Below are 57,204 nucleotides of genomic sequence, written 5' to 3'. Positions count from 1 at the left end.
GCAAAATTTCAGCAGGAACCCGCGCCCGGTGCCCTCATAACCCTGCACCGTCGTGGTGAGTAGCGTGCGGGGAAAACGGCTTACCAGCTGCCGGAGAAGCGGAGCCGGAATGGCCGCGGCCTCATCGACAATCAGCCAGGACGCCGTTTCTTTCGACGACAGCAGCGCATCAGGCGCCATAAAGCGAAAGGCCTCGCCGGCAAAGCTCGCCAGCACATCGACGGCGCTGCGGGTCGGGGCGGTAACGATGGCCTCGCCCGCGAGCTGGCGCAGCAACATGCCCGCGAGGGCGGATTTGCCTCGCCCTCGTTCAGCCGTCACCGCCGCGATACCGGGCGGTAGACGCAACAATTGCGCAAGGATCGCCGCCTGTTCGGCCAGCGGGTGACCCTCGGCGGGATGCCAGTCAGGGCGCGGGACGGCCAGCGGGAGCCGCGGCGAGTCCGACTGCCGCCAGAGCAGCACATCGGGGTCGGCGATAAACTGCCGACAGCAGCGGAGAACAAAGTGGGGGGTAGAGATCGGGTCGGGCGTATCGCTCCAGCGCAGGGAGTCCTCATCCACCCGAGACGGCCAGTCGGCGAAGGGGGGCGTCAGCAGCACCAGCCAGCTTCCCGCCCGCAGGGTACCGCTCAGGGCCGCCAGGGCGGCTACATCAAATCCGCGCCGGGCATCGAAAAAGGCGTGCATGACTTCCCGCCCCAGCAGCGTCTTCAGGGCGCCAGGCGCCACCCCGGGCGCGAAAACCGGCTCGGGGCCCACCCACAGGCCATCGCCGGCGAGCCTCTCCCGCAGCGCCTGCGCCTGCTGCAGCGTCCAGGCCTCGTCGCCGCTGAGTACCAGCAGGCGGCGAATTCCCTCCCGCGCCATCTGCGCGGTGAGGTCAAGCATCGCGTCCATCATCGGTGGCGATTACAGGGCGCTGCCGAAGGTGTTGCACTGCGCCGGGTCGCCGCTGTCGAAACCGCGTTTGAACCAGGTGTAGCGCTGTTTTGACGTGCCGTGGGTAAAGCTGTCCGGTACCACCCGACCCTGGCTCTGCTGCTGCAGACGGTCGTCGCCGATGGCCTCGGCGGCGTTCAGCGCCTCCTGCAGATCGCCGGTTTCCAGAATATCCTGCTGCTGCATATTATGGCCCCAGACGCCGGCGAAGCAGTCTGCCTGCAGCTCCATCTTAACCGACAGCCGGTTGGCTTCGGCCTCGGTGGCATGCTGCTGTTGCTGGCGGACCTTCGGCTCAATGCCCAGCAGTTTTTGTACGTGATGACCCACTTCATGGGCAATGACGTACCCCTGGGCAAAGTCGCCGTCGGCGCCCAGTTTATTTTTCATCTCATCGTAGAATGACAGGTCGATATAGACCGTGCTGTCGGCAGGACAGTAGAACGGCCCCATCACCGACTGGCCGGTACCGCAGCCGGTACGGGTCGCGCCGCGGTAGAGCACCAGCTTTGGCTGGGGGTACTGGCGGCCCATCTTTTCAAAGATCGGTCCCCAGGTATCTTCGGTGGTGGCCAGGATCACCGAAGTAAACTTCGCCGCTTCATCGTCTTTCGGACTGATGGAGCGCTGCGTGGAGGTCTGCTGCTGCGGCATCGGTTCGCCGGTCAGCATGCCGGTCAAATCCACGCCGTAATAGCCCGCCACCAGCACAATAATCAGCAGCACAATGCCGCCCTTCCCGCTCGGCAGCCGGAAGCCGCCGCCCCCGCCGCCAAACGGCGAGCCCGATTGACCGCGTCGATCTTCAACATTGTCGCTTTCGCGACGCCCTTGCCAGCGCATAAGCACCTCATTCCCTGTTATGTATCAATAGCAGAGATCGTAGGCGGTTCAGCGCAGGATTACCACAGGAAACAGCAAGAGACGCCAGAAGATGAGACCATCTTCTGGCGGCGGGCGAGTTAGTCGAGCTTAACGCCCAGGCGGTGAGCCACTTCTTCGTAGGCTTCGATCAGGCCGCCAAGGCTCTGGCGGAAGCGGTCTTTGTCCATTTTATCAAGGGTGTTTTTGTCCCACAGGCGGCTGCCGTCCGGCGAAAACTCATCGCCCAGCACCACTTCGCCTTTGAACAGACCAAACTCCAGCTTAAAGTCCACCAGAATCAGACCGGCGTCATCGAACAATTTTTTCAGCACGTCGTTGGCTTTGTAGGTCAGCTCGCGCATCCGCGCCAGATTCTCTTTGCTCACCCAGCCGAAGGTTTCGCAGTAGGAGTCGTTGACCATCGGATCGTGCATGGCATCGTTTTTCAGGAACAGATCGAACAGCGGCGGATTCAGCTCGATACCTTCTTCAATGCCTAAACGTTTTACCAGCGAGCCTGCCGCACGGTTACGCACCACGCACTCCACCGGCACCATATCCAGTTTTTTCACCAGGCATTCGGTATCGGAGAGCAGCGCTTCCATCTGGGTAGGGATGCCCGCTTCTGCCAGTTTGCTCATAATGAAGTGGTTGAACTTGTTATTCACCATGCCTTTACGATCGAACTGCTCGATGCGCGCGCCATCACCTGCTGACGTATCGTTACGGAATTCCAGTACCAGCAGGTCCGGATTATCGGTGCTGTATACTGTCTTCGCCTTACCACGATACAACTCAGCTTGCTTTTTCATCTTTCACTACTCCAGTGATATTGAGCCTAAAAATACGTTTCCACCTATACACAAAATCATTCAAAGTGCATCGAGGCGGCAACTGAGCGAATCCCCAGGAGCTTACAAAAGTAAGTGACTGGGGTGAACGAAGGCGGCCAACAAAGAGGCAATTTGAAGGATGATGTGTATACGCACACGTTTGCGTCACTATATATTAAAAGGGCCGGATTGCTCCAGCCCTTTTGATTACTTGTTAAATGCGGCCTGGAATACGGCTACCAGAGCGTCATTTTGCGACTGCGTCAGGGTGTGGCCTTTCGGGTCGATGAACTGCAGGCTACTGCGGTTATCGAGGTCGCCGACCTGAAGTTTGTAGTCACCGGAGACCAGCTGCGGGTCGCGTGCGCCCAGCTCCTGCCAGCTGCTGTCAGACAGCGGCTTGTAGGTCAGCGCCATGCTGCCCTGAGAGCGCGTGCTGTCGGTCACTTTCATCCCCACTTTCTCGAGGGCGCCCGGCAGACGCTGCCACACCATGTTAAACGGCGCGCGAACGACGAGCATTGGCAGGCCAGTATCGTCGGCAGCGCTCTGCACGTCGAAGGTGGCGCCCGCGCTGCGCTGAGCGGCGTTCTGGGCGCTGGTGGCGTTCATGTCCAGGCCTTCCGAAATGACGTTCAGCATGGCGGTGCTGTAGCGCTGCAGTGACGCCGGATCGGCAACCGGTTTACCCGCCTGCTCCAGATTCACCAGCTTGACCACAACCGCTTGCTGATAGCCCTGCGGTTTGACGGAGATTTGATAACGACCGCGATACTGCTGATCTTCATCAAGACGGTTCCACTCAACCCAGTCGGTGTTCAGCGTCTGGCTCGCATCATCGCGCTTGGCGATAACGTAGTTCTTCGACTGAAGAATGCTGGTAACCTGCGCCCACAGCGAACCGCTGCGGCCGTTTTCGACCATCAGCGTCGCGGTATCGCCGTTGAACTGGGTGCGGGCGCCGCTAACCAATGCCAGCGGCTGCGCCGGCGGGCGAATGTCCAGCGCCTTGCCGACCGCGCCGGTGCTGTTGGCCACCGGAATGTTGTAATCACCCACCTGAATCGGCAGGATCATCCCCGCCGGCGCGTGAAGTTCGCTCAACGGTGACGCCTGTAAATAGGCCTCATCACCGCTCACCTGACGCTTATAGCGCGAGTCGGAACTACAGGCCGCGAGGAGTAGAACCAGCGAAACACCCGCAACCTTCGCCAGGCGCGACTTCTGTACTGAGTAAGCCATCAAATCTCCCTAAACTTTACAGCAAACCGGCATGCTTCAGCGCGGCGGTAACGGCTTCACGACCCTGGTCGGTGATAGGCGTCATCGGCAAGCGCAGCGTATCGGTCGCCACAAGACCCAACGCCTTGCATCCCCATTTCACCGGGATAGGATTGGGTTCGACAAATAATTTTGTATGCAATGGCATCAGACGCTGGTTAATCGCCCGGGCTTCGGCAAATTGACCCGCCAGCGCCAGACGGCACATGTCGGCCATTTCGCGCGCCGCCACGTTGGCGGTAACGGAAATCACGCCCACGCCGCCGAGCTGCATAAAGTCCATACCGGTCGCATCGTCACCGCTCAGCAGAATAAAGTCGTCTGAAACCAGCTCTTTGATCTGGTGAACACGACTTAAGTTCCCTGTTGCTTCCTTAATACCGACAATATTTTTAATTTGCGCCAGACGGCCAACGGTTTCCGGCAGCATATCGCAACCGGTACGGGACGGCACATTATACAGAATTTGCGGCAGGTCAGTATGTTCGGCGATAGCTTTAAAGTGCTGGAACAGGCCTTCCTGGGTCGGACGGTTATAATAAGGAGTGACCGTCAGGCAGCCGACAACGCCGCTGTCGTTAAAACGTTTGGTCAGGCTAATCGCCTCTGCGGTTGCATTGGCTCCCGTTCCCGCGATAACCGGGATACGCCCGTCAGCCAGTTCCAGCGTCATCATCACCACGTCGCCATGCTCTTCATGGCTCAGCGTTGCGGATTCACCGGTAGTCCCTACCGAAACGATCGCCGAGGTTCCGTTGGCGACATGGTAATCAATCAGTTTTTTCAGGCTTGTCCGGCAGACATTACCGTTTTCATCCATCGGCGTGACAAGCGCTACAATACTTCCCGTGAACATGGGCCATCCTCAGAGCAGAAGTGCGACAAGATTCTCAATGTTACGTTTGGAGCTGCAATAAAAGCAAGAGACCCGACGCCATCAGGGATGTTGTATGGCGGTTTTTTTTATGCTTTCCTAATGTTACCTCACCTTTTTAAAGGAAGAACAGGTTTGACAGCCTCATTACAACACTATCTGGTTATTACCGCCCTGGGGGCTGACCGTCCCGGCATCGTGAATACGATCACTCGCCACGTCAGCAGCTGCGGTTGTAATATCGAAGACAGCCGGCTGGCCATGCTCGGTGATGAGTTTACGTTTATCATGCTGCTTTCCGGTTCGTGGAATGCGATTAACCTGATCGAATCAACCCTGCCGCTGAAAGGCGCGGAGCTGGAGCTGTTGATCGTGATGAAACGCACCACCGCGCGCCCGCCGCAGGCCATGCCAAACACCGTCTGGGTCCAGGTTGAGGTGCCGGACTCACCGCATATCATCGAGCGCTTCACTGCCCTGTGCGATACATGGAATATGAATATCGCGGAACTGGTGTCCCGCACGCAGCCGGGAGACGGCGATTCCGCGCAGCTTTTTATCCAGATAACGGCTCACAGCCCTGCGACGCAAAATGCAGCAAATATCGAACAAGCGTTCAAAGCCCTATGTACAGAACTCAATGCACAAGGCAGTATTAACATCGTTAATTATTCACAGCATGATGAACAGGATGGAGTTTAACCCATGACCCCACTGAAAGCCGGTGATCTTGCACCGAAATTTAGCTTACCGGACCAGGACGGCGAGGAAGTAAATTTAACCGACTTCCAGGGACAGCGTGTCCTGGTTTATTTTTACCCGAAAGCCATGACCCCGGGCTGCACCGTCCAGGCGTGCGGCTTGCGCGATAATATGGACGACCTGAAAAAAGCCGGTGTGGAAGTGCTGGGCATCAGCACCGATAAACCGGAAAAGCTCTCCCGTTTCGCCGAAAAAGAGCTGCTGAACTTTACGCTGCTGTCTGATGAAAACCATCAGGTTTGCGAGCAGTTTGGCGTCTGGGGCGAAAAATCTTTTATGGGGAAAACCTACGACGGGATCCACCGTATCAGCTTCCTCGTCGATGCCGATGGCAAAATCGAACACGTCTTTGATGACTTCAAAACCAGTAATCACCACGACGTGGTGTTGAACTGGCTGAAAGAAAACGCCTGATGCAAAGCAAGACGCCGGGGGAGAGAACCTCGCCCGGCGTCTTTTTTTATCCTCAATGCCTTAGTCGTCGTCGACGACCAGGCCATCCGGCCAGGCATGCACCACCGCTTTAATTAACGTGGCCAGCGGAATGGCGAAGAAGACGCCCCAGAATCCCCACAAACCGCCAAAGATCACCACCGACAGGATAATCACCAGCGGGTGCAGATTCACCGCTTCCGAGAACAGCACCGGTACCAGCAGGTTACCGTCCAGTCCCTGAATAATCAGATAGACCGCGAACAGACTCCAGAACTCGGTGCCTGCGCCAAACTGAAACAGCGCCACCCCTACCACCGGAATGGTCACCACAAACGCGCCGATATAGGGGATCAGCACCGAGAAGCCCACCAGCACCGCCAACAGCAGCGAGTAGTTGAGGCCGAAAAGGATAAAGCCTATCCAGGTGGCGACGCTGACGACAATCATCTCCAGCACCTTACCGCGAATGTAGTTGGTGATTTGCTGGTTCATCTCCTTCCACACCTGCCCGGCCAGACCGCGGTTTCGCGGCAGCACGCGGCGTACCGCGTTGAGCATCTGCTCTTTATCCTTCAGCAGGAAGAAGACCATCAGCGGCACCAGCACCAGATAGACCGCCAGCGTGAGCAGCCCCACCAGCGAGGCGAGAGAATACTTGACCACCGAGTCGCCCACCGTCAGCATCCGGGTACGCATATTTTCCGCCATCGCGTCGATGATGCCGGCATCCATCAACGCCGGATAGCGCCGCGGCAGCGTGGCGGCGAAATCAGAGAGCTTGTTAAGCATGCCCGGCATATCGCGGATAAGGTAGATCCCCTGCTGCCAGGCCACCGGCAGCACCACAAAGGCCAGCAAGAGCAGAATACCCACAAAGAGGATTAGCACCAGCGAGGTCGCCCAGGTGCGCGACAGGCCGATGCGCTCCAGGCGAACGGTCGGCCACTCCAGTAGATAGGCCAGCACGATAGCCACCAGTAACGGGGCCAGCAGGCCGCTGAAAAAGAACATGATGCCGAAACCGGCAAGCAAAATAACCAGCAGCGCTATCGCCTCAGGGTCGCTGAATCGACGGCGGTACCACTGCATTAACATCTCGAGCATAAAACCTTCCCTGAAGCGCAACGCGGCGACAAACGGGGGAATTGTATCGAAATGTCACAAAAAAGACTTCGCTTTTTGATGCGCAGCAGACAAACCCGTCTCCGCCGTGAAGAACCTATTTTCAATGCGTCTAACGCCAGCTAAACTCGCTGGGATGCGGCCAGGGAACATTGCGTCGCACAATCGGTCAAACTGGCACATCCACATTACAGGACAGAGGTTATGTTCAGGCAGTTGAAGAAAACGCTGGTGGCGACCATGATCGCGTCGCTGACGCTGGGTTCGTTAGGCCCTGCTTTTGCTGACTCCGCAGATACCCTGCCGGACATGGGGACCTCCGCAGGAAGCACGTTATCGATTGGTCAGGAAATGCAGATGGGGGATTACTACGTCCGCCAGCTGCGCGGCAGCGCGCCGCTGATCAACGACCCTCTGCTGGTGCAATATATCAACGGGCTGGGCATGCGTCTGGTCTCGCATGCGAATTCGGTGCGCACCCCGTTCCACTTCTATTTGATTAATAACGACCAAATTAACGCCTTCGCCTTCTTCGGCGGCAATGTGGTCCTCCACTCCGCCCTGTTCCGCTACTCCGATAACGAGAGCGAACTGGCCTCTGTCATGGCGCACGAAATTTCCCACGTTACGCAGCGGCATCTCGCCCGCGCAATGGAAGATCAGAAACGCAATGCGCCGCTGACCTGGGTCGGCGCGCTGGGTTCAATTCTGCTGGCGATGGCCAGCCCGCAGGCCGGGATGGCGGCGCTGACCGGGACGCTGGCCGGCACCCAACAGGGCATGATCAGCTTCACCCGTCAGAACGAAGAAGAGGCCGACCGAATCGGTATTCAGGTTCTGCAACGCTCAGGATTCGACCCGCAGGCCATGCCGATGTTTATGGGTAAACTGCTTGATGAGTCGCGCTACTCAACGCGGCCGCCGGAAATGCTGCTCACCCACCCCCTGCCGGAAAGCCGGCTTGCCGATGCCCGTAACCGCGCCAACCAGATGCGCCCGGTTGTCGTGCAGTCCTCAGCGGACTTCTATCTGGCGAAGGCGCGTACCCTCGGAATGTACACCAACGGCGACAATAAGCTAGGCACCGATCTGCTCAACGCCTGGGATAAAGGCAATATCCGCCAGCAGCATGCCGCGCAGTATGGCCGCGCCCTGCTGGCGATGGAAAGCAACAACTTTGACCAGGCGCGCAAAACGCTGCAGCCGCTGCTCAGCGCCGATCCGCAAAATCCCTGGTATCTCGATCTGGCCACCGATATCGACCTCGGACAGAAGAAAACCGGCGACGCCATCAACCGTCTTAAAAACGCTCGTGAACTGCGCACCAATCCGGTGCTGCAGTTGAACCTGGCCAACGCCCTCCTGCAGGGCGGACAGCCCGGGGAAGCGGCGACCATCCTGAATCGTTATACCTTTACCTATAAAGAGGATGGCAACGGCTGGGACCTGCTGGCGCAGGCGGAAGGCGCCCTGGGCAATCGCGACCAGGAGCTGGCGGCGCGGGCAGAAAGCATGGCGCTGGTCGGCCAGCTGGAACAGGCGATTTCTCTGCTCAGCAGCGCCAGCTCGCAAGTGAAACTCGGTAGTCTGCAGCAGGCCCGCTACGATGCCCGCATCGACCAGCTACGTGAGCTACAGGCCCGCTTCCGCCCCTACCAAAAAATGTAAGGAGACCCCATGACCGACGCGGTAAAAATTTACCATAACCCACGCTGCTCGAAGAGCCGCGAAACGCTGAGCCTGTTGAAGAGCCACGGCATCGATCCTGAGATGGTGCTTTATCTTGAGACGCCACCGGATGCCGGGACGCTGCGTCAACTGCTGCAGCTGCTGGGTATGGAGAGCCCCCGCGAACTCATGCGCCAGAAAGAGGATCTGTATAAATCGCTCAATCTTGCCGACCCGGCGCTCAGCGACGCCGCGCTGATACAGGCGATGGTCGACAACCCTAAGCTCATCGAACGCCCAATTGTCGTCAGCCGCGGCCAGGCGCGTATTGGCCGACCGCCGGAGCAGGTCCTTGAGATCGTGAGCTAAGCCACCCGCGCCGCGCTTACGCGGCGCTTTTTTTACGTAGCTGATTCCAGATCTTCCACGCCAATCCCTCCCGCCCGTCTTGCAGTGCTACTGTTCATCTAACGCTCAATCCACTGGACGGATGAACATGAAAAAACCAACCTCAACGCCTCACGATGCCGTATTTAAGACCTATCTCTCCCACCCTGATACCGCCCGCGATTTTCTGCGGCTGTACCTGCCCGAGACGCTGCTTAAAGTGTGCGATCTGCGTACGCTGCATCTCGAGTCCGGGCATTTTGTCGAAGACGATCTGCGTCCCTTTTACGCCGACATTCTGTATTCCCTGAAAACCACGGCGGGAGACGGCTATATTTATGCGCTTATCGAACACCAGAGCACGCCCGACCGGCATATGGCCTTTCGTCTGATGCGCTACGCCATCGCCGCCATGCAGCGCCACCTTGATGCCGGCCACGATCGGCTGCCGCTGGTGATCCCTGTTCTCTTCTACCACGGTCTGGTAAGCCCCTACCCGTTCTCACTGCGCTGGCTCGATGAATTCGTCGCTCCGGAGCTGGCCGGCCACCTTTATCACGGGGCGTTTCCGCTGGCGGACATTACCGTCATTCCGGATGACGACATTGCCACCCACCAGCGCATGGCGACGCTGGAGTTACTGCAAAAACATATTCGACAACGCGATCTGGCGCAGCTCCTCGACAAACTGAGCGAATTATTATTGACTGGTCTGGCGACGGAATCGCAGGTACAAGCCCTGATGCACTATCTGGTGCAGGCAGGCAACGCGCGAGAGCCGATCAAGTTCATTCGCGAGCTGGCGTTACGTACGCCGCAGCACAAGGAGACGTTGATGACAATTGCGGAATATCTGGAACAGCAGGGTCTGGAGCGGGGCCTGGCGCAGGGACTGGCGCAGGGCCGTCAGGAAGGCCGGAAAGAAGAGGCGCAGCGTATCGCCGCCGCTATGCTACACAGTGGCCTGGCGCGCGACCTGGTCGCCCGGTTGACCGGGCTGACGGAGGAGGAACTGACTCCGCAGGCGGACTAGAGTTTAAGGATCTCTTTCACGAAGGGGATCGTCAGCTTGCGCTGAGCGGTAATCGAGGCATGATCCAGCTGATCGAGGGTCATAAATAGCGAGCGCATCTCGCGATCCAGCCGCTTCAGCAAGAAGCGGCACACGTCCTCCGGCATCTCAAAGCCGCGCAGTCTGGCGCGCAGCTGCAGGGCCTGCAGTTTGTCTTCATCCGACAGCGGCTGCAGCTTATAGATCTGCCCCCAGTCAAGCCGCGAGGCAAGATCCGGCAGACCAAGATTCAGTTGCCGCGGCGGCCGGTCGCCGGTGATCAGCAGCCGGGTTTTACCTGATTCCAGGATCCGGTTGTAGAGATTAAAGATGGCCATTTCCCAGGGCTCATCCCCGGCGACGCACTCGATGTTATCGATGCAGACCAGGGCCAGCTGTTCCATCCCCTCCAGCACCTCCGGCACAAACCAGGTGCGTTTATCCAGCGGCACGTAGCCCACGGCATCCCCGCGCTGGGAAAGCTCGGCGCAGGCGGCGTGTAACAGGTGGCTGCGACCCGCCCCTTCACGTGACCAGATATAAATATACCCGCTGTGTTCCTGGCGCAGTACGTTCTGGAGGGCAGCAAGTAGGGAAGGATTATCACCCGGCCAGAAACTCGCGAAGGTTTCGTCGTCAGGAAGATACAGTGGCAAAGAGAGCTGTGCCGGTGCGTTCAGATGGACCTCAACATAGGCTTACAGAAAAACGCGAAGAGTTTATCACAGATTTAGGTCAGGAGAGAACCGGGCGGGATCGCCGCCCGGTCAGGCGATCGTTATTTAACCTCTTCGCTATCCACAGCGTCGAGAACCACCTCTTCCGGACGCAGGACGCTGATAAGCTTGAAAATCAGGCTGAGCGCAATACCGACGATGGTGGCCAGCGCCATCCCTTTCAGCTCAGCGGCGCCGATGTGCACTTTGGCACCGCTGACGCCGATGATCAGGATCACGGAGGTGAGGATCAGATTCTGCGCTTTGCTGTAATCCACCTTCGATTCAATCAGTACGCGGATCCCCGAGGCGCCGATCACCCCGTACAGCAGCAGCGACACGCCGCCCATCACCGGCACCGGGATGATCTGGATCGCCGCCGCCAGTTTGCCGACGCAGGAGAGCAGAATCGCAATGATCGCCGCGCCGCCGATAACCCAGGTGCTGTAGACGCGGGTAATCGCCATCACGCCGATATTTTCCCCGTAGGTGGTGTTAGGCGTCGAGCCGAAGAACCCGGAAATGATCGTCGACAGGCCATTGGCAAACATCGAACGATGCAGGCCCGGGTCGCGGATCAGATCGCGTTTGACGATATTGGCCGTCACCACCAGGTGACCGACGTGCTCGGCAATCACCACCAGCGCAGCGGGCAGAATGGTGAAGATGGCGAACCATTCAAAACGCGGCGTGTAGAAGGTTGGCAGCGCGAACCAGTGCGCTTCGGCGATCGGGGTGGTATCAACCACGCCCATCACAAACGACAGCGCATAGCCCACCAGAACGCCAATCAGGATCGGGATAATCGCCAGGAAGCCGCGGAACAGGACCGAACCAAACACCGTCACCGCCAGGGTTACCATCGAGATAATAATGGTTTTGCTGTCCGGTGACTGGCCGTCGGCTGGCAGCAGCCCGGCCATATTGGCCGCCACGCCTGCCAGCTCCAGACCGATAACCGCCACGATGGCCCCCATCGCCGCCGGGGGGAACATCACATCCAGCCAGCCGGTACCGGCTTTTTTGACAATAAAGGAGACGAGGCAGAATAGCACGCCGCACATAATGAAACCGCCCAGCGCCACTTCATAGCCCAGCGGCAGCAGGAGCAGCACCGGAGAGATAAAGGCGAAACTCGATCCCAGATACGCCGGGATTTTGCCTTTACAGATAAAGAGGTACAGCAGCGTACCAATACCGTTGAACAGCAGCACGGTGGCCGGGTTGATGTGGAACAGGATTGGCACCAGCACCGTTGCGCCGAACATGGCAAACAGGTGCTGCAAACTAAGCGGGATAGTCTGTAAAAGCGGCGGTCTTTCACTCACCCCGATAGCACGGCGCGTCATAGTGTTTTCCTCTGAGATGGTTAGTTATGTGTGTTTTATTCAAAAAAAAGCCGACTCTCAAAGTCGGCTTATTTATCGTTATTCGATTATTTCGTACCAAAGATCTTGTCGCCGGCATCGCCGAGACCGGGAATGATGTACCCGTGCTCGTTCAGTCCCTTATCGACAGAGGCGGTATACAGCTCAACGTCCGGGTGCGCTTTCTCCAGCGCGGCAATCCCTTCCGGCGCCGCCACCAGCACCAGCACCTTGATGCTGGTGCAGCCGGCGTTTTTCAGCAGATCGATAGTGGCGATCATCGACCCACCGGTGGCCAGCATCGGGTCAACCACCAGCGCCATACGCTCATCGATGTTGGACACCAGCTTCTGGAAGTAAGGTACCGGCTCAAGGGTTTCTTCATTGCGATAAATACCCACCACGCTGATACGCGCGCTTGGCACGTGCTCAAGCACCCCTTCCATCATGCCGAGGCCTGCGCGCAGGATAGGCACGACGGTAATTTTCTTGCCCTTGATCTGCTCAACTTCCACCGGGCCGTTCCAGCCTTCGATGGTCACTTTCTCGGTTGCCAGATCGGCGGTGGCTTCATAAGTCAGTAAGCTGCCCACTTCTGAGGCGAGTTCACGGAAGCGTTTGGTGCTGATGTCGTGCTCGCGCATCAGGCCCAGCTTGTGTTTGACGAGTGGGTGTTTGACTTCCACAATCTTCATTCTCTTTCTCCTCTGAGGGGCAGCCACAAAAAAAATCGCGGGATTATACCGCTTTTTTCGGATTAGGCCATACCCATCTTGCTTGACGTATATCAAGCAAAGTGATTTAGAGACAAAAAAACCGGAGACGAGGCTCCGGTTTTAGCGCGGGGTTCTGCCGGGCGGCGCTAACGCTTACCCGGACTGGAAACCACGCAGGCTCGATAAGCGCAGCGCCATCGGGAAATTATAGCTGCTCCCCGTTGCTGGCAATCACCTTCTTATACCAGTCGAACGACTTCTTCTTACTGCGGTCCAGCGTGCCGTTGCCTTCATTATCTTTATCCACGTAGATAAAGCCGTAGCGTTTTTTCATCTCCCCCGTGCCGGCGGAAACCAGATCGATACAGCCCCACGGGGTATAGCCCATCAGGTCAACACCATCTTCGACCACCGCCTTTTTCATCTCCGCGATATGGGCGGAGAGATAATCAATACGGTACTGGTCATCCACGCTGCCGTCCGCTTCACGAACATCGATCGCGCCAAAACCGTTTTCGACAATAAACAGCGGTAGCTGATAGTGATCCCAGAACCAGTTCAGCGAATAGCGCAGGCCGACCGGATCTATCTGCCAGCCCCAGTCCGACTTTTTCACGTACGGGTTGGAGACCAGGCTGGTGGTTTCATCATAATCGAGCAATGGGTTGTCTTCGGTGGCTTTGGTGGCGAAGGACATATAGTAGCTAAAGCCGATGTAGTCGACACAGCCTTCGGTTAACGCCTGACGATCGGCTTCGGTCATGTCCAGGCTAAAGCCGCGACGGGCAAAATAGTTGAGCAGATGCTGCGGATAGCGGCCGCGCACGTGGACGTCGGTGAACCAGTACCGGCGGTGCATGGCGTTCATCGCCATCATCATATCGTCCGGCGCGCAGGTCAGCGGATAGATGGGACACATGGCGATCATGCAGCCTATCTGCAGAGCAGGGTTGATCTCGCGCGCCGCTTTCACCGCCAGGGCGCTGGCCACCAGCTCATAATGTGCGGCCTGGTACATCACCGGTTCCCGATCTTCACCCGGCACATACTTCAGACCGGAGTTGGTGAAGGGGGCAAAGTCCTCATGGTAGTTGGCCTGGTTGTTGATCTCGTTGAAGGTCATCCAGTACTTCACTTTATGCTGGTAGCGGGTGAAGACGACCCTGGCGAAGCGCACGAAAAAGTCGATCAGCTTGCGGTTACGCCAGCCGCCGTACTCGGTGACCAGGTGATAGGGCATTTCAAAATGCGACAGCGTAATGACCGGTTCAATACCGTGTTTCAGACATTCGTCGAACAGATCGTCATAAAACTGCAGGCCAGCCTCGTTCGGCTCCTGTTCATCGCCCTGCGGGAAAATACGCGTCCAGGCAATCGAGGTGCGGAAACATTTAAAGCCCATTTCGGCAAACAGCGCCAGGTCCTGCGGGTAGCGATGATAAAAATCGATCGCCTCATGGTTCGGGTAGTTTTTCCCCGCTACCACGCCGTCGGTGATTTCCCGCGGCACCCCGTGGGCGCCGGCGGTCATGACATCCGCCACGCTGACCCCCTTGCCCCCCTCCTGCCAGCCGCCCTCTAACTGATGCGCCGCCACCGCGCCGCCCCACAGAAAACCTTCTTTAAATCCGGACATAATCTCTCCCTAAGGTCGATCGTCGCCAGGCGAACGATAGTGCTGATTGAAATGGTAAACCGCGCCAATCAGGCCGGCATCATTGCCGTGACTGACGGTATCGAGATAGTCGGCAATGCCGAACCAGGCCAGATGCTGGCGCAGCAGCGTCAGAAATCCAGGGCGTTCCACAATGCCGCCGCCGATAAAAATAGTCTGCGGATCGAAGATATTGACGAGGTTATAAAGGCCATGGCCCAGGCCATTGAAGAACTCGGCGACCAAACGCTGGCAAACCGGGTCGCCGGCGTCGTAGCGGTCAAAAATCATTTCACCAGTGACGCTATCCAGCGGCGCGCCAATATGTTCCGCATAGCGATGGCGAAGCACCCGCAGGGTGCAGTTTTCATTCATCGAGTAGCGACGGGGATCGCGTCCGCCAGGACGATCGGTAAGCATATAGCCGAACTCACCGGCGCGAAAACGCGCCCCGTGGTTCAACTGATGTTGGCAAAAAATCGCTCCACCGATGCCAGTGCCGATAGTGAGCACCAGAAAATTGGCCATTTCCGCCGCTTTGCCCTGCCAGCGCTCAGCCAGCAGCACACAGTTGGCGTCGTTTTCCACCGAGACCGGCAGCCCGGTTCGCGTCTCGAGCCACGATTTCATGGCGAAGTTGTCAAATCGACGGATAGCGCCGCCCATGGTGATAAAGCCGCTGTGCGGATCGACATAGCCCGGCGCGCTGATGGCTATACCTTCGCACGACGGGTGGGCCGCCAGCCACGACAAGATGGTCTGTAAGATATGATCGCCATCGCTGTCATTGATTGACTGCTTCGCGGTTTCCAGCAGCCTGCCGTCGCGGGTCATGACGCCCATCTTTAGCGCGGTGCCGCCGATATCAAATGCCGCAATCTTCATTCATCCCTCCCCTGTCGAGCATAATGCACCGGTGATCCACACGGCGGCCAACCACAGAAACCGGTTTCATTCGTATGATGAGGATTCCCTGGCACTGAGGCAAGCACAAGGCTGTACCCGGTTTCATTTTCGTGAGCAGTATCAAATTTGACCATCCGCCAACGGTTTTACGCCGTCTGTAAAGCAGGCTCGCAAACGTTTGCTTTCCCTGTTAGAATTGCGCCGATTTTTCTTGCTTACCGCAAACGCGTGGAGACTTCGCAGTGACCGACAAAACCTCTCTCAGCTATAAAGATGCCGGCGTGGATATTGATGCAGGCAACGCTCTCGTCGACCGTATTAAGGGCGTGGTGAAGAAAACCCGTCGCCCGGAAGTGATGGGTGGACTGGGCGGATTCGGCGCGCTGTGCGCACTGCCGCAGAAATACCGCGAGCCGGTACTGGTCTCCGGCACCGACGGCGTCGGTACCAAGCTGCGTCTGGCAATGGATCTGAAGCGTCACGACACCATCGGCATCGACCTGGTCGCCATGTGCGTGAACGACCTGGTGGTTCAGGGCGCTGAGCCGCTGTTTTTCCTTGATTATTACGCCACCGGTAAACTGGACGTCGATACCGCAGCCAGCGTCATCAACGGCATCGCCGAAGGCTGCCTGCAGTCCGGTTGCGCGCTGGTGGGCGGCGAGACCGCAGAGATGCCGGGGATGTACCACGGCGAAGATTACGACGTGGCGGGTTTTTGCGTCGGGGTGGTGGAAAAATCAGAAATCATCGACGGAAGTAAAGTCGCTGACGGCGACGTGCTGGTGGCGCTGGCCTCCAGTGGCCCGCACTCTAACGGCTATTCGCTGGTGCGTAAGATTATTGAAGTTAGCGGCGTTGACCCGCAGACTACCGACCTTGACGGCAAACCGCTGGCCGACCATCTGCTGGCGCCGACCCGCATCTATGTGAAATCGGTTCTCGACCTGATTGCCAGCGTTGACGTCCACGCCATCGCCCATCTGACCGGCGGCGGCTTCTGGGAAAACATCCCGCGCGTGCTGCCGGACAACACCCAGGCGGTGATTGATGAGTCTTCCTGGCAGTGGCCGTCCGTCTTCAACTGGCTGCAAACCGCCGGTAACGTCAGCCAGCATGAGATGTACCGTACCTTTAACTGCGGCGTGGGGATGGTTATCGCCCTGCCGGCTGCAGAAGCAGACAAGGCCATTGCCCTGCTGAACGAGAAAGGTGAAAACGCATGGAAAATCGGGTATATCAAAGCCTCCGATTCCGAACAGCGTGTGGTCATTGCATGAAAAACATTGTGGTGCTGATTTCCGGTAGCGGCAGTAATTTGCAGGCGATCATCGACGCCTGCGGCCGGAAACAGATAAACGGCACCCTGCGTGCGGTATTCAGTAACAAGGCCGATGCGTTCGGCCTTGAGCGCGCGCGCGCGGCCGGGATCCCGGCCCACGCGCTGGCGCAAAGTCAGTTTGCCGACCGGGAAGCGTTCGATCGTCAGCTGATGCATGAAATTGACGCCTACGCCCCGGATCTGGTGGTGCTGGCGGGCTATATGCGTATCCTGAGCCCCGCCTTCGTCAGCCACTATCAGGGACGTCTGCTGAACATCCACCCTTCGTTACTGCCGAAGTATCCTGGCCTGCATACCCATCGCCAGGTGCTAGAAAACGGTGACGAGGAGCATGGGACCTCGGTGCACTTCGTCACCGACGAGCTGGACGGCGGTCCGGTTATCCTGCAGGCCAAAGTGCCGGTCTTTGCTGGCGACAGCGAAGAAGAGGTCACGGCGCGGGTTCAGACCCAGGAACATGCCATTTATCCGCTGGTGATAAGCTGGTTCGTTGAGGGACGTCTGCGCATGGAGGGCAACCACGCCTGGCTGGATGAACGACAGCTTCCCCCCCAGGGCTATGCCGCTGAAGAATGAACAACAGCCCCGCCTTTCGCCATCGCGGGGCTTTTTTTTAATTAAAATTGTTTATTAATCAAACATCTCACAGAAATAATTCTTCTTACTGTCATATAGTTGTGACACAGTAAATCGCTATGCAGAAAAATTCGTCATAATAGTCTACGTCCTGTGAGTAAAACGGAGTGTGAGCGGTAATGGGCCAGGAAAAGCTATACATCGAAAAAGAACTCAGCTGGTTGTCTTTTAACGAGCGCGTGCTGCAGGAAGCGGCGGACAAGAGTAACCCGCTGATTGAGCGCATGCGCTTCTTAGGGATCTACTCCAACAACCTTGATGAGTTTTACAAAGTGCGCTTCGCTGAGCTTAAGCGCCGGATTATTATCAGTGAAGAACAAGGCAGTACCGCCCATTCTCGCCACCTGTTAGGCAAAATCCAGGCCCGCGTGCTGAAGGCCGATCAGGAATTCGATAGTCTGTATAACGAACTGCTGCTGGAGATGGCGCGCAACCAGATCTTCCTGATCAATGAGCGTCAGCTGTCCGTCAATCAGCAGGCCTGGCTGCGCAACTACTTTAAACAGTATTTGCGCCAGCATATCTCGCCGATCCTGATTAACCGCGAAACGGACCTCGTGCAGTTTCTGAAAGATGATTACACCTATCTGGCGGTGGAGATTATCCGCGGGGAAAACATCAACTATGCCCTGCTGGAAATTCCGTCGGATAAGGTCCCGCGCTTCGTAAACCTGCCGCCGGAAGCGCCTCGTCGCCGTAAACCAATGATCCTGCTGGATAACATTCTGCGCTATTGCCTGGACGACATCTTTAAAGGCTTCTTTGATTACGATGCGCTGAACGCCTACTCGATGAAAATGACCCGTGACGCCGAGTACGATCTGGTGCATGAGATGGAGTCGAGCCTGATGGAGCTGATGTCCTCCAGCCTGAAACAGCGCCTGACCGCCGAGCCGGTTCGCTTCGTCTACCAGCGCGATATGCCGGACGCGATGGTCGAAATGCTGCGCGATAAGCTCTCCATCTCCAACTATGACTCAATGCTGCCGGGCGGCCGCTATCACAACTTTAAAGACTTTATCGGCTTCCCGAACGTGGGTAAGGCCAATCTGGTCAATAAACCTATGCCGCGCCTGCGTCATCTGTGGTTTGATAAATTCCGCAACGGCTTCGACGCCATTCGCGAACGCGATGTGCTGCTCTACTACCCCTATCATACTTTTGAGCATGTGCTGGAGCTGCTTCGCCAGGCCTCGTTCGACCCCAGCGTACTGGCGATCAAAATCAACATCTACCGCGTGGCCAAGGATTCGCGCATCATCGACGCGATGATCCACGCCGCCCACAACGGTAAAAAAGTCACCGTGGTGGTGGAGCTGCAGGCGCGTTTTGACGAAGAGGCCAACATTCACTGGGCGAAGCGCCTGACGGAAGCGGGCGTTCACGTGATCTTCTCCGCGCCGGGCCTGAAGATCCACGCCAAGCTGTTCCTTATCTCGCGTAAAGAAGGCGATGAGGTGGTGCGCTACGCCCACATCGGCACCGGTAACTTCAACGAGAAGACCGCGCGGATCTATACCGACTATTCGCTGTTAACCGCCGATGCGCGCATTACCAATGAAGTCCGCCGGGTGTTTAACTTTATTGAAAACCCCTACCGCCCGGTCAGCTTCGATTACCTGCTGGTGTCGCCGCAGAACTCGCGTCGTCTGCTGTATGAGATGATCGACCGCGAGATCGCCAATGCGCAGAACGGGCAGCCGTCCGGTATTACCCTGAAGCTGAACAACCTGGTGGACAAAGGGCTGGTGGACAGACTGTATGCCGCCTCCAGCTCCGGCGTGCCGGTCAACCTGTTGATCCGCGGCATGTGCTCGCTGATCCCCGGTCTGGAAGGCATCAGCGAAAATATTCGCGTCATCAGCATTGTGGACCGTTTCCTCGAGCACGACCGGGTCTACTGTTTTGAAAACGGTGGCGATAAGCAGGTCTGGCTCTCCTCTGCCGACTGGATGACGCGTAATATCGATTATCGTATCGAAGTTGCCGCCCCGCTGCTCGACCCGCGCCTGAAACAGCGGGTGCTGGATATTTTTGATATCCTGTTCAACGATACGGTAAAAGCGCGCTATCTTGATAAAGAACTGAGTAATCGCTATGTGCCGCGCGGCAATCGCCGTAAAGTGCGCGCTCAGATGGCGATTTACGATTATCTCAAATCACTCGAACAACCCGACTAACCTATGCCAATAAACGAAAAAACCCCTCGACCGCAGGAGTTCGCTGCGGTTGACCTTGGTTCGAACAGTTTTCATATGGTGATCGCCCGTGTCGTCGACGGCGCCATGCAGATCATCGGACGCCTGAAACAGCGCGTACATCTGGCCGATGGCCTCGATGAAAACTCGGTGTTGAGCGAAGAAGCCATGACCCGCGGGCTGAACTGCCTGTCGCTGTTTGCCGAACGCCTGCAGGGATTTTCTCCCTCCAGCGTCTGCATCGTCGGGACGCATACGCTGCGTCAAGCGACCAATGCGGCGGAGTTTCTTAAACGCGCGGAAAAAGTGATCCCCTACCCGATCGAGATCATTTCCGGTAATGAAGAAGCGCGCCTGATATTTATGGGCGTGGAGCACACGCAGCCGGAGCGCGGCCGTAAGCTGGTGATTGATATCGGCGGCGGTTCGACTGAGCTGGTCATCGGTGAAGATTTTGAGCCCCGCCTGGTGGAAAGCCGCCGCATGGGGTGCGTGAGTTTCTCCCAGGCCTACTTCCCGGGCGGGACGATCAATAAGGAAAATTTTCAGCGCGCTCGCCTGGCGGCGGTGCAAAAGCTGGAAACCCTGGCCTGGCAGTTCCGTATTCAGGGCTGGACCGTGGCGCTGGGCGCCTCCGGCACCATTAAAGCCGCCCAGGAAGTGCTGGTGGCTATGGGCGAGAAGGACGGGTTTATTACGCCGGAACGCCTCGAAATGCTGGTCAGTGAGCTGCTGAAACATAAAAACTTCGACGCGCTCAGCCTGCCCGGCCTCTCGGAAGACCGTAAAGCGGTCTTTGCCCCGGGGCTGGCGATTCTGTGCGGCGTGTTTGACGCGTTAGCCATTAAAGAGCTTCGTCTGTCTGATGGCGCGCTGCGTGAAGGCGTGCTGTACGAAATGGAAGGCCGTTTCCGCCACCAGGATATTCGTAGCCGCACGGCGCAGAGTCTGGCGAATCAGTACAACATCGATCGCGAACAGGCGCGCCGGGTGCTGGAAACCACCACCCTTATGCTGGAGCAGTGGCAGGAGCAGAATCCGAAGCTGGCCAATCCACACCTCGCGGCGCTATTGAAGTGGGCGGTGATGCTCCATGAGGTGGGCCTGAATATTAACCACAGCGGCATGCACCGCCACTCGGCCTACATTCTGCAGAACAGCGACCTGCCGGGCTTCAACCAGGAGCAGCAGATGCTGATGGCCACGCTGGTGCGCTATCATCGCAAAGCGATAAAACTCGACGACCTGCCGCGCTTTACGCTGTTCAGGAAAAAGCAGTTTCTGCCGCTGATCCAGCTGTTGCGCCTCGGCGTGCTGCTGAATAACCAGCGTCAGGCCACCACCACGCCGCCGACGCTACGGCTGCAGACGGAAGCTCACCACTGGACGCTGACCTTCCCGCACAACTGGTTTAGCCAGAATGCGCTGGTGCTGCTGGATCTGGAAAAAGAGCAGCAGTACTGGGAAGGTGTGCCGGAGTGGCTGCTGAAGATTGCGGAAGAAGAGCCAGACGCCTGATCGCCTCTGTGGATAGCATTCGAGCCGGGCCATCGCGCCCGGCTTTTTACCGCTTCAGGCGCTCATCCCCTCCGCCAGCTGCGCCAGAGGTACCGGAACGCCAATATCATAGCCCTGCATATAATCTATCCCCAGCGCGATGACCGCCTGGCGTATCTCCGGCGACTCGACATATTCGGCCACCACTTGCATGTTCTTCATCCGCGCCAGACGACAGATAGAGTCCACCACCTGGTAATCAAGACTGCTGGCGAGCAGATTGCGAATAAAGCTGCCGTCGATTTTAAGAATATCGACGTCCATCGTTTTTAACCGCGCATAGCTGGCGTAGCCGGTACCAAAATCATCGATCGCCACCCGGCAGCCCAGCGCCCGCAGACGCTCTAATGTCTGGCAAACCAGCTCGGGGTTGCTGAGCGCATAGTTTTCGGTCAGCTCGAAGATAATCTGCCATGGCTCAATGTTATAGGCCTGCAGCAGGTTTTCCACCTCCTCGGGAAACTGACTGCGGCTCAGCGAGACCGGAGAGAGGTTGATCGCCAGCCGCAGACCGGGCAGCGACCGCCGGTTGGCATCCATAAAGGCCAGGGTGTGCTCAATGACCCACTGATCCACGCGCGTGGACAGCCCAAACTCGTGCGCCACCGGCAGGAACTCGTTTGGCCCCGTCAGCTCCCCCGACTCCCCTTTCATCCTCAACAACACTTCATGGTAGTTGTCGCCGCGAATGCCCTGGATAGGTTGTGCCATCAGGACAAAATGGTCTTGCTCCAGCGCCTTGAGGATGCGGTTCATCATCACCACTTTGTCTTTCAGATCCTGCTGGACATGCCCGGCGCCGCGGCGCTGCAAATTCTCCGGATGGCCGCTGGCCAGCGACATGTCGGCAATCGTGTTCAGCTCGCCAAGCAGCAAATACAGATGCTTCACCGGCGAGCGGACGTTGCAATAGCTCATGCCGATCCTCGGCTGCAGGGGGACCCCGTCCCAGTGAAAACGGAACTGTCGCAGGGAGCGCTCAATTAAGTGAATGCGCGCCTGGTGCCCTTCGCTGTTGAGACGAAACACTAAATCGTGACCGGCAAGATGATATACCGCTTCGTTCGGCTGCAGCAGCGCACGCAGGTGATTCGCCAGCATTTGCTTATACTGAATGCGCAACAGCACCCCATAGTGGCGGCCCAGCAGCTCAAGCTCAGGAATACGCAAAAAACAGAGCGTCGACCAGCTCGCGCCGTTCAGCGCCCGGCTCAGCGCCCGCAGATTCGGCATATGTACCACCGGGTCGAGGAAGGCCATCTGTCGGACGCGGGCGTAGATCAGCCGCTGCTGTGTCGCCAGCATCGCCGTATAGGCGACAATAAACGAGAACACCAGATAGCTTGACGAGGTGATCGCCAGCTGAGTGTTATAACTTGGATAAATGGGTAAATAACGGTAATGAAAATGGATCACGGCGATCAGTACCGGCGTCCAGATCAGCGAGATAAAGCGATAGCCAAAACGCATCGCCCCCCACAGCATCACCGGCATCAGTAAGGATAATGTATAATTTGTACTGAATATAGTGCTGCTATCATTAAGCGGCATCAATAATAGCCCCAGCAGCAGGATTAATATCGCCACCCAGCTGATGATTTCAATTTTTTTTATTTTTGGATCAATTTGTAAGCGAACCTGAGAAATAAATCCGCGTAAATAAAAAGGGTTACGAATTACCCGCAGCAGTAAATAACATAAGGGCACGCCGGTCAGGCACCCTACCATCAGCGCCTGAAAGGTGATTAACGACCGTAAACTAAACGGCGAGACGCCGGTCATCTCCGTTGTGCGCGGATGCAGCCCCAGAAACTCGGCGATCTGCGACAGAATCAGAAAAATGACCGATGGGAGCAGCATTTGCCAGAACAAACGATGCGGCATCAGTTTGACGTTACCGTGCGATACCTGTTGCCGTTGAGGAACAAAGATGCGGTATCCGCCCCAGCAGAGTACGCAGGGGATCAGAAAATGGAACAGTACGCCAAAGGCCTGTTCCGGCGTCATGCCCCGGGCCAGCGTAAGCAGCAGGCCAACGATAATACCGGGGATCGCCGCCCAGCCGAAAAACATCATCAGGCTGAGCACCAGCGCCAGGGGAAGATAATAAAGATAAACCATGTGACCATTCAGCACGGTATATGTATTCATCCCTCTGGCAAGGGGTAATAACAGCACAGGCAGGAGAAGCGGTAAGGCCCACCATTTGTCGCGATATTGTTGATAGTATTTTAATAAATTCATAGGTGCTCTACAGAGAGCCTCTGCTCCTGCGAGGCATATTCAGGCAGGCATCCAACCACCCCATGCTGACCGCATAAGTAATTACGATACGGTAACGTCCGCTGATTTTAGTGGCCAAGAGAATGAGGCTGTTGATATAAATCAACAAATGCTGACACCAACATTAATAAAACTTATTTTTTCACCTTTCCCTGGCTAATAAAGTGAGCATGTAAATACGCCGATTATCTTATATAACATTAATTAATGTTTTCACTGCCGCACTTTTACATCTGCATCAATTGACCCCACCTCGTTCCTGTGCCTTAATACCCCCATCGCCCATCTTCGGGTATACTTCAAGGAACCTTTTGTGAGTCAGGCACCCAGTATGCGTAAACGACATCGATTTAACCGTCGCATGACCCGTATCGTACTACTTATCAGCTTTCTCTTCTTCTTTGGACGCTTTGTCTACTCCTCCATCGGCGCCTGGTACCATCACCAGGATAAAAAAGCGTCGCAGGAGTCAACGCTCACCGTCGAGCCCTCCGCCCGCGAGTAACCATTGATCCTGATGCCGGATGCGCCACCATCCGCAGGCAGAGACGCCGGTTCCGAGCACTCTCCCTGACGAGGCATGTTTTGCCGCTGGCGCTTTATAAGCGCACGGCCTGTAGCAGACGCAGCATTTCCGCCATTCCTTTGGTAATCACTTTATCCTGACGCATGACAACCGCCAGCTGACGGTACAGCGGCGGGGCCAGAGAATGTACCGTTAAGCCAAAGCGATCCTCCGCCTGCTCCACCGCCATGCGGGGCACAATACTGTAGCCCAGCCCGGCCCGCACCATGCGTTTGATCGCCTCGATGCTCCCCAGCTGCATCACCGGCGTGACCGCCAGGCCCGCCGAAAGGAACCAGCGGTCAATCAGATCTCGCGTGCCGCTGCCCGCCTCGAAGGCAATGAGCGGCAGCGCCTGCAGCTCCTCAGGGGTGCACACCGCCGGGATCCCCGCCTCGTGGCTGGGATGGATGACCACGAACTCCTCGTCCACCACTGCGGTCACCGCCAGACTGCGCCCCTGCTCGGGCAGCGTGACCAGCCCAAGATCGAGCCGGTTTTCCTCCACCGCCCGGACGATATCCAGCGTGTTGCCGGTGGTCACCCCCACCGTCAGCAACGGATGCTGCTGACGAAGATGCTGCAGCAGCGGAGGAAGAAGATGAATGCAGGCCGTCGCGCCGGTCCCCAGCGTCAACGAGCCATTAACTTCCTGACTAAATGCGCTGACCGACTGCACCGCGCTATTCACCGCCCGATCTATCTGCTCGCTGTGGGCCAGCAGCGCCATTCCCGCCGCCGTCGCCTTGATCCCGCGCCCGGTGCGCTCCAGCAGCCGAGTCTGTAAAAATTGCTCCAGCTGACGCACCTGCAGGCTGACGGCAGGCTGGGAGATCCCCAGCGCGTCGGCGGCGGCGGAGAAGCTGCCGCGCTGTACGACCAGCCGGAAGGTCGCCAGGTTTCCCAGATTCAGTGTTGTCATGCAAAGTTTCTCTTATACCGCGCATAAGGTGGCCGCTCTGCCAGAACAATAGCCTGCCGGGTATGCTCAGGACAACTCTCTTAACGGAATGAAAAACCATGGAAACACCGGCTATTCCCCAACGCCTTGCCTTCACCGCGGGCGCTCAGCAACTGATCAACTGGGGTATCTCTTTTTATATGCCCGGCACCTTTGCCGGGGCGATGTCGGCAGATACCGGCTGGTCATCCCCACAAATCTACTCAGGCCTGACGCTCGCCATGCTGGTGATGGCCACCCTCTCGCCGTTTGTCGCCCGGCTGCTGTCGCGTGCTGGCGGGCAACGCGTGGTGATGGCAGGCTCCCTGCTGCTCGCCGTCGGTTGTCTGCTTATGGCTGACGCACACTCGCTTGTCGCCTGGTACAGCGCCTGGCTGTTGACCGGCATCGGCATGCGTTTGTCGCTGTATGACGCGCTGTTTGCCGCGCTGGTTAATCTCTACGGCAAGCAGGCGCGACGGACGATCTCCCGCATAACCCTGACGGGTGGGCTGGCCTCGGTGGTGTTCTGGCCGCTGGGGGAGGCTCTGCTCGCGGCCATGAGCTGGCGGGAAGCACTGCTGATCTATGCCCTGTTCGGCTTGCTAAGCGCCGCGTTAACCCTGTCGCTACCCAATAAAACAGGCTTTATCGTCAATAAACCCGCCGCCCCTGCCGCGGTACGGGATCGGCGAAACGGCTGGCTGTACGCCGCGTTTATCGCGCTGATCACCTTTGTCTCTAATGGCACTTCCACCCATCTGCCGGAATTTATCATAAGCGTCGGTCTGCCGGTTGCCGTCGGCATGTTATGGGGCGTTGGACAGACTGGTGCACGGTTTCTGGAGGTGGTGGCCGGGGCGGGGCTCACCCCGCTTCGCCTGACGCTGCTTACCGCGCTGGCTATGCCGGTGTGCTTTATGCTCGGCCTGAGTAGCTCGCTTTTTCTCTGGTCAGCCGCCGGTTTTGTGCTGGGCTACGGGGCGATTAACGGGCTGGTGACCATCGTCAAAGCCACGCTGCCGCTGCAGTTGTTTGCCCCTGAAGCGTACGCCAGACGCACCGGGGTGCTGCTGATCCCGGCCCAGCTGATGGCGGCGGCCTCCCCGCTGGCCTATGCGTGGCTGAACCGGGCTTTAGGGACGATCGGGGCGATGTGGCTGTCGTGGGGGTTAACGCTGCTGATTGCCGTACTGGCGGTAGCTATCGTCAAGGGGCAGGCATCGCACCAGGCTGAGGGTATCCCTGCCCTTAGCGACTAGAGCACAAAGCCGCCGTCGATGGTCAGGCTTGTACCCGTCATGTAGCCGGACGATTCACCGGCAAGCCAGGCCGCCAGCGAGGCGATTTCGTCCGGTTCGCCCATACGCTGCAAGGGAATGCGCCCGACGATCTGCTCCGCCATTCCGGCAGTCATATCGGTGGCGATGGGCCCCGGCTGGATGTTGTTAATCGTGATGCGCCGTGGCGCCAGATCCAGCGCAAGGTTCTGCACCATTGAGGCGACAGCCGCTTTACTCATGGCATACACGCTACTGCCCACATGGCCGGTACGCACCGCGGTATTACTGCCGATGGTGATCACACGCCCCCCTTCCGCCATCGGCTTAACCGCCGCCTGAATGGCAAGGAAGACACCACGCACGTTGACGGCCAGGGTGGTATCCAGATCGTCCAGCGAATAGGCCTCAAGGGTACCGAGACGCAGCACGCCCGCATTTACCACCGCGACATCCAGCCTGCCGTAGTGCCGTAATGTCTTATCCACCGCGGCCTGGATAGCCCTGGGGTCTGCGCTGTCGGCTTCAATGGCTATCGCCTGACCGCCCCGTTGCTCAATCGTTGAGACCAGCGCCTGCGCCCGATCCGGGCGTGATACCCAGGTGATGGCAACCCGATAGCCCTCCTGCGCCAGTCGCGCCGCAATGGCCGCCCCGATACCGCGCGCGCCGCCGAAAATCAACGCTACCTTTTCGTGATTCATGATGGTCATTCTCCTGTTTGCTGTAGCACCCACCCGGGTGCCTCTGCAGACACCATGCCAGCAGATACAGCCCTTCGCATGCGCGGAATGTATCGCACTGTATCCACGCCGCCCTGCTTACGCAGCCATACAAAAAAGCCGCCCACAGCAAACAGACCCGATACATAAAAATGGTTTTATGAGGCTGTCGCCATTGATGACCCGATGAGGAGATACCCCGATGATACGTCCACATTTACTCTTCACGCTGTTCGAGCTGACATCAGGCTGCGCCTGGGCTGCACCGCTTAGCGGACTCAGCGCCGCGGATGTTAACGGCCCCGCCGCCGTTGCACCGCCCGAACAGCCCCAGCCACCGGCAACACTGATTGTGGATCCGCCGCTGGCGGGCCCGCTGAGTAAAGGTGCGGTCTTTATTCAATACCGCGCCGAGAACATGCGTATTGAACCGGTGTTCGGGCCCGAGGCGCTGAAAGTGGCGCCGCGCATCGGCCATATCCACGTCATCGTGGATGACAACCCCTGGCACTGGGCCGACGCCAGCGGCGAGCCGGTTATTCTGGTGGGCCTGCCTGCCGGTCATCACAAGGTGACCCTTATTCTCGCCGATCCAACCCATAAACCTGTTGATCGCAAGACCGTCGAATTCATCGTACCGCCGCATGCTGCGGTTATGCACTGAACGCCACCAGTCACTTATTTTTGAGGATCTTAACCATGAAAGCATTACTGATTGCTGTTCTGACCTTCTCCGCCGCAATGGCGTCTTCCGCTTTCGCTGCCCGGGAAATTAACCAGCCTCAGGGGTTGCAAAAAATTGGCACCGTTTCCGACAGCAGCGGCGCAACGTCGCTGGCGGATCTGGAGGCGAAACTGCAGGCCAAAGCCGTTAAAGCGGGCGCCGGTGCGTTTCGCATTACCTCCGCCGGGGGGAACAACACCCTGTCGGGCACCGCAGATATTTACCGTTGAGGCGTCACCATGAAAAAACAGTCTCTTCATACCTTCGCGGTGGGCCTGCTGCTGGCCGCCGCCAGCGGTACCGCACTGGCGAGTAGCAATAAAACCGTGGTGCTGGTGCACGGCGCTTTTGCCGACGGCAGCAGCTGGAACCAGGTGATCGACAGACTGCAACGCCAGCATACCGAGGTCATTGCCGTTCAGCTGCCGCTCAACTCGCTGAAAGAGGATGTCGCCGCAACCCAGCGCGCCATCGCCCGGGCCCACGGGGATGTGGTGCTGGTAGGCCACTCCTGGGGCGGGACGGTGATCAGCGAGGCGGGTAACGCTGCGCGGGTCAAATCGCTGGTTTACGTGGCGGCGTTTGCCCCGGACTCGGGCCAGTCGACGGCGGATCTGGCGGGGAGCTACCCTGCCCCACCGGGCAGCGCAGGTATTGCTAAAACCGCAGAGGGTTTTCTCTGGTTACCTGAAAAATCGGTACGCCAGGACTTTGCGCCAGATATTAAGGCTGCTGAGCAAAACAGGCTGATCGCCACCCAGGGCCCGATCCGCGCGGAGGCCTTTACCGAAAAGGTCACGCATGCGGCCTGGCATGATAAGCCGAGCTGGTATGTGGTCAGCAAGAATGACCGGATGATCAATCCGGATCTGGAGCGTTCGATGGCGAAGGCGATTGATGCGAAAACCACTGAGGTGGCGGCAAGCCATGTGTCGATGGTGAGCCAACCGGAGGAGATTGCCCGGGTGATTGAGCAAGCGGTGAAATGAGACAGGCAATAAAAAGCCCGCAGGATGCGGGCTTAAATCAAAAACGATTAACGGGCGGGCGTTATTCCCACTCGATCGTCGCCGGTGGCTTACCGCTGATGTCATACACCACGCGGGAAATACCGTTCACTTCATTGATGATGCGGTTGGAGACGCGGCCGAGGAAATCATACGGCAGGTGCGCCCAGTGCGCGGTCATGAAATCGATGGTTTCCACCGCACGCAGGGAAACAACCCAGTCGTACTTACGGCCATCGCCCATCACGCCGACGGAGCGAACCGGCAGGAACACGGTGAACGCCTGGCTCACTTTGTTGTACAGATCGGCTTTGTGCAGCTCTTCGATGAAGATAGCGTCGGCGCGACGCAGCAGGTCGCAGTACTCTTTCTTCACTTCGCCCAGCACGCGCACGCCGAGGCCCGGGCCCGGGAACGGGTGACGGTAGAGCATGTCGTACGGCAGGCCCAGTTCCAGGCCGATCTTACGCACTTCATCTTTGAACAGCTCGCGCAGCGGCTCAACCAGCCCCATCTTCATCTCTTTCGGCAGGCCGCCCACGTTGTGGTGAGATTTGATGACGTGCGCTTTACCGGTAGCGGAAGCGGCAGATTCGATAACGTCAGGGTAGATGGTGCCCTGCGCCAGCCACTTCACGTCTTCCAGCTTCAGCGCTTCTTCGTCGAACACTTCCACAAAGACGCGACCGATGATCTTACGTTTCGCTTCCGGATCGCTTTCACCCGCCAGGGCGTCGAGGAAGCGCTGCTCGCCTTCGACGTGAACAATGTTCAGGCCGAAGTGGTCGCCGAACATCTCCATCACCTGCTGGGCTTCGTTCAGACGCAGGAGACCGTTGTCCACGAATACGCAGGTCAGGTTTTTACCGATAGCGCGGTGCAGCAGCATCGCGGTTACGGAGGAGTCCACGCCACCGGACAGGCCGAGGATCACTTTGTCATCGCCAACCTGCTGGCGGATACGCTCAACGGCGTCGTCGATGATTTTCGCCGGGGTCCACAGGGCTTCGCACTGGCAGATGTCGCGCACGAAGCGCTCCAGCATACGCATCCCCTGACGGGTATGGGTCACTTCCGGGTGGAACTGCACGCCGTAGAAGCGTTTTTCTTCGTTGGCCATAATGGCGAACGGGCAGTTGTCGGTGCTGGCGACGGTGACGAAGTCAGACGGGATGGCGGTGACTTTGTCGCCGTGGCTCATCCACACGTCCAGCAACGGTTTGCCGTCCGCGGTCAGAGAGTCTTCGATACCGCGCACCAGCGCGCTGTCGTTAACCACTTCAACCTGCGCGTAGCCAAACTCACGCTCGTTAGAGCCTTCTACATGGCCGCCCAACTGCATCGCCATGGTCTGCATACCGTAGCAGACGCCAAATACCGGCACGCCGGCTTCGAACACATACTGCGGCGCGCGCGGGCTGTTCTCTTCGGTGGTGCTTTCCGGGCCGCCGGAAAGAATGATGCCGCTTGGATTAAATTCGCGGATCTGTGCTTCCGTGACATCCCATGCCCACAGCTCACAGTAGACGCCCAGCTCACGCACGCGACGCGCCACCAGCTGAGTATACTGTGACCCGAAGTCGAGAATGAGAATGCGATGTTTATGAATGTTTTCCGTCATTGACGCTAATTCCGAGGCAAGTGAAACAGAGTAAATAAATCGCCCGACGCAAGGTCGGGCGAAGAAATCAGGAGCCCAGACGGTAGTTCGGGGACTCTTTGGTGATGGTCACGTCGTGAACGTGGCTTTCCTGAATGCCCGCACCGCTGATGCGTACGAATTCAGCTTTGGTACGCAGCAGGTCAATGGTACCACAGCCGGTCAGACCCATACAGGAGCGCAGGCCGCCCATCTGCTGGTGAATGATCTCTTTCAGGCGGCCTTTATAGGCCACGCGGCCTTCGATACCTTCCGGCACCAGTTTGTCAGCGGCGTTATCGCTCTGGAAGTAGCGGTCAGAGGAGCCTTTCGACATCGCGCCGAGGGAGCCCATCCCGCGATAGGATTTGTAAGAGCGGCCCTGGTAGAGTTCGATTTCGCCCGGGGATTCTTCGGTACCGGCCAGCATGGAGCCGACCATCACTGCCGCCGCACCGGCCGCGATCGCTTTAGCGATGTCGCCGGAGAAACGGATACCGCCGTCGGCGATAACCGGAATACCGGTGCCTTCCAGCGCTTCCACCGCGTCGGAAACCGCGGTGATCTGCGGCACACCTACGCCGGTCACGATACGGGTCGTACAGATGGAGCCCGGGCCGATGCCCACTTTCACCGCGCTGCAACCGGCTTCCGCCAGCGCGCGCGCGCCTGCGCCAGTGGCGACGTTGCCGCCGATGATTTGCAGGTCCGGGTATTTCGCGCGCGTTTCACGAATACGTTGCAGAACGCCTTCGGAGTGGCCGTGAGAGGAGTCGATCAGCAGGACGTCAACGCCCGCAGCCACCAGCGCGTCAACGCGCTCTTCGTTGCCCGCGCCGGCGCCGACCGCAGCGCCTACGCGCAGACGGCCCTGCTCATCTTTACAGGCATTCGGTTTACGTTCCGCTTTCTGGAAGTCTTTTACGGTGATCATCCCGCGCAGGTGGAAGCTCTCATCCACAACCAGCGCCTTCTCAACGCGTTTTTCGTGCATCTTCGCAAAGACCACTTCACGGCTTTCGCCTTCACGAACGGTAACCAGACGCTCTTTCGGGGTCATGTAGACGCTGACCGGCTGGTTCAGATCGGTGACGAAACGCACGTCGCGGCCAGTGATGATGCCGACCAGCTCGTTCTCTTCGGTAACCACCGGGTAGCCGGCGAAGCCGTTACGCTCGGTCAGCTCTTTCACTTCACGCAGGGTGGTGGTCGGCAGAACGGTCTGCGGGTCGGTGACCACGCCGGACTCATGTTTCTTCACGCGGCGAACTTCTTCCGCCTGGCGCTCGATGGACATGTTTTTGTGAATAAAGCCGATGCCGCCTTCCTGTGCCAGGGCAATAGCCAGACGCGCTTCCGTTACGGTATCCATGGCTGCGGAGAGCATAGGAATATTCAGACGAATGGTTTTCGTCAGCTGAGTGCTGAGATCGGCTGTATTCGGCAGAACGGTAGAATGAGCGGGAACGAGGAGGACGTCGTCAAACGTCAGGGCTTCTTTAGCGATACGTAGCATGGGCAATATCTCGACCAGGGTGGATAAATATTGCCGTGGCATTATACAGAGCGTAACCGATTGCATCTACCCTTTTTTGCAAATAATACTTGCCATCCCCTCTGAGCGCGTTACTATCGACTGAATAACCTGCTGATTTAAAGTTTGATCTTGCTCACATGTTACCCTCTCAATCCCCCGCAATTTTTACCGTTAGCCGCCTCAATCAGACGGTGCGTCTGCTGCTTGAGCGCGAAATGGGCCAGGTCTGGATCAGCGGCGAGATCTCTAACTTCAGCCAGCCTTCTTCCGGCCACTGGTACTTCACCTTAAAAGACGATAACGCCCAGGTGCGCTGCGCGATGTTCCGCAACAGCAACCGTCGGGTCACGTTTCGCCCGCAGCATGGGCAGCAGGTGCTGGTTCGCGCCAACATCACCCTGTATGAGCCGCGCGGCGACTACCAGATTATCGTCGAAAGCATGCAGCCCGCCGGCGAAGGGTTGCTGCAGCAGAAGTATGAGCAGCTGAAAGCGCAGTTAACCGCGGAAGGGCTGTTCGATCAAAAACATAAGCAGGCGCTCCCCTCCCCCGCCCGCTGCGTCGGGGTCATCACCTCGAAAACCGGCGCCGCGCTGCACGATATTCTTCATGTCCTCAGACGCCGCGACCCCGGGCTGCCGGTGATCGTCTACCCGACCGCGGTCCAGGGTGACGATGCCCCCGGGCAGATTGTGCGCGCCATCGCGCTGGCGAACGCGCGTCAGGAGTGTGACGTGCTGATTGTCGGACGCGGCGGCGGTTCGCTGGAGGATCTGTGGAGTTTTAACGATGAGCGGGTGGCGCGCGCTATCTTCGCCAGCCAGATCCCTATCGTCAGCGCCGTCGGCCATGAAACCGACGTCACTATCGCTGATTTTGTTGCCGACCTGCGAGCGCCGACCCCTTCTGCCGCCGCGGAGATCGTCAGCCGTAATCAGCAGGAGCTGCTGCGCCAGCTGCAGGCCGGGCAGCAGCGGCTGGAGATGGCGATGGACTATTTCCTCGCCAGTCGCCAGCGCCGTTTTACCCAGTTGTTCCATCGTCTGCAGCAGCAGCACCCGCAGCTGCGGCTGGCCCGCCAGCAGACCGCACTGGAACGCCTGCGCCAGCGGATGCGCATCGCCATGGAATCGCAGCTTAAACGCGCCGAGCAGCGGCAAAAGCGCACTGTTCAGCGCCTGAATCACTATAACCCGCAGCCGCGTATCCACCGGACGCAATCGCGCGTCCAGCAGCTGGAATACCGGCTGGCGGAAACGATGCGTAGCCGCCTCAGCGAGCGGCGTGAACGGTTTGGTCACGCGGTGACCCATCTGGAGGCGGTGAGTCCCTTAGCCACCCTGGCGCGCGGCTATAGCGTCACTTCGGTGAGCGACGGCACGGTGTTGAAGCAGACAAAACAGGTCAAAACCGGCGATCTGCTCACCACCCGCCTGAAAGACGGCTGGGTCGAAAGTGAAGTGAGGCAGATTGCGCCGGTGAAAAAAACGCGGGCCAGAAAGCCATCGCCGCCTAAACCAGCGGAATAAACTCCACCCGTTTTTTCGAGATCAGGCCGTGCCCGTGCTGGCAAAAGTAATCCACCGCGCCGCACGCCTTCAGCACCTCCAGCGGCTGGTGGCATTCCGGGCAGCGCGCCTCAAGGGCAAATACCCTTTCGCACTGAGCGCAATGCGCGCTGCTGCCTTTGACATCTAACGGCGCGTGGCACAGAGGGCAATCAAGTTCCATAACCATTCCTTTCAACGTTTATCTGCACCTATTTTATCATGTTCCGGGTTTAATGAGGGCCGCGTAATTGCTGCTGCAACCTGAGCAACCATTCCACTTCCTCAAGCCGACGCCGCGTCAGCCCGGCCACGCTTTCGGGCGCCCGGGTAAACACATTCTCCGCGCCAAGGATCTGCTCATCGAGACAGTGCGCATAGATCGCTCCGGGCCGGGTCCAGCGCTGGATCCGCTCGCCGTCCTGTAGCGTCGCCACCTCGCCATCAGGGGCGCGATCGAGGGCAAGCAGTCGCCCGTCCCGCAGCCCTATCCGCATTCCCTTTTGCCCGCCCGCGGGACCGGCATATTTGTTAAGCCAGATATTCAGCGGGATATCGCCCAGGCATCCCTGCAGATGCGCCTCTCCCTCGGCAGTGACCGTATCCCCATGAGCAATATCTCGGCCGAGACGGTCTTTCGCCACCCGAACGGCGAGGTCCAGCGTCACATCGCCTCCGCAGCCGAGCAGCGTTTCCCGCAGCATCGCCAGGACATGGGTACCGATATCGAGGATCACGCCGTCAGGATGACGCAGCCGCCGGGTATCCAGTTCGCCGGTGGCGAAGTTAAGCGCGACCGGTTCTCCGGCAGCGTTAAAGCCGCTTGGCTCCTGCAAATAGCCTTCTATCCAGGCGATATCCTGCGCTGAAAGGTGCGGCGGCGGCAGGCCTCTGGCCCCCTCTTCCGCCTGCCACGGCGGAGCAAGAGCGTTCAGGGCTAACCCACGCGCCATCCAGTGGTCGAGGGCCAGCACCCGACCGGCCTCCCCCGCCGGCGCCAGCAGCGCCCGCAGCCGCGCGGCCTGCTCAAGGTTGGCCACTATCGGTTTCTCCACCACGATGCGGGGAATGGCGCTGGCTAACGCCCTCTCCAGCACGGGCAGGTGCTGGAGGGACGACGTGGTGATGAAGAGCGTATCCAGGGGTTTGGCCAGCAACGCCGACAGCGAACTGCAGCGCTGGATCCCCGGCAGCGCTCTGCTGCTGTCCAGGTCATAGCCCTGGCAGCTGTCAATACGGTATCCGAGGCGATGCAGCGCGGGTAAATAGGCGGTTTCCACCACCGCGCCGAGGCCGATAAATCCAATTTGCATGTTTAGTTCACCCCTGAGCCGCTCTGTTCCCGGCGAAGTATCGCGGGATTATGGCGGATGGTTTTGACATTTACCGGCATGTCGGCCACAAAAAAACCCGCCGAAGCGGGTTTAATGATTATTTGCTTTTCTTGATGTGCTTGATCAGGCGCTTACGTTTCCGCATCTGGTTCGGCGTCAGGGTGTTGCGCTTGTTGGCGAACGGGTTTTCCCCTTCCTTGAACTGGATACGGATTGGCGTACCCATCACGTCCAGGGATTTACGGAAATAGTTCATCAGATAGCGCTTGTAGGAATCCGGCAGATCCTTCACCTGGTTACCGTGGATCACCACGATAGGCGGGTTGTAGCCCCCGGCGTGGGCATATTTCAGCTTCACGCGACGGCCGCGAACCAGCGGTGGCTGATGATCTTCCGCCGCCATGTTCATGATCCGGGTGAGCATCGCGGTGCTTACGCGGCGGGTTGCGCTATCGTAGGCTTCACGTACCGATTCAAACAGGTTGCCGACGCCGCTGCCGTGCAGGGCGGAGATGAAGTGCACCCGGGCAAAGTCGATAAAGCCCAGACGATAGTCGAGGGTCTCTTTCACCTGCTCCTTCACTTCCTGGCTCAGGCCGTCCCATTTGTTGACGACGATCACCAGGGAGCGGCCGCTGTTGAGGATAAAGCCCAGCAGCGACAGATCCTGATCGGAGATGCCTTCGCGGGCATCAATCACCAGCAGCACGACGTTGGCGTCTTCAATCGCCTGCAGCGTCTTGATGACCGAGAATTTCTCCACCACGTCAGTAATTTTGCCGCGCTTGCGCACCCCGGCGGTATCGATGAGCACGTATTCGCGCTCGTCACGCTGCATCGGGATGTAAATGCTGTCGCGGGTGGTGCCCGGCATATCGTAGACCACCACGCGATCTTCGCCGAGGATGCGGTTGGTGAGCGTCGATTTACCGACGTTAGGACGTCCGACAATCGCCAGCTTGATCGGCAGATCCTGCGGATTGAAATCGTCTTCCGGCTCTTCTTCCGCTTCACCATTCTGCTCAGCTTCGAATTTTGCCCAGTATTCGGCGTCTTCATCCACTTCTTCCTGAGGATTAACCTCATCGACCCATGGCAGCAGGGCCTGCTCAAGCAGGCTGGTCACGCCGCGGCCGTGCGAAGCGGCAATAGGATAGATATCGCCCAGGCCGAGCGACCAGAAGTCCGCCATCGCCTGGTCGACGTCGATGCCGTCGGTTTTGTTAGCCACCAGGAAGGTGGGCTTTTCACGAGAGCGCAGGTGTTTAGCGATCGCGATGTCCGCCGGCATCAGGCCCGCGCGCGCATCGACCATAAACAGCACCACATCGGCCTCTTCGATTGCCAGCAGCGACTGCTCCGCCATCCGGGTTTCCACGCCCTCTTCCGTACCATCAATACCACCGGTATCGATACAGATGAATTCGCGGCCTTCGACTTCGGCCCGACCGTACTTACGGTCACGAGTCAGCCCCGGGAAATCCGCAACCAGCGCATCACGAGTGCGCGTCAGGCGGTTAAAGAGCGTGGATTTTCCAACGTTAGGGCGCCCGACAAGCGCGACCACAGGTATCATGTTAAATGCCTCATACAATCACTAAGCAACATCGTCATAACGACGTTTTTAAAAAAGTCAAAACGGCCCCTGTCTGCCAGGGGCCGTTTCTTAATCACTCACGACAGCGGTAATTAACGCGTAATCGCGTACAGCGTACCGTCTTTCGCCTGGATCAGCAGTCGACCATCGGCCACAACCGGGTCGGTCAGGAAACCGGAGCTGTCCACTTTCTGCTGCGCCACAAAATGGCCATCTTCCGGGTTCACCCAGTGCATATAGCCTTCGCTATCGCCGACCACCAGATTGCCATTATACAACACCGGCGCGGTCAGCAAACGGTGCAGCAGATCGCTTTGTGTCCACAGGGTCACGCCGCCATCGGTAGTCAGCGCCAGCAGGCGGTCATTCTGGTCAACCAGATAGATACGGTTGCCATCGACGATGAAATCATTCACCGAACCCAGCTCGCGTTTCCACATAATCTGGCCGCTGCGCAGATCCAGCGCGGTCAGGTTACCGTTGTAAGCCAGCGCATAGACAACGCCGTTGACGATAATCGGCGTGGTGTCGACGTCGCTCAGACGGTCGATTTCCGTCGGCCCGGTGGCCGTGGAAATACGCTGCTGCCAAATCATCTGCCCCTGCTGCATCAATACCGCGCTGACGCGGCCATTGTCGCCGCCCACGATCGCCGCGCCGTAGGCGGTGGCCGGAGCGGATTCGCCGCGCAGGGAGAGCGCAGGCATATCCAGGTTAACCGTCCACTTCACGGCGCCATCGGTCTCATTCAGCGCCTGCAGCTGGCCGTTACTGGTGTGGACCAGCACCATGCCATCGCTCACCACCGGGCGCGACAGCGCTTCGCCGGCGACGCGGGTTTGCCAGGCCACGGTACCATCGCTGGTATTCAGCGCATACAGCTGCGCTTTCTCACTGCCGATATAAACATGGCCGCCCGAGACGGTCACACCGCCGGAAAGCAGCGCCGGGGTGCGCGAGAACCAGCCATCTTTCTCCGCCAGATTCACCGACCACACCTCTTTGCCGTCGTCAGCGCTCAGCGCTTTGACGGTGCCTTTACGGTCAGCGGCATAGACCACGCCGTCGGCGAAGGCCGGATGAAGGTTAGAGTAAAATTCGCCGATACCATCGCCAACCGAGGTGCTCCAGGACGTGGACGGCGTAAACTGGTTTTCTACCGTCGGCAGCGGTGACATTTTCACCACATCTTCTTCGCTATTAAACAGCGAACACCCGCTCAGCAAGGTAACGGAAAGCAGCCCTGGCAAAAGTAATTTACGCAATTGCATCGAGTCCCTCTCAGATGGACAAATTATTCATTTTCATACGCATCATTTCGCTGAGCGCAGGAGAAGCATCGCTTTTCACGCCAGCTTCCCACGCCGCACGGGCCCCTTGCTTATCGCCTTTGCTCAACAGAATTTCGCCGCGCAAATCAGCCACAATCGCGGTCCAACCTTCGCCTTTAATGCTGTCGAGGGTTTTCAGCGCCGCATCAGCCTGCTTCATCTGCAGCTGAACGCGGGCAAGACGCATACTGATAACCGATTTCAGGTTATCATCAGACGCGGCCGCCAGCCCCTGCTGAAGCTGCTTTTCGGCGTTCGGCAGATCGTTCTGTTCAACAAAATGCTGTGCCAGCTCGAGAGAGGCGAAGGCGCCGTAGGTATTTTTATTGTCAGCCGCGAACTTCTCCGCCCCTGACAGCACGTCTGGCGTATTTGATTTCAGCGCGGAAGTCGCCTTTTCGTAAGCCAGCGACGCGTCTCTGGCGGTATCCTGCTGATGGGAGGTCCAGTAGCGCCAGCCAACCAGCGCGCCAATCCCTAAAATCACCCCGACCGCCAGCGCTTTGCCGTTTTCGGCAAAGAAGCGCTTCAGCGCATCGACCTGATCGTTCTCGTTGTTAAAAGTTTCCACGCAGTCCTTCTCCTGACTAATAATTCCCGGGAGATTAACCCAGAAGTGTGCGCAAATGCGCGGCAACGCTCTCCTGCGTTACGGTAGTTTGCTCACCTGAGCGTAAATCCTTCACTACCACGTTTCCGTCAGCGATCTCTGACTCACCCACCACCAGGGCGATACGTGCGCCCCATTTATCGGCACGGGCGAACTGCTTCTTAAAGTTGCCGCCGCCGTGGTTGGTCATCAGTTTCACGCCGGGCAGCGCATCGCGAACCTGCTCAGCCAGACGCATGGCGGCGGACTGAGTATCGGTCCCGGAGGCTACCAGGTATATATCGACAACAGGATCGGCTTTAAATTCCGGATTCACTGCCTGGACCAGTAAAACAAGACGTTCCAGACCCATGGCGAAGCCCACGCCCGGGGTGGCACGACCGCCAAGCTGCTCAACCAGGCCGTCGTAACGGCCGCCGGCGCAGACGGTGCCCTGAGAACCGAGACTGGTGGTCACCCACTCAAACACGGTGCGGTTATAGTAGTCGAGGCCGCGCACCAGGCGCTGGTTGACGGTATAGCGGATCCCGGCATCGTCAAGCAACGCGCACAGGCCGGCAAAGTGGGCTTTCGACTCTTCGTCGAGATAATCGCCGAGCGCCGGCGCGTCGTTCAGCAGCGCCTGCACGTCCGGGTTTTTGGAGTCCAGCACCCGCAGCGGATTGGTATACATCCGGCGTTTGCTGTCTTCATCAAGCTTATCGGTAAACTGCTCGAGATAAGCCACCAGCGCGTCGCGGTAGTTGGCGCGGGCTTCCAGAGAACCGATGGAGTTCAGCTCAAGGCTGACATGATCGGAGATGCCCAGCTCACGCCACCAGCGCGCGGTCAGCATGATCAGCTCCGCATCGATGTCCGGCCCCTGCAGGCCGAAAACTTCGGCGCCGATCTGATGGAACTGGCGGTAACGGCCTTTCTGCGGACGCTCGTGGCGGAACATCGGCCCGACGTACCACAGGCGCTGTTCTTGATTGTACAGCAGACCATGTTCGATGCCGGCTCGTACGCAGCCCGCCGTCCCTTCCGGACGCAGCGTCAGGCTGTCGCCGTTGCGGTCCTCAAAGGTGTACATCTCTTTTTCAACCACGTCGGTCACTTCGCCGATCGCGCGTTTGAATAACGGGGTCTGCTCTACAATCGGCAAACGGATTTCGCTGTAACCGTAGCTACCGAGCACCTGCTTCAGTGAGCCTTCAATGCGCTGCCAGAGAGCGGTTTCGCCCGGCAGATAATCGTTCATGCCACGGATGGCTTGAATGTTCTTTGCCACGTTTATTCTCTTTATATATACAAAAATGAACCCCGGCGCCTCGCGCCCGCAGGTTCAATCATACACGGGAAGCGTATCGCTTCCCAACACGTTATTTTGCTTCAAGCTGTTGAACGTCAATCCGACGGGCTTCATCGAGCATCGAGGCTTTGGCGCGGATCCGCGCTTCCAGCTGGTCGATCATGTCGTTGTTGTCCAGGCGATCTTTACGCACGCCGTCTTCATACAGGCCGCTTTTCTTGTTGCCGCCGGTCACGCCGAGGGTGGAAACCAGCGCTTCGCCCGGGCCGTTCACCACGCAGCCGATGATCGAAACATCCATCGGAGTGATGATATCTTCCAGACGTTGCTCCAGGGCGTTCACCGTCCCGATAACGTCAAACTCCTGACGCGAACAGGTCGGGCAGGCGATGAAATTAATACCGCGGGAACGAATACGCAGCGATTTGAGGATATCGAAGCCGACCTTGATCTCCTCCACCGGATCCGCCGCCAGCGAGACGCGCAGCGTATCGCCGATCCCTTCGGACAACAGCAGCCCAAGACCGATCGCCGATTTCACCGCGCCGCTGCGCGCGCCGCCCGCTTCGGTGATCCCGAGGTGCAGCGGTTGATCGATCTGTTTCGCCAGCAGGCGATAAGACTCTACCGCCAGGAAGACGTCGGAGGCTTTAACGCTGACTTTAAACTGATCGAAATTGAGGCGATCGAGATGATCGACGTGGCGCATGGCGGATTCGAGCAGCGCCTGCGGCGTCGGCTCGCCATATTTTTCCTGCAGATCTTTTTCCAGCGAGCCGGCGTTAACGCCGATGCGGATCGGGATATTTTTATCGCGCGCGCAATCTACGACCATGCGGATGCGCTCTTCGTTGCCGATGTTGCCCGGGTTGATACGCAGGCAGTCGACGCCGTATTCCGCGACTTTCAGCGCAATACGGTAGTCAAAGTGGATATCGGCGACCAGCGGGACGTTGACCTGCTGTTTGATCAGTTTGAACGCCTCGGCGGCGTCCATCGTCGGAACAGAGACGCGGACAATATCCGCGCCCACGCGCTCTAACGCTTTGATTTGATTTACGGTTGCCGCCACATCAGTGGTGCGCGTATTAGTCATTGACTGAACGGCGATGGGAGCCCCATCGCCAATTGGCACATTACCAACGTAAATACGTTTAGATTTTCTACGTTGAATCGGAGCCTGGTTATGCATGAAAAATCTCCCGCGTTACCCGTCTGTTACTGCGCCGGTGATGATTCGGCATTAAGGGTCAGACGCGCAACCTGGTTAGTTCTGATAAAACGACTTAAATCGACAGGCTTGCCCAGATACTGGATCTCTACCGCAGCCGGGGCGCCAATTTTCAGCTTATACGGCGCCTGACCGCTCAGGTTCAGGTTGCCGCCTTTACGCTGCAGGCCGCTGAACAGTTTTTTGCCGGTGGCATCGCTCACTTCCAGCCAGCAATCGGCGGAAAAGTTCATCACCAGATCCTGCGCCGCCGCCGCCGGGTTCGTCACGTTCGCCTGATCGGTCGGCAATGGCGAGGCCGGGGTAGCCGGCGCCGCGCCTGCGGTATCGACATTGGCCTGGGAAGGCGCGACAACGGCGTTATTGTCCGCCGGCGTCTGGGTCGGGGCGCTGGTGGTCGGGGCGCTGGCGGTATCGGTTGGCGCGCTGTTCGCAGCGCTATCGGCGGTCGGGGCTGCCGGGGCGCTGGTATCCAGCGGCACGCTCTGGCTGCTGGTGTCGCCGCTGTTCAGCTCAGCGGAAGACTGATCGGCCATGGTGGAGATCTCTTCCTGCTGCGCCTTATGGTCTTGCCACCACCAGGCGCCGCTCAGGCCGATAACCACAAACAGCACCAGCCAGGTGAAGCTCATCAGCCAGCCGTCGCGTTTTTTGCGACGTTTACCTAAAGAGAAGCTCTGCATTGGCGCGACTTTCGCCGCGCGGATGGGCGCTTGCTTGGCCATCATCGGCAGCAGCTCGTCTTCCGGGATATGTACGAGGCGAGCATAGGAGCGGATGTACCCGCGCAGGAAGGTGGAAGCGAGGTCGGCAGGCGCCTTATCGTCTTCAATATCACGAACCGTGGACACCTTCAGGCATAAGCGTTCTGCCACCGCTTGCTGGCTAAGTCCGAGTTGTTCGCGGGCGTGACGCAGACGCGCGCCCGTGGTGTTTGCTTCTTGATGATCTTGAGTGGCTTCAGTATTCATTCGCTACAACTACTGGTACGTGAAATTTAAAGTTCAGCGCGGGAAAAAGCCGGCGCCGCGAGACATCTGTGGTACGTCAGCCTCACAGTATAGGACTGTCAGCCGCGCGATCACAGAGACGAATCAAAATTGAATGCTAAGCGGTTGTTGTGCCGCTACATACTGCCTCAAAGTCGACAAAAACGCACCGTAATTATTAACCGAATCAGCGTATTTCGCCTGGCTATTGGTCATAAATATGACCCGTGCCGCCTGCGCTGCACGGGCCATCATTTGTCAGACCGCTTTTACGTCAATCGCTTCGCCCTGCATCCGCTTACGCAGCGTGCGCTTGGTACGGTCGATGACGTCGCCCGCCAGCTGACCGCAGGCGGCATCGATATCGTCGCCGCGCGTTTTACGCACGATGGTCGTAAAGCCGTACTCCATCAGGACTTTGGAGAAACGGTCGATGCGGCTGTTGGAGCTGCGGCCATACGGCGCGCCCGGGAACGGGTTCCATGGGATCAGGTTGATCTTGCACGGCGTATCTTTCAGCAGCGCCGCCAGTTCGTGGGCGTGCTCGGTGCCGTCGTTGACATGATCCAGCATCACGTACTCGATGGTCACCCGGCCCTGGTTGGCGTTGGACTTCGAAATATAGCCGCGCACCGAGTTGAGGAAGGTCTCGATGTTGTACTTTTTGTTGATCGGGACGATTTCGTCACGAATGGTGTCGTTCGGCGCGTGCAGGGAGATGGCCAGCGCGACGTCGATCATATCGCCGAGTTTATCCAGCGCCGGCACCACGCCGGACGTCGACAGGGTGACGCGACGTTTGGAGAGGCCAAAGCCGAAATCGTCGAGCATGATTTCCATTGCCGGAACGACATTGTTGAGGTTCAGCAGCGGCTCGCCCATGCCCATCATCACCACGTTGGTGATCGGACGTACGCCGGTGGTCTTCACCGCGCCGACGATTTTCGCCGCGCGCCAGACCTGGCCGATAATTTCGGAAACCCGCAGGTTGCGGTTAAAGCCCTGCTGGGCGGTGGAGCAGAATTTACACTCCAGCGCGCAGCCTACCTGGGAGGAGACGCACAGGGTGGCGCGGTCTTCTTCCGGGATATAGACGGTCTCGACGCGCTGATCGCCAACGGCAATCGCCCATTTGATGGTCCCGTCGGTTGAGCGTTGCTCTTCAACCACTTCCGGGGCGCGGATCTCCGCCACTTCTTTCAGTTTACTGCGCAGGACTTTGTTGATGTCAGTCATCTCATCAAAGTCGTCGCAGCAGTAGTGATACATCCATTTCATCACCTGATCGGCGCGGAAAGGCTTCTCGCCCATGTTTTTGAAAAACTCGCGCATCTGCTGACGGTTTAAATCCAGCAGGTTGATTTTGGCATCTTTGTTCGGCACCGTCAGAGCGGCGGTATCAGGCGTGACAATTTGTTCAGACATAATGTTTTCCGGCCTCGTTATTACACGTTATGGCCCCAGGTGGGTTGAAAAAGAAACGCCCCGGAGAGCGACAGCTCGTCCAGGGGCGCTATATTCTACAAATTCTGGCGCATGGAAGCCATGCCTGCACGTAGTCAATGATAAAAAAATCGTAACCGTGTGCTTAATCCTCTATGGCTTTTCGATTGTCGCAAGACGGCAAGCAAGTGAATCCCCGGGAGCATAGATAACTATGTGACCGGGGTGAACGCGCGTGGCCAACGCCGCGACGGTCGAAAAGACGAGGTTCGTATCTCCAAAGTATTTCAGGTCACAGCGAGGCGGCGAGTTCGCTAATCCCCGGGAGCATAGATAACTATGTGACCGGGGTGCGCGAAGGAAGCCAACAATGCTGTGGCGTGAAAGACGCAGGAGATTAGCGAGTGCGCGGGCAAACCTCGCCTTCAGCAAAGAAGAACGCGATTTCGCGTGCAGCGGATTCTACAGAGTCGGAACCGTGGGTGCCGTTCTCGGTGAAGCTGTCAGCGTAGTCAGCGCGCAGGGTACCCGCCAGGGCGTTTGCCGGGTTGGTGGCGCCCAGCAGGTCACGGTGACGCTGAACGGCGTTTTCGCCTTCCAGGACGGAAACCACGATCGGGCCGGAGGTCATGAACTCAACCAGACCGTCGAAGAACGGGCGACCTTCGTGCTCAGCATAGAAACCACGAGCCTGCTCTACGGTCAGGTGCAGCATTTTGGTGCCGACGATTTCGAACCCTGCAGCTTCAAAGCGGGAAAAGATGCTGCCAATAACGTTTTTTGCCACCGCGTTTGGTTTGATGATGGAAAAAGTACGTTCAATAGCCATGATTACCTCTAATTAAATGTTCTGTTGTTGCGCATACGATCGTATGGCCTGGCGCGCATTATAATGAGCATCCCCGCCCCTGCCTACGGCTGAAGGTAACATTTTGTTAAAATAAGATGAGTATTGAAAACACAAACCGCCAACAACAAATTTACCCTGGTTATTGCAGGGTAAAACGCGCGGCCGCCGTTTGTCCTGCCTCATCCATCACCACCAGCTGCCACTCGCCGGGCTTATCCAGAGTTAGCGTGGTTCTCGCGCCGGCGGCATCTATCGGCTGGCCGTTGATAAACCACCAGCGCCGCCCTTCACCACCGCTGGTTTGCAGGGGCAACATCACCCGCGCCTCCCCCGGCAGACGTTTAATCACCGCCCCCTCGCGGACCCCGGAGAGCACCAGCGGCGCGGCATCCTGAGTTTGCAACGGTGGGCATGCCTTCGATACCGGCCCCAGACGCGCGGAGCGACGTTCCCCCGGCGGTAGCCAGGGATCCAGCGGCAGCGGCCAGACCTCCACCACACTTTCGCGCGCCCCGGGACAATCCGCCGCCACCCGTTCGCCGTGTTCATTGCGCCACACCGGGAAGCGGATCCCGCGCACGCCCTCCTGCCCCGGCAGCAGCAGGGTCGGCGGCTGGCTATCTTCCAGCAGCCAGCTGGCCAGGCGACGACGGCAGTTGCTGTCGCCCGCCGGCAGCGCCTGGCCGCCGGGCCAGCAGAGCGTCCCGCGGCTAACCGTTGCCGGTCGCGGATCGATCGGCAGGCCGCCGCGGCTCATCGCCGGGCGGGCGAGCAGCAGATTATTGACCTGATTGAGCAACGGCACCGCGCTGGCGAAGCCAAACTGCCCCACCACCGGCGTACCGTCCGGACGCCCGGTCCAGATGCCAATCAGATAACGCGCATTGAGGCCCACCGCCCACGCATCGCGGTACCCGTAGCTGGTGCCGGTCTTCCAGGCCAGCGGCACCGCTTGCGGGAGTGAGGCATCGGGAACCGGCTGCGCTTCGCCGGCCAGGATGCGCCGGACGATCCACGCCGCCCCCGGGGATATCAGCGCCCTTTCCACCAGCGGGTCTCCGGGCGTCATGCGCAGCCGCGCCGCCTTCCCGTGGCGGGCAAAGGCGCTGTACGCCGCGACGATATCTTCCAGTCTCGCTCCGGCGCCGCCGAGGATCAACGACAGATTCGGCTCGGCGCCGGCGGGCAGCATCAGGGGCAACCCGGCATTGCGCAAATTCGCCGCGAAACGTTTGGGCCCGTAGGCTTCGAGCACCTGGACCGCCGGCAGATTCAGGGAGCGCACCAGCGCGTCGCTGGCGCTCACCGGGCCGTGAAAGCCGCTGTCAAAGTTACCGGGGCGATAATCGCTAAAGCGCCGCGGCACATCCTGCAATAACGACGCCGGATGGATCAGCCCTTCATCCATCGCCAGCGCATAAATAAAGGGTTTCAGCACCGACCCAGGCGAACGGACCGCCGACGCCATATCAATGTGGCCAAAGCGACTGTCGTCCGTAATATCCGCCGACCCCACCCAGCCGCGGACTTTCATATCCGTGTGGTCGACGACAACCATCGCCAGCGAACTGCGCGGCGGCAGGCGCGACTTCCAGTTCAGCGCCAGATCCTCGAGCTGCCGCTGCAGTCCGGCATCGAGGGTCGTCACCACTTTTTCCTCACGACTGGTCGCCAGCGCCCGGCGGGCGAAGAGCGGCGCCAGCTGCGGCATCTGCCGCGGAAACAGCCACACCGGCTCCTCCATCGCCTCCTTTACCGCCAGTCTCGGCCAGACGCCCTGGCTGACCATGCGCGCAAGGACTTTATCCCGCGCCGCCTGGGCCCGCTGCGGCCAGCGGTCCGGACGTAAACGGCTGGGCGCCTGGGGCAGCACCGCCAGCAGCGCCGCCTCGCCGTAGCTGAGCTGCGCGGGCGGCTTGCCGAGATAAGCCCAACTGGCCGCGCCGATCCCCTGCAGGGTGCCGCCAAAGGGCGCACGGTTCAGATACAGGGTCAGGATTTCGCTCTTTGACAGATGCCACTCCAGCTGCAGCGCCCGCCACAGCTGGCGCAGCTTGCCGCCGAAAGTGCGGGGGTGGGGATCGAGCAGGCGCGCCACCTGCATGGTGAGGGTACTGCCGCCGGAAATGACCCGCCCGGAGGTGAGATCCTGCCAGGCGGCGCGCACTACAGCGAAGGGATTGACCCCCGGATGGCGCCAGAACCAGCGGTCCTCATACTGAATAAGCGCCTGCAGATAGCGCGGCGACACGTCGGCGAGAGTCACCGGATAACGCCAGACGCCCTGCGCGTCGGCAAACCGCCACAGGGGGGTCCCGTCCTCCGCCACGACCACCCGGGCAGGCGTGACGTCATGCAGCGGCAGCGGCCACAGGCGATCGGCGGTCAGAACCGCCAGCCACAGCAGAAAAATAAACGCCGCCAGCCAGCGCCAGCGGCGTTTTACCCGATGCACTACGCGCATTTACGGCGTCACGGTGAGCGGACCGCTGGCGGTCCCGGTCGCCCGCCACTGCGGCACATACATCGATTCCACCTGCGGCTGCGGGACCTGGTAGGTGCCCGGCGTGACCGCCCGCGCCAGGTAGACCAGCGTCACCGGCTGACCTTCATTGACCGCGACAGCGGCGACGAAGCGGTCGTCGCGGAACTCGATATGCTGAATATCGGCCTGCTGCATCTGGTTAAGAAGGTTTTGCACCGCTTCGCCATTCTCCTGCAGGCTGGCGCTGCTGTTGGCCAGATTCTGGTTTTCCAGCTCGAGTCCCGCCGGCAGCAGGTCAACCACCAGCGCGTCAGGCACGTTGCGTCTGGCGGTCACCTCCAGCTTGACCAGCACCAGTTCGCCGCTGCGCAGCGACGACAGCGACTTCTGCCGCCCCTGGGTATCGAAAACGGCGCGTTCAATCCCCAGGACGTTGCCGCCCGGCTGCGGCGCGCTTTGCGGATAGCCGCTGCTGTCCAGACGCAGCCACAGCGGTTGACTGCCGGTATTGCTCACCTGCAACGTCGCCAGCCGATCGCCGTCGAGGTTACGGGTTTGCGCTTTATCGCCAGCCAGCGGCTCGGCCTGCAGCGAGGTTTGCGCCTGCCAGTTGCCCGGCAGGTCGGCCAGCGTGCGCCCGGCAAGGAACAGAGCGTTGGTTTCCTGGGTCGACAGCCAGCGCTGGCCGTAGGCCTCTTCCGACAGCGTGCTCAACAGCGTGTTTTGCGCCTCCGGCAGCAGCTTGTTCTCTTCCAGCAGCGCCAGCTTCAGCGCGTCATCGCGAAGCGGGCTACCGTAATCGCCCAGCCAGCGATTCTCACCCTGGCGCGGCGTGGCAACCGCCAGCTTCATGGCCTCATCGCCGCGCGGCGCATCGCCCATGGTTTTCAGCGCAATGCCGAGCTGCAGCAGCGGCAGGCCGGATCGCGCCTGGTCGTGACGGCTCCAGATTTCACGCAATGCGCCGAGCGGGGCTTTTTGCTGACGCGCCAGCACCAGTGCGGCGTATGCCTGAGCGGCAAAGCGGCTGGCCTGGGCGTCGTCGCTGTAGCGCACGGTCATCAGCCCCGGCTCCTGAAGATAGCGCAGCAGGCGTTCGTTACCTTTATTAATGGCGTTGACCGGTACGCTATAGCCCTGCTCGCCCGCGCGAACAAGGAAATCCATGGCGTAAGCGGTCAGCCAGTACTCTTCCGGCCCCTCTTTATCCCATAGCGCAAAGCCGCCGTTTTCCAGTTGCATCTGCAGCAGGCGCGAGATCCCGACATCGATTGCCGCGCGACGTTTTTCGTCGCTGTCCCCGCTGATGCCCAGCGCTTTTAGCTGCGCCGCGCTGGTATACAGGGACGGGAACAGGCCGCTGGCGGTCTGCTCAAGGCAGCCGTAAGGATAGGCTTTCAGGTCGCGGATATAGCGCGCGAGATTCAGCGGCGGCTTGCCGCTGAGCAGCAGCTGGCCCTGCAGCGTCTGCGGGGCGAAACCTGCCGATTGCGCCGCCGGCGCCTGCCAGCTTTCGCCGGGCTGCAACACGGCGCCGCTGTTGACGGTTTGCGCCGGGAACGCCGGACGAACGCCGATTTTCCACTGCTTCTGCAGCGGGGCGAAGGTTTCCCCCGGCAGGCTCAGGCCGCTGATAGTGGCGCTCACCTGGCCATCGCCAAAGCCCGGCAGCGCGCTCACCGGCACAAACAGCGTGCTGCGCGCCCCCGGCGCCAGCTGCACCGACGGCAGTTGACCCTCGGTCAAGGTCACCAGTCCGCTGGCGGCAAGATGTACCTGCAGAGTTTGCGGTTTATCGGTCAGGTTGCTGAGATCCAGCGCCAGACGAGTGGTGTCACCGCTGGCGAGGAAGCGCGGGGTATTCAGCTCGGCGATGACCGGGGCGGCCACCACCACTTTATCTTCGCTGCTGCCGAAGTCATCCGCCGTCCAGGCCTGAGCCATCACCCGCAGCTCGCCGTTAAAATCACCGATCGGCAGCGTCACCGTCCCTTCGCCCCGATCGTTCAGCACCACCGGCTGCGCCTGCTGGGCGATGATGGTCACATGGTTAACCGGCGGTTTACCGCCACGTTTTAACTCGTCGCCATCGCCGCCGAAGCGCAGACTGGCCACACGCCCCTGCCCTTCAATCACCTGGCCGTAAATATCATAAATATCCGCCCCATAACGTTTCTGGCCGAAGAAGGCGTTCCACGGATCCGGGGTGGCGTAATCGGTAATATTCAGCACCCCGCTATCGACAGCAGAGAGCAGAACGTTAACCTGCTTCGGCGCCTCTCCCTCTTTGACGCTGGCTTTCACTTTCACCGTCAGCGGCTGGTTGGGGCGCATTTTATCCGGGGCCTCCAGCGCCAGCGTCAGGCGACGGTTTTCATCGCCCAGCGGCAGATGCAGCAGGCCCACCGCGCGTTTCGGCGTCGCCGAGCGGGATTTATCGCCGGGGCGAACCACCAGCGTGCTGAGGTAGAGGTCGTGGCGATTCCAGGCGTTATCCACCGGGATCGACAGGTCCATCCCCTCGGCGGGTACGTCAATCTCCTGCCACCACAGCGGCCCTTCGCTGGATTCCACCATCGCGTAGCCTTTACCCGCCGCCGGGGCGGCGATGTGCAGCCTGATGGTGTCGCCCGGCTTATAGCTCGGTTTATCCAGCTTCATGGTGACCCGGTCCGGGCGCGCTGCGCCGGTGCCTTCGCTGTTATCCTGCCAGCTGTAGCCCGCCCAGAAGCGCACGCTGCTGACGACATCGTCCGGTCCTTTCACCTCCAGGCGATAGGAGCCCCACTCTACCGGAAAGCTCACTTTACCGATCTGGCCGGCCTGCAGATCCAGCGACTCCTCGCCCTCCTGCAGATCTTTTTGATCGAACTGCGACTGCCAGCCTTCGCTATCGGACCAGTTCCAGTAATAATCCCGGCGCTCGCGGATCAGCCGTACCTGCAGGCCGGAAACGGCTTTTTTCTCGCCTTTGGCGTCGGCATAGACGATATCGAACGCGGCGTTGCTGTTTTCATCCACCACCGGCTGCTTCACCGTGGTGTCGGTGCGGTAGTCGTAAACGTCCTTCAGGGTAAATTGCGGGCGGATCCCCGGCAGCGCCTCGGCAGGCCAGATCGGCTGCTTAACCGTACGGGTGACCGGACGCCCACCGGACTCCAGCAGGCTCGCCTGCAACACCACCTGCAGCGGCGAATGGCTATCCTGCCACTGGCTGGAGGTGGTCACTTCGCCATGGCCTTTTTCATCCAGCGTCAGCTGGACTTCATCAAGGCTGCGGGAGAGATTTTCTTCTGCGATATCGCCGAACTCAAAGCCCGGCAGCGCGGCGACGGCGTCGCGAAGCGGGCGCAGGAACAGTTTGCCCTGCAGCGTGTTGCCGCTGGCCGGCGCGCCGTAGAGATAAGCGCCGCTGACATCAAAGGCGACATCGGCATTCGGCGCGACAGGCGCCGCCTGCGGCGTCAGCTTCAGCGCCATGCGTTCCGGCATAAAGTCTTCGACGTGGAAATCCCACTCGCGGGGCTGGTTGTCGCCGGTGCTGGCGCGAATGTGCCACATGCCGGTGGCCGCGCCGCTGTCGAGCGGATAAGTAAACTGGTACAGGCCGTTAACCGGTTTGCTCATCACCGAGCGGATCACCTGGCCATCCGGCTGGACCACCTCCAGCTTCACCGGCTGTTCCGCCAGCGGCTTGCCGTCGCTATCGCGCAGCAGCGCATTGAGGATCACCGTTTCGCCCGGACGATAGAGATCCCGTGGGCCAAACATAAAGAACTGTTTGCTGAAGCCAGGCGCGCCGGCAATGGAGAACTCCGCCAGATCCAGCGCCGGCAGTTTGAGGTCGAGCAGCGTGGTCTGTCCCTCTTTGCGCGCCAGCAGCAGCGCGGCTTCTTTATCGGTTTGCAGGGTGACGTGGCCCTGGCTATCGCTTTTCGCCTGCGCCAGGGTCTGCCCTTTGGCGTTGAGCAGCTGGACATCAATACCAGACTGGGCGGCGCCGTTTTCCAGGCTCTGGGTAAAGACGTCCAGCCGGTTGTGGTAGCGATGCGCCGACACGCCGATGTCGCTAAGGGTAAACAGCGTCGCCGCGTTGCTGTAGCTATAATGACCCGCCGGGTTCATGACCGCCACGTAGACGCCTGGCTGCTGGAGCGGCTTGATGTCGCTCAGCGGCAGCAGCAGCTTTTCGCGGGTATTGCGCGCCGGATTGAGGTCAAAGCGGCCGCTGTATACCAGATCGGCCATCTTCAGCAGCTCGTCGGATTCCCAGTTGCTTAATGAATTGCGGTATTCCCACTGGCTGACGAAGGCCGAGAGCGATTCCGGCTTAATGCGGAAGAAGTTCACGTCGACGTTATCGACGTTCAGCGCCATCACCGGCAGCCCGGCGATCACGTTGCCCGGCAGCAGCGAGCCGCGGCTGGCAAATCCGACGCTTGGCGCGATATCGCGGGTAGTCAGGGTCTTCTCGAACGGTTTATCGAGCGTCGCCTTGTTCAGGGCGGTCAGCGTCGGGTCGACCGAGACAATCAGCTCGCGCTTTGGCTCAAGATGACGCAGACGCAGCTCTTTCAGGTTCGGCGCCAGCTCCCACGCGCCATCTACCTTACCGCTCTTCTTATCCACCAGGTGCACGCTGCGGGAGAAATCCTGGTCCGGCTGCAGCGGTACGGAAAAGGTCAGCACCAGGGTCGCGGCGCCATCCAGCTGCACCTCCGAAGCGTCGAGCAGCGTCAGCGCTTTGCCCTGGCTTTTTTCCGCCAGCGCCGCCAGCTGGGCGCTGTCCGGTTTTGCCGCCGCGCCAGGGCCGCTATCGGCGGCCGGCGTCGGGGCTGTAGCCTGCGGTGTACCGCTGTCATCACACCCGGTTAATGAAAATGCGGTAAGGAGCGCCAGTGACAGCGCCGCTAAACGAAATGGTTTCATCCTTCTAACCCCTCGGCCGGTGGGCCTGATGCAAATTATCACTTTTTATTATGCGTTAAGGCAGCGCTTCTCAACAGTGATGACGCGGGTTTCTGCCGATTAATCAGAAAAGTGCCGTGACGTCGTCCCCACTCTGGCGTCCTTAACTTGTCAGCACCCGATAAAACGCCGACAATTCAGTCATGAATAGTAAAACGGAGGCACCTATGTCCACCTCGTTTTTTGTCGCCGCCGACTGGCTGGCGGAACATATTGATGACCCGGAGATCCAGATTATCGACGCCCGCATGGCGCCCGCCGGGCAGGAGGCCCTGCGCGATATGGCCGCGGAGTACCGCGCCGGCCACGTGCCGAACGCGCTGTTTTTCGATATCGAGGCGCTGTCCGATCACACCAGCCCGCTGCCGCATATGATGCCGCGCGCCGAGGCGTTTGCCGTGGCCATGCGCGAACTGGGCGTCTGCAGCGATAAGCACCTGGTCGTCTATGACGAAGGCAATCTGTTTTCCGCCCCGCGCGCCTGGTGGATGCTGCGCGCCTTTGGCGTGGAGAAAGTGTCGATTCTGGCCGGTGGGCTGGAGGGCTGGCGTCGCGACGAGCTGCCGCTGGAACAAGGGGTGCCGGAGGTGGCCGAAGGAGAATTCGACGTGCGGTTCGATCCTCAGCAAATTAAGCGCCTGACCGACGTGCTGCTGGTCAGCCATGAAGGATCAGCGCAGATTGTCGATGCGCGTCCGGCTGCCCGGTTTAACGGCCAGGCTGACGAACCGCGCCCGGGCCTGCGGCGCGGGCATATCCCCGGCGCGCTGAACGTCCCGTGGACGGAGCTGGTGATTAACGGCGAGCTGAAGACCGTCGACGAGCTGAACGACATCTTTTTGCGTCAGGGCGTCGATTTTGATCGGCCCATTATCGCCAGCTGTGGGTCCGGCGTGACGGCGGCGGTGGTCGTGCTGGCGCTCACCACGCTTGGCGTGAACGGCGTCTGCCTGTACGACGGCTCATGGAGCGAATGGGGGGCGCGCAGCGATCTGCCGATTGAACCGGCTCCTGCCGCTCAGTAAACGCCGCATGGCCGCGGACATCCCGTCCCGCGGCCACTAAATAATTTCTGATTTTCTCCGCCTCATTCTCCTGCAAGTCGCTAAACCAGCTACTCTGTGCGGCCGCAGGGCTTGCGCCTGCCGTGTTGGCTTTATTGCCGCCCACTCTATAAGGAAATTGAATGATGGCTTTTTCATTAGCGGATCTCATGGATGTCGTACACAAGCACAACCGCAATCCCACCCCGAAACCGATGCCCGTAGACGAAGTGGATCGCCTGCGCGTCCGGAAATACCGTGATCCGCAAAATAGCGAAACCGTGGCGCTTCCGGAGAGTCTGAAAGCGCTGCTGGCCTACGATTGCCAGCTGACAAGCCCCTACGGTCAACGGGTGCTGGAATCGGTTCTGAACGCCATTGATGAACATGGCGTCCTGCTTTCCGACTCGCTGGATGAAGAGGCTTATTATATTAATGGCCTTGATATGATCGGGCTGGATTTTGAAGAGCTAATGCCCGTCTGGAACGACGATCCGCGTCTTCCTGCCCTGATTCGCCTCTGCCATCCCGGGGATCAGCAGGTATTTATCTACGTCACCGAGCGTGATGAACAGGGTGAATATCCTGTCGTCCGCTTCGAGGGTAAAGAAAATGAGCTTTGGCTGGCAGAATCGTCGCTGATTGAATATTTGCAGGGGATTTTTACCGGTGGAAAGGAGAGCCACGACGAATGGCAGCATCAACAAGCCCTCAACGAGTCACGCGATGGCGCCTTGCTGGAGCTGGAATATATTCATGAGGATCTTTACGCCAGGCTCGAAGGTTGTCCTGACTAATTCACCATCTCCCACCGATAGCGCGATTACCGCGCGCCGTCGGGGCCAGCGCCAGGATTGAGCGTTTAATCTATAACCTGATGGCACCACAAGGAGTGAAAATGGCATTAGTCTCCAACCCACATTCTGCTTATTCCCCGCGCCTTCCCTGGCTGGGAGGCATAGCTGGCCTGCTGGTCGGCGGCGCAATCCTCTATTTTTGGCCGCAATGGAACCGGACATGGTTAAGCCTGGTTCCTGCGCCCGTTTCCGTTTATACCCGCTTTCTCGGCGTCACTTTGGAAGACGTCCCGCTGATCACCTATGGTCATCAGGCGCTGCTGGGTTTTCTGATGGTGCTGCTCGCCGGGCTGGTAGCAGCGCTACGCTATCTGCTGGGAGAGGAAAGGTGCCGGGCCTGGCGCGGGGATATGGCGCTCTTCAACGGCGTCGTCACGCTGTGCGTGACGGGATTTCTGCTCTATAACATGGTGTCAGCCTATCCGCGGATCGTTGCCGCCCTGCATTAACCTTTGCAACCCCGCTTTTGCATCGAGCTGAAAGCATACCGAAACCGGGGGCAGCCGCCCCCGCTGTCAGATAATACGGTTTTGTTTGAAATCGCGCAGGAAGCTGCCCCAGCGCTTTTCATAGAACGGCGTGATATGGGCAATCATAAAGTGGCTGATGCCCTTCTCGCCTTCCACCACCTGGCAAATATCGATCGGCTCATCGCCGGGCAGGGTATCGGTGGCCACGCTGCCGGTGGTCTGAATGATGGACTCGATATCCCCTTCCGCTTCAATGCCGATCAGCAGATTAGCGGGCGCGTCGGCGTGCTCTTTGATCGAGCACAGGAACGCCCGCTTGACGGTTTTCAGCGTTTTGAACAGCGTGGTCAGCGAATCCACCATCTGCGCCGGCGGCTCGGCGACTTCAGACAGCAGCAGCGCTTCCCCCCCTTCAAGCACCGTCTGGGTGCTGAGCGGGCTGCCCTCTTCCCCGAGCAGATGGCTGATTTCGCGCGGGGTAAACGCTTTACCGTTCGGCAGCTTCGGGTTGAGGAACAGCGATTCACCGAGAGTCATCGCCATCAGCGTGCGGGCCGGCATCATCACGAAAGCCTGTTCGTCTTCCACCGCCTGCTGCAGGGCCTCAAGCGAAGTGAAGAACGGAATGACCGACGTACCGTCATCTTTTTCCCAGTGCTGCAGATCCAGCGCGCTATCTTCGACAATCTGCTCGCCATCGGCTGCGCGGCCTGGTACCCAGACGGTGGCCTCAAGCAGCGCGCTGAAAAATGCCGGACGATGAGCGGGCTCGGTAGCCGCTTTTTCCAGCAGGGTTTCTAATTCGTTTTTGGTTTCGGACATAGTTTGGCTACTTCAAAAATCGCCCGGCGGCGCTACGTCCGCACGGGCCTGCGGATTTTCCAGGCCGGGTAAGCGTCGCGCCACCCGGCAAGGCCATTACTCAGCCGTCAGCAGATTGGCGATAGTACGTACGCCAAGCCCCGTCGCGCCCGCCGACCACTGCTCAACGGCAGATTTGCGGTAGGTTGCCGAACAGTCGATATGCAGCCAGCCCTGGTGGTAGTTTTCCACGAAATGGGACAGGAAGCCCGCCGCGGTGCTGGCGCCGGCCGGATAGGCGGCGCTGCCGGTATTGTTCAGTTCCGCGAAATTAGACGGCAGCTGATGACGGTGGAATTCGGCCAGCGGCAGACGCCAGAACGCTTCATTTTCCGCCTGAGCGCTCGCCAGCAGGCGATTCGCCAGCGCATCGTCAAAGCTGAACAGCGCGTGGTAGTCGTTGCCGAGCGCGGTTTTCGCCGCGCCGGTCAGGGTGGCGGCATCGATGATCAGCTCCGGCTTCTGCGCCGAAGCGTCAATCAGGCCATCCGCCAGCACCAGACGACCTTCGGCGTCGGTGTTCATGACTTCGACGGTTTTGCCGTTGCGATAATGAATAATATCGCCCAGTTTGAAAGCGTTGCCGCTGATCAGGTTGTCGGCGCAGCACAGATAGAGCTTCACGCGCTTGTTCAGCCCGCGGGTAATAGCGAAGGCCAGGGCGCCGGTGATAGTCGCCGCGCCGCCCATATCGGATTTCATTGAATCCATAAAGGCGCTCTGTTTGATGCTGTAGCCGCCGGAATCAAAGGTGATGCCTTTACCTACCAGACAGGCATATACCGGGGCTTCTTTATCGCCGGTCGGGTTATAGTCCAGCGCCAGCAAAACCGGCGGGCGCTCGGAGCCGCGGCCCACCGTGTGCAGGCCGAGATAGCCCTGCTCACGCAGATCTTCGCCTTTGGTGATGCGATAGCTCATCTTCTCGCCCGCCACGCTGCACAGCAGGTCGACGGCGCGCTGCGCCAGCTGTTCCGGGCCCAGCTCTTCCGCCGGCGCATTGATGGTGTCGCGCACCCAGTCAATAATGGTCAGACGGTTATCCAGCTCGCTTTTCTGCGCATCGTCCAGCGTCGGCCATTCAACTTTACGGGTGCCTTTCGGGCCTTTATAACCCGCCCAGAACGCCCACGCGCGGTCGGTGTTCCAGCCTTCGCCGCTTAACGCGACATGCTTGATCCCCATGCCGTCAATTTTACGCGCCGCGCGCTGAATCAAGCCCAGGTCGTCTTTGCCGTTGAGATGCAGGGCGATGCCGTCATGATTAATGCTGTAAGACGCCTTTTCTCCCCAGCGCGCATCGGCTGGCTGAGTGGAAAGCGTAATCTTCATGGCTTCGGTCATTATCATTATCCTTCTTAGCAAACGGGCCACCGTATGGCAGCCCGTAACGTTCTCTCGCTCAATGATTCATCCGACTTTATACCGCCGCATAAATCATGATGCGAAAATTATTCGGCTTCGTCTAACCAGACTAACAGAATCGCCTCGAGAATTTTTTCATTGGATGCGTTCGGGTCATCATCAAACTCTTCCAGATCGCAAATCCACTGATGCATGTCGGTAAAGCGAACGGTTTTTGGGTCGAGGTCAGGGTAAGCGTCATACAGCGCTTCGCCGATTTCACGACTGTCGGTCCATTTCAGTGCCATATTAGTGCTCGCGTGCGTGGTTGATGGTGTAACGCGGGATCTCAACGACCAGATCTTCGTCAGTGACGCGCGCCTGGCAGCTCAGGCGGCTGTCAGGCTCCAGTCCCCAGGCTTTATCCAGCATATCGTCTTCATCTTCGGTACTTTCCGCCAGCGAGTCAAAGCCTTCACGCACGATGCAGTGGCAGGTGGTGCAGGCACAGGATTTTTCGCAGGCGTGTTCAATCTCGATGCCGCTACGCAGCGCCGCATCCAGAATAGTTTCACCGGTCTCAGCTTCCACAACGATGCCATCCGGACACAGGTCCTGGTGGGGCAGAAATACAATTTTTGGCATTTTAAACCTCGTCCACGGATTGGCCTTTCAGCGCGATACGGACCGACTGATCCATACGGCGGGCGGCGAATTCCTGGGTTTGTGTGTCGATATTTTTAATCGCTTCTTTAATGGCGTCGGCGTCGTCGCCTGCCGCGGCGGCGCGTACCTGCTCCGCAGCGGCATCGATAGCCTGACGCTCCGCGGCGCTTAACAGCGCGGCGTCGGCGGCCAGCGCGCTTGTCAGGCTCTCCAGGACGCGTGCGGCTTCCACTTTCTGTTCAGCCAGCATGCGCGCCTGAATATCCTGTTCGGCGTAGC

The 57,204-nt window shown here is 59.0% G+C and carries 51 protein-coding genes and 1 pseudogene (2 of these 52 running past the window's edge); 18 read left to right on the top strand and 34 right to left on the bottom strand.

Annotated features, from left to right (window positions below; genetic code table 11):
* The 5 genes from ABLU95_RS08590 to dapA form a co-directional block, all read right to left on the bottom strand.
* Positions 1–903, bottom strand: partial view of a GNAT family N-acetyltransferase gene (locus ABLU95_RS08590; RefSeq protein WP_348879246.1) — the 5' portion only. The gene continues 1,101 nt to the left of window position 1, outside the view; 903 of the gene's 2,004 nt are visible here — the first part of the coding sequence; the start codon lies at positions 901–903; its stop codon lies beyond the left edge, outside the window.
* Positions 904–912: 9 nt separating this feature from the next.
* Entirely contained in the window at positions 913–1,785 is an 873-nt protein-coding gene (locus ABLU95_RS08585) for a neutral zinc metallopeptidase (protein ID WP_023290614.1), read from the bottom strand.
* A 119-nt stretch (positions 1,786–1,904) separates the two neighbouring features.
* Positions 1,905–2,618, bottom strand: a complete 714-nt coding sequence (gene purC / locus ABLU95_RS08580) for a phosphoribosylaminoimidazolesuccinocarboxamide synthase (RefSeq protein ID WP_002913801.1) — start codon at positions 2,616–2,618, stop codon at positions 1,905–1,907.
* A gap of 228 nt (positions 2,619–2,846) precedes the next feature.
* A complete protein-coding gene (gene bamC / locus ABLU95_RS08575) occupies positions 2,847–3,881 on the bottom strand; it encodes an outer membrane protein assembly factor BamC (RefSeq protein ID WP_023290615.1) in 1,035 nt (344 codons plus the stop codon).
* A gap of 16 nt (positions 3,882–3,897) precedes the next feature.
* A complete protein-coding gene (gene dapA / locus ABLU95_RS08570) occupies positions 3,898–4,776 on the bottom strand; it encodes a 4-hydroxy-tetrahydrodipicolinate synthase (protein WP_023290616.1) in 879 nt (292 codons plus the stop codon).
* A 153-nt stretch (positions 4,777–4,929) separates the two neighbouring features.
* Between dapA and ABLU95_RS08565 the strand changes: the two genes are divergently transcribed.
* The gene (locus tag ABLU95_RS08565) at positions 4,930–5,496 is read left to right on the top strand and encodes a glycine cleavage system transcriptional repressor (RefSeq protein ID WP_002913804.1); all 567 of its coding nucleotides are present in this window, start codon (positions 4,930–4,932) and stop codon (positions 5,494–5,496) included.
* 3 nt (positions 5,497–5,499) lie between these two features.
* The gene (gene bcp / locus ABLU95_RS08560) at positions 5,500–5,970 is read left to right on the top strand and encodes a thioredoxin-dependent thiol peroxidase (RefSeq protein WP_004201935.1); all 471 of its coding nucleotides are present in this window, start codon (positions 5,500–5,502) and stop codon (positions 5,968–5,970) included.
* A gap of 60 nt (positions 5,971–6,030) precedes the next feature.
* Here the strand turns inward: bcp and ABLU95_RS08555 are convergent, their stop codons facing one another.
* Together ABLU95_RS08555 and ABLU95_RS08550 are read right to left on the bottom strand one after the other, a co-directional pair.
* Complete coding sequence (locus ABLU95_RS08555) at positions 6,031–7,095, bottom strand: AI-2E family transporter (RefSeq protein WP_004201933.1); 1,065 nt, start codon at positions 7,093–7,095, stop codon at positions 6,031–6,033.
* 54 nt (positions 7,096–7,149) lie between these two features.
* Positions 7,150–7,266, bottom strand: a complete 117-nt coding sequence (locus tag ABLU95_RS08550) for a hypothetical protein (RefSeq protein ID WP_032429201.1) — start codon at positions 7,264–7,266, stop codon at positions 7,150–7,152.
* A gap of 51 nt (positions 7,267–7,317) precedes the next feature.
* Between ABLU95_RS08550 and bepA the strand changes: the two genes are divergently transcribed.
* The 3 genes from bepA (at position 7,318) to ABLU95_RS08535 (ending at position 10,201) form a co-directional block, all read left to right on the top strand.
* On the top strand, positions 7,318–8,781 hold the full coding sequence (gene bepA, locus ABLU95_RS08545; RefSeq protein ID WP_065883051.1) for a beta-barrel assembly-enhancing protease: 1,464 nt from the start codon (positions 7,318–7,320) through the stop codon (positions 8,779–8,781).
* Between the two features lie 9 nt (positions 8,782–8,790).
* On the top strand, positions 8,791–9,150 hold the full coding sequence (gene arsC / locus ABLU95_RS08540; protein WP_348879243.1) for an arsenate reductase (glutaredoxin): 360 nt from the start codon (positions 8,791–8,793) through the stop codon (positions 9,148–9,150).
* A 127-nt stretch (positions 9,151–9,277) separates the two neighbouring features.
* Complete coding sequence (locus ABLU95_RS08535; RefSeq protein WP_023290620.1) at positions 9,278–10,201, top strand: Rpn family recombination-promoting nuclease/putative transposase; 924 nt, start codon at positions 9,278–9,280, stop codon at positions 10,199–10,201.
* Here the strand turns inward: ABLU95_RS08535 and ABLU95_RS08530 are convergent.
* From ABLU95_RS08530 to bglK, 5 genes are all read right to left on the bottom strand, one after another.
* Complete coding sequence (locus tag ABLU95_RS08530) at positions 10,198–10,899, bottom strand: DnaA inactivator Hda (protein WP_020947395.1); 702 nt, start codon at positions 10,897–10,899, stop codon at positions 10,198–10,200. The two genes, ABLU95_RS08535 and ABLU95_RS08530, sit on opposite strands and share 4 nt — an antisense overlap.
* Positions 10,900–10,997: 98 nt before the next feature.
* Positions 10,998–12,284: a uracil permease gene (gene uraA / locus ABLU95_RS08525; RefSeq protein ID WP_023290621.1), complete on the bottom strand. Its 1,287-nt coding sequence runs from the start codon at positions 12,282–12,284 to the stop codon at positions 10,998–11,000.
* An 86-nt stretch (positions 12,285–12,370) separates the two neighbouring features.
* Positions 12,371–12,997, bottom strand: a complete 627-nt coding sequence (upp, locus tag ABLU95_RS08520; RefSeq protein WP_004201927.1) for a uracil phosphoribosyltransferase — start codon at positions 12,995–12,997, stop codon at positions 12,371–12,373.
* A gap of 226 nt (positions 12,998–13,223) precedes the next feature.
* On the bottom strand, positions 13,224–14,654 hold the full coding sequence (locus tag ABLU95_RS08515) for a 6-phospho-beta-glucosidase (protein ID WP_023290622.1): 1,431 nt from the start codon (positions 14,652–14,654) through the stop codon (positions 13,224–13,226).
* Between the two features lie 9 nt (positions 14,655–14,663).
* Positions 14,664–15,557, bottom strand: coding sequence for a beta-glucoside kinase BglK (gene bglK / locus ABLU95_RS08510; RefSeq protein ID WP_348879240.1), 894 nt, complete (start codon positions 15,555–15,557; stop codon positions 14,664–14,666).
* A gap of 263 nt (positions 15,558–15,820) precedes the next feature.
* Between bglK and purM the strand changes: the two genes are divergently transcribed.
* From purM to ppx, 4 genes are all read left to right on the top strand, one after another.
* Positions 15,821–16,858: a phosphoribosylformylglycinamidine cyclo-ligase gene (gene purM / locus ABLU95_RS08505; RefSeq protein ID WP_004201922.1), complete on the top strand. Its 1,038-nt coding sequence runs from the start codon at positions 15,821–15,823 to the stop codon at positions 16,856–16,858.
* Complete coding sequence (gene purN, locus ABLU95_RS08500) at positions 16,855–17,496, top strand: phosphoribosylglycinamide formyltransferase (RefSeq protein WP_023290625.1); 642 nt, start codon at positions 16,855–16,857, stop codon at positions 17,494–17,496. The genes purM and purN overlap by 4 nt, the downstream gene beginning before the upstream one ends.
* Before the next feature lie 179 nt (positions 17,497–17,675).
* Complete coding sequence (gene ppk1 / locus ABLU95_RS08495; protein ID WP_002913838.1) at positions 17,676–19,736, top strand: polyphosphate kinase 1; 2,061 nt, start codon at positions 17,676–17,678, stop codon at positions 19,734–19,736.
* Positions 19,737–19,739: 3 nt separating this feature from the next.
* Entirely contained in the window at positions 19,740–21,272 is a 1,533-nt protein-coding gene (gene ppx, locus ABLU95_RS08490; RefSeq protein WP_004201914.1) for an exopolyphosphatase, read from the top strand.
* 54 nt (positions 21,273–21,326) lie between these two features.
* On the opposite strand, the gene ABLU95_RS08485 is transcribed toward ppx, so the two are convergent.
* On the bottom strand, positions 21,327–23,555 hold the full coding sequence (locus ABLU95_RS08485) for an EAL domain-containing protein (protein WP_289552705.1): 2,229 nt from the start codon (positions 23,553–23,555) through the stop codon (positions 21,327–21,329).
* Positions 23,556–23,925: 370 nt separating this feature from the next.
* On the opposite strand from ABLU95_RS08485, the gene ABLU95_RS08480 reads away from it, so the two are divergent.
* Entirely contained in the window at positions 23,926–24,099 is a 174-nt protein-coding gene (locus ABLU95_RS08480) for a YfgG family protein (protein WP_017900441.1), read from the top strand.
* 94 nt (positions 24,100–24,193) lie between these two features.
* Here ABLU95_RS08480 and ABLU95_RS08475 read toward each other — a convergent pair.
* A pseudogene (locus ABLU95_RS08475) lies at positions 24,194–25,106 on the bottom strand (LysR family transcriptional regulator).
* 73 nt (positions 25,107–25,179) lie between these two features.
* On the opposite strand from ABLU95_RS08475, the gene ABLU95_RS08470 reads away from it, so the two are divergent.
* The gene (locus tag ABLU95_RS08470) at positions 25,180–26,361 is read left to right on the top strand and encodes an MFS transporter (RefSeq protein WP_135719568.1); all 1,182 of its coding nucleotides are present in this window, start codon (positions 25,180–25,182) and stop codon (positions 26,359–26,361) included.
* Here ABLU95_RS08470 and ABLU95_RS08465 read toward each other — a convergent pair.
* Positions 26,358–27,083, bottom strand: a complete 726-nt coding sequence (locus ABLU95_RS08465; protein ID WP_080901573.1) for an SDR family oxidoreductase — start codon at positions 27,081–27,083, stop codon at positions 26,358–26,360. The genes ABLU95_RS08470 and ABLU95_RS08465 overlap by 4 nt on opposite strands.
* A gap of 220 nt (positions 27,084–27,303) precedes the next feature.
* Between ABLU95_RS08465 and ABLU95_RS08460 the strand changes: the two genes are divergently transcribed.
* The 3 genes from ABLU95_RS08460 to ABLU95_RS08450 are packed head-to-tail and all read left to right on the top strand — an operon-like array spanning position 27,304 to position 28,814.
* Positions 27,304–27,765, top strand: a complete 462-nt coding sequence (locus ABLU95_RS08460) for a DUF6130 family protein (protein ID WP_348879237.1) — start codon at positions 27,304–27,306, stop codon at positions 27,763–27,765.
* A 35-nt stretch (positions 27,766–27,800) separates the two neighbouring features.
* Positions 27,801–28,055 carry a YdgH/BhsA/McbA-like domain containing protein gene (locus ABLU95_RS08455; protein ID WP_044524334.1) on the top strand — a complete coding sequence of 85 codons (255 nt, stop codon included), beginning with the start codon at positions 27,801–27,803 and terminating at the stop codon, positions 28,053–28,055.
* A 9-nt stretch (positions 28,056–28,064) separates the two neighbouring features.
* The gene (locus tag ABLU95_RS08450) at positions 28,065–28,814 is read left to right on the top strand and encodes an alpha/beta hydrolase (RefSeq protein ID WP_032453711.1); all 750 of its coding nucleotides are present in this window, start codon (positions 28,065–28,067) and stop codon (positions 28,812–28,814) included.
* 61 nt (positions 28,815–28,875) lie between these two features.
* Here ABLU95_RS08450 and guaA read toward each other — a convergent pair whose 3' ends face one another.
* Both guaA and guaB read right to left on the bottom strand, forming a co-directional pair.
* A complete protein-coding gene (gene guaA / locus ABLU95_RS08445) occupies positions 28,876–30,453 on the bottom strand; it encodes a glutamine-hydrolyzing GMP synthase (protein WP_017900438.1) in 1,578 nt (525 codons plus the stop codon).
* Positions 30,454–30,520: 67 nt separating this feature from the next.
* Positions 30,521–31,987, bottom strand: a complete 1,467-nt coding sequence (gene guaB / locus ABLU95_RS08440) for an IMP dehydrogenase (RefSeq protein ID WP_004151980.1) — start codon at positions 31,985–31,987, stop codon at positions 30,521–30,523.
* A gap of 158 nt (positions 31,988–32,145) precedes the next feature.
* On the opposite strand from guaB, the gene xseA reads away from it, so the two are divergent.
* On the top strand, positions 32,146–33,537 hold the full coding sequence (gene xseA, locus ABLU95_RS08435) for an exodeoxyribonuclease VII large subunit (protein WP_080901529.1): 1,392 nt from the start codon (positions 32,146–32,148) through the stop codon (positions 33,535–33,537).
* On the opposite strand, the gene ABLU95_RS08430 is transcribed toward xseA, so the two are convergent.
* From ABLU95_RS08430 to ABLU95_RS08375, 12 genes are all read right to left on the bottom strand, one after another.
* Positions 33,521–33,739 carry a zinc ribbon domain-containing protein gene (locus tag ABLU95_RS08430; RefSeq protein WP_004201901.1) on the bottom strand — a complete coding sequence of 73 codons (219 nt, stop codon included), beginning with the start codon at positions 33,737–33,739 and terminating at the stop codon, positions 33,521–33,523. The two genes, xseA and ABLU95_RS08430, sit on opposite strands and share 17 nt — an antisense overlap.
* A 49-nt stretch (positions 33,740–33,788) precedes the next feature.
* On the bottom strand, positions 33,789–34,868 hold the full coding sequence (locus tag ABLU95_RS08425; RefSeq protein ID WP_348879234.1) for a Gfo/Idh/MocA family oxidoreductase: 1,080 nt from the start codon (positions 34,866–34,868) through the stop codon (positions 33,789–33,791).
* A gap of 118 nt (positions 34,869–34,986) precedes the next feature.
* On the bottom strand, positions 34,987–36,465 hold the full coding sequence (gene der / locus ABLU95_RS08420) for a ribosome biogenesis GTPase Der (protein WP_004144309.1): 1,479 nt from the start codon (positions 36,463–36,465) through the stop codon (positions 34,987–34,989).
* Positions 36,466–36,578: 113 nt separating this feature from the next.
* Positions 36,579–37,757 carry an outer membrane protein assembly factor BamB gene (gene bamB / locus ABLU95_RS08415; protein WP_023290632.1) on the bottom strand — a complete coding sequence of 393 codons (1,179 nt, stop codon included), beginning with the start codon at positions 37,755–37,757 and terminating at the stop codon, positions 36,579–36,581.
* A gap of 10 nt (positions 37,758–37,767) precedes the next feature.
* Positions 37,768–38,388, bottom strand: a complete 621-nt coding sequence (locus ABLU95_RS08410) for a YfgM family protein (RefSeq protein ID WP_023290633.1) — start codon at positions 38,386–38,388, stop codon at positions 37,768–37,770.
* A 34-nt stretch (positions 38,389–38,422) separates the two neighbouring features.
* The gene (hisS, locus tag ABLU95_RS08405; RefSeq protein WP_012540880.1) at positions 38,423–39,697 is read right to left on the bottom strand and encodes a histidine--tRNA ligase; all 1,275 of its coding nucleotides are present in this window, start codon (positions 39,695–39,697) and stop codon (positions 38,423–38,425) included.
* A gap of 91 nt (positions 39,698–39,788) precedes the next feature.
* The gene (gene ispG, locus ABLU95_RS08400) at positions 39,789–40,910 is read right to left on the bottom strand and encodes a flavodoxin-dependent (E)-4-hydroxy-3-methylbut-2-enyl-diphosphate synthase (RefSeq protein WP_004201890.1); all 1,122 of its coding nucleotides are present in this window, start codon (positions 40,908–40,910) and stop codon (positions 39,789–39,791) included.
* A gap of 26 nt (positions 40,911–40,936) precedes the next feature.
* Entirely contained in the window at positions 40,937–41,920 is a 984-nt protein-coding gene (rodZ, locus tag ABLU95_RS08395) for a cytoskeleton protein RodZ (RefSeq protein ID WP_243806657.1), read from the bottom strand.
* Between the two features lie 276 nt (positions 41,921–42,196).
* A complete protein-coding gene (locus tag ABLU95_RS08390; protein WP_002913894.1) occupies positions 42,197–43,363 on the bottom strand; it encodes a bifunctional tRNA (adenosine(37)-C2)-methyltransferase TrmG/ribosomal RNA large subunit methyltransferase RlmN in 1,167 nt (388 codons plus the stop codon).
* A 415-nt stretch (positions 43,364–43,778) separates the two neighbouring features.
* The gene (gene ndk / locus ABLU95_RS08385; protein ID WP_348879232.1) at positions 43,779–44,210 is read right to left on the bottom strand and encodes a nucleoside-diphosphate kinase; all 432 of its coding nucleotides are present in this window, start codon (positions 44,208–44,210) and stop codon (positions 43,779–43,781) included.
* Between the two features lie 160 nt (positions 44,211–44,370).
* Positions 44,371–46,695, bottom strand: coding sequence for a peptidoglycan glycosyltransferase PbpC (pbpC, locus tag ABLU95_RS08380; RefSeq protein WP_080901526.1), 2,325 nt, complete (start codon positions 46,693–46,695; stop codon positions 44,371–44,373).
* On the bottom strand, positions 46,696–51,645 hold the full coding sequence (locus ABLU95_RS08375; RefSeq protein ID WP_135719572.1) for an alpha-2-macroglobulin: 4,950 nt from the start codon (positions 51,643–51,645) through the stop codon (positions 46,696–46,698).
* Positions 51,646–51,851: 206 nt separating this feature from the next.
* Here ABLU95_RS08375 and sseA point away from each other — a divergent pair, with 206 nt between their 5' ends.
* The 3 genes from sseA to ABLU95_RS08360 all read left to right on the top strand — a co-directional run bounded on the left by sseA (position 51,852) and on the right by ABLU95_RS08360 (position 54,033).
* Positions 51,852–52,709 (top strand): 3-mercaptopyruvate sulfurtransferase, encoded by an 858-nt coding sequence (gene sseA / locus ABLU95_RS08370; RefSeq protein ID WP_023290638.1) that lies wholly within the window; start codon positions 51,852–51,854, stop codon positions 52,707–52,709.
* Positions 52,710–52,873: 164 nt separating this feature from the next.
* Entirely contained in the window at positions 52,874–53,524 is a 651-nt protein-coding gene (locus tag ABLU95_RS08365) for a DUF5066 family protein (RefSeq protein WP_232689651.1), read from the top strand.
* Positions 53,525–53,625: 101 nt separating this feature from the next.
* Positions 53,626–54,033 (top strand): hypothetical protein, encoded by a 408-nt coding sequence (locus ABLU95_RS08360; RefSeq protein WP_101881300.1) that lies wholly within the window; start codon positions 53,626–53,628, stop codon positions 54,031–54,033.
* A 66-nt stretch (positions 54,034–54,099) separates the two neighbouring features.
* Here ABLU95_RS08360 and sseB read toward each other — a convergent pair whose 3' ends face one another.
* The 5 genes from sseB to hscA form a co-directional block, all read right to left on the bottom strand.
* A complete protein-coding gene (gene sseB / locus ABLU95_RS08355) occupies positions 54,100–54,876 on the bottom strand; it encodes an enhanced serine sensitivity protein SseB (RefSeq protein ID WP_023290641.1) in 777 nt (258 codons plus the stop codon).
* Between the two features lie 96 nt (positions 54,877–54,972).
* Positions 54,973–56,259, bottom strand: a complete 1,287-nt coding sequence (gene pepB / locus ABLU95_RS08350) for an aminopeptidase PepB (protein WP_023290642.1) — start codon at positions 56,257–56,259, stop codon at positions 54,973–54,975.
* A gap of 107 nt (positions 56,260–56,366) precedes the next feature.
* Complete coding sequence (gene iscX, locus ABLU95_RS08345; protein ID WP_002913954.1) at positions 56,367–56,567, bottom strand: Fe-S cluster assembly protein IscX; 201 nt, start codon at positions 56,565–56,567, stop codon at positions 56,367–56,369.
* 1 nt (position 56,568) lies between these two features.
* A complete protein-coding gene (fdx, locus tag ABLU95_RS08340; protein WP_004201872.1) occupies positions 56,569–56,904 on the bottom strand; it encodes an ISC system 2Fe-2S type ferredoxin in 336 nt (111 codons plus the stop codon).
* A 1-nt stretch (position 56,905) separates the two neighbouring features.
* Positions 56,906–57,204: the 3' portion of a Fe-S protein assembly chaperone HscA gene (gene hscA / locus ABLU95_RS08335; protein ID WP_023290643.1), read on the bottom strand. Its footprint extends 1,552 nt past the window's final position; the window shows 299 of its 1,851 coding nt (coding positions 1,553–1,851); the start codon falls outside the window, past its right edge — the gene reads right to left on this strand; the stop codon is at positions 56,906–56,908.

The organism is Klebsiella sp. GG_Kp146, from assembly GCF_040061975.1.
Lineage (GTDB): Bacteria > Pseudomonadota > Gammaproteobacteria > Enterobacterales > Enterobacteriaceae > Klebsiella > Klebsiella quasipneumoniae.
The sequence above is the reverse complement of the archived record's forward strand: the minus strand, read 5'-3'. Positions and strand labels throughout refer to the sequence as shown.

What these genes read in the sequence shown, in the direction of transcription:
- ABLU95_RS08460 (WP_348879237.1), top strand. Translation starts at nt 27,304, where the DNA reads ATGATACGTCCACATTTACTCTTCACGCTGTTCGAGCTGACATCAGGC.
- ABLU95_RS08480 (WP_017900441.1), top strand. Translation starts at nt 23,926, where the DNA reads ATGCGTAAACGACATCGATTTAACCGTCGCATGACCCGTATCGTACTA.
- ABLU95_RS08430 (WP_004201901.1), bottom strand. Translation starts at nt 33,739, where the DNA reads ATGGAACTTGATTGCCCTCTGTGCCACGCGCCGTTAGATGTCAAAGGC.
- iscX (WP_002913954.1), bottom strand. Translation starts at nt 56,567, where the DNA reads ATGGCACTGAAATGGACCGACAGTCGTGAAATCGGCGAAGCGCTGTAT.
- xseA (WP_080901529.1), top strand. Translation starts at nt 32,146, where the DNA reads ATGTTACCCTCTCAATCCCCCGCAATTTTTACCGTTAGCCGCCTCAAT.
- uraA (WP_023290621.1), bottom strand. Translation starts at nt 12,284, where the DNA reads ATGACGCGCCGTGCTATCGGGGTGAGTGAAAGACCGCCGCTTTTACAG.
- sseA (WP_023290638.1), top strand. Translation starts at nt 51,852, where the DNA reads ATGTCCACCTCGTTTTTTGTCGCCGCCGACTGGCTGGCGGAACATATT.
- bcp (WP_004201935.1), top strand. Translation starts at nt 5,500, where the DNA reads ATGACCCCACTGAAAGCCGGTGATCTTGCACCGAAATTTAGCTTACCG.
- ABLU95_RS08535 (WP_023290620.1), top strand. Translation starts at nt 9,278, where the DNA reads ATGAAAAAACCAACCTCAACGCCTCACGATGCCGTATTTAAGACCTAT.
- dapA (WP_023290616.1), bottom strand. Translation starts at nt 4,776, where the DNA reads ATGTTCACGGGAAGTATTGTAGCGCTTGTCACGCCGATGGATGAAAAC.
- ABLU95_RS08455 (WP_044524334.1), top strand. Translation starts at nt 27,801, where the DNA reads ATGAAAGCATTACTGATTGCTGTTCTGACCTTCTCCGCCGCAATGGCG.
- pbpC (WP_080901526.1), bottom strand. Translation starts at nt 46,695, where the DNA reads ATGCGCGTAGTGCATCGGGTAAAACGCCGCTGGCGCTGGCTGGCGGCG.
- ndk (WP_348879232.1), bottom strand. Translation starts at nt 44,210, where the DNA reads ATGGCTATTGAACGTACTTTTTCCATCATCAAACCAAACGCGGTGGCA.
- arsC (WP_348879243.1), top strand. Translation starts at nt 8,791, where the DNA reads ATGACCGACGCGGTAAAAATTTACCATAACCCACGCTGCTCGAAGAGC.
- ABLU95_RS08585 (WP_023290614.1), bottom strand. Translation starts at nt 1,785, where the DNA reads ATGCGCTGGCAAGGGCGTCGCGAAAGCGACAATGTTGAAGATCGACGC.
- ABLU95_RS08485 (WP_289552705.1), bottom strand. Translation starts at nt 23,555, where the DNA reads ATGAATTTATTAAAATACTATCAACAATATCGCGACAAATGGTGGGCC.
- fdx (WP_004201872.1), bottom strand. Translation starts at nt 56,904, where the DNA reads ATGCCAAAAATTGTATTTCTGCCCCACCAGGACCTGTGTCCGGATGGC.
- ABLU95_RS08465 (WP_080901573.1), bottom strand. Translation starts at nt 27,083, where the DNA reads ATGAATCACGAAAAGGTAGCGTTGATTTTCGGCGGCGCGCGCGGTATC.
- purC (WP_002913801.1), bottom strand. Translation starts at nt 2,618, where the DNA reads ATGAAAAAGCAAGCTGAGTTGTATCGTGGTAAGGCGAAGACAGTATAC.
- bepA (WP_065883051.1), top strand. Translation starts at nt 7,318, where the DNA reads ATGTTCAGGCAGTTGAAGAAAACGCTGGTGGCGACCATGATCGCGTCG.
- ABLU95_RS08555 (WP_004201933.1), bottom strand. Translation starts at nt 7,095, where the DNA reads ATGCTCGAGATGTTAATGCAGTGGTACCGCCGTCGATTCAGCGACCCT.
- bamB (WP_023290632.1), bottom strand. Translation starts at nt 37,757, where the DNA reads ATGCAATTGCGTAAATTACTTTTGCCAGGGCTGCTTTCCGTTACCTTG.
- ABLU95_RS08515 (WP_023290622.1), bottom strand. Translation starts at nt 14,654, where the DNA reads ATGTCCGGATTTAAAGAAGGTTTTCTGTGGGGCGGCGCGGTGGCGGCG.
- ABLU95_RS08375 (WP_135719572.1), bottom strand. Translation starts at nt 51,645, where the DNA reads ATGAAACCATTTCGTTTAGCGGCGCTGTCACTGGCGCTCCTTACCGCA.
- ABLU95_RS08425 (WP_348879234.1), bottom strand. Translation starts at nt 34,868, where the DNA reads ATGCAAATTGGATTTATCGGCCTCGGCGCGGTGGTGGAAACCGCCTAT.
- guaB (WP_004151980.1), bottom strand. Translation starts at nt 31,987, where the DNA reads ATGCTACGTATCGCTAAAGAAGCCCTGACGTTTGACGACGTCCTCCTC.
- sseB (WP_023290641.1), bottom strand. Translation starts at nt 54,876, where the DNA reads ATGTCCGAAACCAAAAACGAATTAGAAACCCTGCTGGAAAAAGCGGCT.
- ABLU95_RS08550 (WP_032429201.1), bottom strand. Translation starts at nt 7,266, where the DNA reads ATGTTCCCTGGCCGCATCCCAGCGAGTTTAGCTGGCGTTAGACGCATT.
- ABLU95_RS08470 (WP_135719568.1), top strand. Translation starts at nt 25,180, where the DNA reads ATGGAAACACCGGCTATTCCCCAACGCCTTGCCTTCACCGCGGGCGCT.
- ppx (WP_004201914.1), top strand. Translation starts at nt 19,740, where the DNA reads ATGCCAATAAACGAAAAAACCCCTCGACCGCAGGAGTTCGCTGCGGTT.
- bamC (WP_023290615.1), bottom strand. Translation starts at nt 3,881, where the DNA reads ATGGCTTACTCAGTACAGAAGTCGCGCCTGGCGAAGGTTGCGGGTGTT.
- ABLU95_RS08390 (WP_002913894.1), bottom strand. Translation starts at nt 43,363, where the DNA reads ATGTCTGAACAAATTGTCACGCCTGATACCGCCGCTCTGACGGTGCCG.
- ABLU95_RS08450 (WP_032453711.1), top strand. Translation starts at nt 28,065, where the DNA reads ATGAAAAAACAGTCTCTTCATACCTTCGCGGTGGGCCTGCTGCTGGCC.
- rodZ (WP_243806657.1), bottom strand. Translation starts at nt 41,920, where the DNA reads ATGAATACTGAAGCCACTCAAGATCATCAAGAAGCAAACACCACGGGC.
- ispG (WP_004201890.1), bottom strand. Translation starts at nt 40,910, where the DNA reads ATGCATAACCAGGCTCCGATTCAACGTAGAAAATCTAAACGTATTTAC.
- purN (WP_023290625.1), top strand. Translation starts at nt 16,855, where the DNA reads ATGAAAAACATTGTGGTGCTGATTTCCGGTAGCGGCAGTAATTTGCAG.
- guaA (WP_017900438.1), bottom strand. Translation starts at nt 30,453, where the DNA reads ATGACGGAAAACATTCATAAACATCGCATTCTCATTCTCGACTTCGGG.
- ppk1 (WP_002913838.1), top strand. Translation starts at nt 17,676, where the DNA reads ATGGGCCAGGAAAAGCTATACATCGAAAAAGAACTCAGCTGGTTGTCT.
- bglK (WP_348879240.1), bottom strand. Translation starts at nt 15,557, where the DNA reads ATGAAGATTGCGGCATTTGATATCGGCGGCACCGCGCTAAAGATGGGC.
- upp (WP_004201927.1), bottom strand. Translation starts at nt 12,997, where the DNA reads ATGAAGATTGTGGAAGTCAAACACCCACTCGTCAAACACAAGCTGGGC.
- pepB (WP_023290642.1), bottom strand. Translation starts at nt 56,259, where the DNA reads ATGACCGAAGCCATGAAGATTACGCTTTCCACTCAGCCAGCCGATGCG.
- der (WP_004144309.1), bottom strand. Translation starts at nt 36,465, where the DNA reads ATGATACCTGTGGTCGCGCTTGTCGGGCGCCCTAACGTTGGAAAATCC.
- ABLU95_RS08365 (WP_232689651.1), top strand. Translation starts at nt 52,874, where the DNA reads ATGGCTTTTTCATTAGCGGATCTCATGGATGTCGTACACAAGCACAAC.
- ABLU95_RS08360 (WP_101881300.1), top strand. Translation starts at nt 53,626, where the DNA reads ATGGCATTAGTCTCCAACCCACATTCTGCTTATTCCCCGCGCCTTCCC.